Source organism: Magnetovibrio sp. PR-2, assembly GCF_036689815.1.
GTDB lineage: Bacteria > Pseudomonadota > Alphaproteobacteria > Rhodospirillales > Magnetovibrionaceae > Magnetovibrio.
Genome location: NZ_JBAHUR010000021.1, coordinates 1 through 54,308, shown reverse-complemented (window position 1 = coordinate 54,308; position 54,308 = coordinate 1). Strand labels below are relative to the sequence as shown.

Genomic DNA, 54,308 nt, shown 5'->3' with positions numbered 1-54,308 from the left:
CCAATCCATTAAATGCATAATGTCCGAAATTTGCGGAAAACCCGACGTGAAAATTGGTCGGCTAGAATGACCGCCTGTGACCCATGCCGGTCATTTGCAGGCGCTCTTTCTCAAACAAGTGCTCTTTCTCAAAACGGGCCTCACGCGCGATGGCCTGGAGTTACGCATTGCTTATTTTGTTGTCCCCTAGATATAATTGAATATAGATGCATTAGTCAAAAATCATTCTTCCCATGAGGTGGGCTTTGTTATTAAGCAAGTCTCTGAAAATTCTACTTGTAGAGGACGATCAAGGCCAGGAGGAACTTCTGAGGCTTATGTTGGACAGTCTGGGTTTGACTGACGTAACAACTGCAGCCAATGGCGACAATGCCTATTCGTTGATTGAAGAAACTGCGGACCCGTTCGACCTGATCATAAGCGATATGCACATGCCAGGATTATCGGGGATTCAACTGCTGGAAAAAATCCGTGACGACAAGCGACACTATGCCACCCCATTCATACTCATAACTGCCGATAATGCTGTTGACCTTCCCATGCACGCTATTGATCATGAGGTGAGCTCATTTCTCCAGAAACCGTTCCTTCCGGACCGTTTCAAAGAGCATATTTTAAATGCATTGGCTAAGGGAGAGCAATGATCCAGACAGCCCTGAAACTACCGGAAATGACCCAAAGCCGACAACCTTGCATCACTCTAATGGGCGTTTGGTTTCAGCAATCAGGTTCGTTCCTAAAATCAATTTCTTCAAGAACGCCGCTCCTGCGGTCTTTGTGGTTTGCGAAGACCTTTTTAAGGGCTTTGAGGTTTGAGTGTACCTCGTTCAAATATGACTGGGCCTCTGTGCTGATTTGGGCGCAATCTGGTTTGTCTAGGTACTTTTCGATTTTAGAAGTGTGGTACTCCAAAGACCCGATGTGATCTTCAACGCTTCTGGCCCGCTTCGTGTAGCATTTATGAACATTACGAAGATTGTTCATCATGACACGAAAGAGCCCTTGCACGAATTTGTCTTCATGTTCCAGTTTATGGTTAAACATCAAACTGGTGACGCGCGTGACAACTGTTTCGTCCAACGCGAAAGCAGATGCCATCCTGGGCGAGCCGTCCATCAGGGCCATTTCACCAAACAGCTCGCCTTCATGCAGAACAGCCAGGCGAATGTTTTCACCTTCAACCTTCTTCACAATCTCTACGGCGCCGGAATTGACGATATAGGCTGCGTTTCCGACGTCCCCTTCGTTGAAGATTACGTCCCCCTTGTAATAAATCTTCTTTTGGGGTGGTTCGCCTTTAATTTGCACAATATTTCCTCAGATGTCTTAACGTGATGCTGACAGGTTATGCATGAAACAAATATCACGCAAGATTTAAGCAACATTCAATGCCGCGCGGTTCAATCGAACGGTTCGCTATGACTGGCTAAACCAATATATCTTTGAAACCATCGAAGAGGTGCAAGAAGCCGCCACAGCTTGGTTGTGGACATACAACAACGACCGGCCCAACATGGCCATCGGCGGCATCACGCCAATACAGAAACTGGCTTTGGTGATGCCCAAGGCTGCATAATTATTCTACTGATTGAGGCCCCTAATAATGGGGGTATTACCGCTAAACCTTGCGGTTTTCTGTAGCCTCTCAAGACTACCGCAATCAGGTATATAGCTGAACTCGGGTGTCTGCTTTTTCAAATCAATTTGATTCATTACTCTATGAAGTTTGCTCAAGAGCTTTCACACAACCTGTAATGAATTCCCCGACAAACGTCTTCTCTGTTTGCAATCTTAGGATAACGGTTTCAGCGGATTTCAATCCCTTAATCGAGCTAAACGGTTTCAGATCACCGATGTAAGCCATGGACCAGTTAGGAAACATACGTGTCTGAATTGTTTCCGTGCACAAGGTTTCAATATTGTCGTGTCGTTGATCTTGGCGAATGTCCCACATAAATTGATCTAACGAAAACTGTGAGCCTTCGATGACTTGAATAAAGGTGCCTTCAACAAACAGCAGAACGCCTGTTATTCCGACTTGAGAATTCTTCCTCTGTGAAACGCGTAAAATTGCTTGAATGTCCTCTGGGGTGATATCAGAAGATGCGGATGAGGAATAAATAATGCGCTGCAATTCAAACTGTGTCATTTACGAAGTATAATCCTTTCTTAACGTGAATGTCAGCCCTTGGCTAAACTAAGACATAAGGTGACTTCTCCGAAAATGTCTGCTCTGCCTTCCAAAACAGAATACCCCCCCCCTTGAATTGATATGTGAAGAAGCCGGATTTCAACAAAACCGAGACCTGTTACAATCAAACCCTAATGAGGTCGCACAGACTGGTAACACAGGGTGTGTATTTAGGCTGAAGGCAAGAATATTAAGTGATTGATTTTTATAGATTTCCACAGAAAGTAGCTGGGGCTCCTACCGCCCCAGCCAAATACAGCCGCTTATTTGTTCACAATGTTGAACGAGTAAGCGGCTATTTTTATGGTCAGACTTCCCCCAAAAACACTCAGACCTTTTGTTACCCAAGCCCTATGTGACCCGCCGTGTGACACGCGCAACCACAATGGTAAGCCCAACTTGAAATCCTTGATTGATGGATTAAACCTGCAACCGCAAGGTGACGCGCATTCAAGGGGACTGGCTTCAATGACGACCAAACGCTTTACACGCCGCCAAATCCTGAAAACTGGCCTGAAAACCGGATTGGGCGCATCGGGTGCGATATTGCTGCCACTTCAAAAAGCCGTCAGAGTTTGGCGCAAACTTTTGGAACGGAATGTACTTCAAACTTGAAACCACGGATTACGCTATCGCGGTGAAGCCCAAGCGGTTGATCTCAATGAACTGGCTGCACCGCCTGAAGATTTGATGCAGCCCCCTTCGACGAAACTTTGCGCGACGAAATGTCTTTTGACCAGCGCTGGCTTCCGTATTTAGAAATTCATCTCTCCAACTGACAAAGGGCCCCGAAGGACCCTTTGCCGAGAGACGGCCGTCATAAGGATGGGACGAATGACAGCCGAACACGAAGGTGTTATTGGGGACGCCTCGGACGACCCGTTGTTTTGTCGATCTGAATGGTCTGAACCAGTGAATCGTCAACTGTCACGATTTCAGCAACGATGGTTTTGTCGTCCAGGTCTTTGACTTCGCCGACCTTCAAACGATCATTGCCACGCCATTGCAGACGTTGTTCCATGTTTGCGCGGACATCTTCGACCGTCAGGGGTTTGTCGAGGGCTTGAGCTTGGCCCTGGCATCCGCCCTTGCCATGACCGTGTTTCATGGCGTAGCCGTACATACCGCCACCTTGCATGCCTTGGCCTTGCATACCTTGCCCTTGCATTCCGGGCCCTTGCATGCAGGGGCTGGACATATAGCCGCGATGCATGCCCTGACATTTGGCTTTCGCCATGACGCCGCCCGCGACCAAGGCGCCGACGCCCAACACGGCTGCGGTGATGATGATTGTTTTGCGTTGCATAGAATTTCTCCTGTTCAGGTATCCGATTTCGGGAACGTTGTGTGCGTTCTATGCTTCTATTCAAACAGGGGGATGTAACCCGGGTGTGTCCTCAAACCGGGAAATGTGTAACGCCTTGTTACCGAACCCTGCCCTGTTACATTGGGTTACGAACTTCTGCTCACACCAGCAAAAGCAAAGGGTTATAGTAAAGCTATGGAACGTACACCGCACATTTTGGTGGTCGACGATGATCGTGAGATTCGCGATCTGTTGAGCCGCTTTCTCAAAGACCATGGCCTGCGTGCGACCACCGCTGCCGATGGGCGCGAAATGCTGGACGCGCTGGATGCGGGCGCCATCGACTTGATTGTCTTGGACGTGATGATGCCGGGCGAAGACGGCTTGACCCTGACCCGGAACCTGCGGGCTAACCGATCCGAAATTCCCATCATCATGCTCACCGCCATGGGTGAAGAAACGGATCGTATCGTCGGATTGGAAATGGGTGCAGACGACTATATGCCCAAGCCGTTCAATCCACGCGAACTTCTGGCGCGCATCAAAGCGGTCCTGCGCCGTGCTGAAACCCCTGCGCCCGTTCCAGCCGAAGAAGACGGGGCCATGCACTTTGCCGGGTGGCGGTTCGACCCAGCCACGCGAGAGCTAACAGACCCAGACGGAAATTTGGTAGCATTGAGCGGCGGTGAGTTTGAACTGTTGGAGGTGTTTGTCTCTAAACCAGGGCGGGTGTTAAACCGGGATCAATTGTTGGACATGGCGCGCGGCCGCGACGCCCAGCCGTTCGATCGTGCAATTGATGTCCAAGTCAGCCGCCTGCGCAAGAAACTGGAGCCCGACCCCAAACAGCCCAGTCTGATCAAAACCGTGCGCGGCACAGGTTATATGTTCACACCAAAAATCACCCAGGGGTCCCCATGATTAGATTTTGGCCCAACACCATATGGGGACGAACCAGCGCCGTTTTGGTTTTGGGGTTGATGGTGGTGGGAACCATCATGGGCGTCTTGTTATATGTTCACCGCCAAGGTCAACTGGAAACCGTCGGCGGTTGGCATGCGGTTAACCGCATCGCCAAGATCACAAGTATTATCGATCAAACGCCCGCGAACCAACGCCTCGACACCCTAGGCCAGTACCAAGGTCCGACCTTTCAAATCACCTGGACACCGACATCCACATTGCCGCCCATCCCACTGGATTGGCGTGAGCGCATTATTAAAGACGCTTTGCAGCTTGAATTGGGCGCAATAGAAGACGACGCCTTGCGCATCGGACGGTCCAAGTTGCGCAAACCCGACCAGAAGCGGGACAAACGGTGGGGACACGCTCCCGATTGGCGAGGGCCCAGTTTCGGTCCAGGTCATGACCACGACCGATGGTCTCATCGATGGTTGATGGTGGTGTCACTGCGCTTAGACGACGGCAGCTGGATCAACTTCGCGACCCAGCCCCCACCCATCCGCAGCTTGTTTGGGTCGCGGTTCTTTGGACCCGGTGCGGGACTTCTATTCATCGTCGTCATCTTGGCCGTATGGGCCAGCCGCCGCGCAACCAAACCGTTTGACCGCTTCACCCAAGCCGCCGAACGTTTAGGTCTTGATGTGAATGCAGAGCCCCTGGATGAAAAAGGGCCCCGCGAAGTCCGTCGTGCCGCCAAAGCTTTCAACACCATGCAAGCCCGCCTGCAAGCTTTCATCAAAGACCGCACCCATATGTTGGCGGCGATTTCTCATGACCTGCGCACCCCCATCACACGCTTAAAACTGCGCGCTGAGTTTATTGGCGACGAGCAACAGCGCGCCAAAATGCTGGCCGACCTCGACGAGATGGAGGCCATGATTGCCGCGACCCTCACATTTGCGCGCGACGATGCGGCGAACGAACCCACCAGCACGTTGGATTTAAGTGCTTTGATTTGCGAACTCGCTGAAAACACTCAAATCAAAACGAACCTGCCTGAGCACTGCACCTTCACCGGTCGCCCCATTGGGCTAAAGCGCATGATCGCGAACGTCTTGGGCAACGCTGAACGCTTTGCCGAGAACGCCGAAATCACTTTATCATGCCGCGATGAAGACATCACCATCACCCTGGTCGACGACGGACCCGGCATCCCCGAAGATATGTTAGAATGCGTGTTCGACCCCTTTGTGCGTGTTGAAGGCTCCCGGTCGCGCGAAACGGGCGGAACAGGTCTGGGATTGTCGGCAGTGCGCTCCATCGCCCATGCCCATGGTGGACAGGTGACACTGTCCAACCGCCCCGAAGGCGGCCTTCAGGTCGAGATCACCCTTCCGCGTTTTTAAGACGTCGGGTAAGCTGTTGCACAGACAGCCAAAGGCGAACGCAATAACCATGCACGACACACCCAAAAAGCAATCCTGGTTCAAACCGGTCCACGTGCTGTGGGTGCTGGCGTTGCCGGTTTTGTTTTATGTCCTGTTTGTGGGCTGGCGGGGCTGGATCAGCACCAATCTTTACGACCAAAGCCGCCAAACCATCGCGCTCTATGTCACAGGCCTGAACGAGCTGTTGAGCAAGTACGAGCCGCTGCCTCGCATTTACGCCTTGCATCCTGACATCCAAGCGTTGTTGGACGTTCCAGATGACAAAGATCTGCGCCACCGTGCAAACACACTGTTGAAACAATACAACACCGTTTCCGAGGCTTCGGATACCTACGTTTTAGACCATACAGGCCTGACACTTGCCGCCAGCAACTGGGACCAATCTGTCACCTTTGTCGGACGTAGCTTTAGCTACCGGCCTTATTTCACCGACGCCATGGCGGGCGGAAGCGGGCGTTTTTTTGCGCTGGGCACAACGTCTTTGCAACGCGGCTATTACCTGTCCAACGCCATCGTTGACGACCACGGCAACAAGCGTGGCGTCGTTGTCGTTAAAATCGATGTCGCCCAAGCGGAAACCGGGTGGCAGGCGCAAGACCACGAAGTCATCGTGACCGACCATGCCGGCGTGGTATTTTTGTCGTCCAAACCGGACTGGCTGTATAAGTCCATCGGCACGCCAAGCGAAACAGCCTTAAAAGACCTAGCGGAAACCCGGCGTTATGCCGATCGCATTATTGCACCGTTGCCGTTTAAAACGGTGAGCGATTCCCCCCCTTGGACCAAGTCCTTCCGCCCCACCGACCGGCGCACGGCACGCTATTTGGCGACCCATCACGACTTGCCGCGTGCCGATTGGCGCATATGGTTGTTGGCGGACACCTCGTCTATCCACAACACAGCCCAGTTCTATTCCGCGGCCTCGGTCTTGGTGATCGCCATGTTTGCCGTTGCTCTATTCAGTTTAATTGAGCGCCGGCGCGGTTTGTTGCAGGCCTTAGACGTTCAACAGCGCGCCCGGCGCACACTGGAAGATTCCGCCAACGAACTGAAGCGCCAAGTCGAAAAACGCACCAAAGACTTGCGCCGCACCCAAAACGAATTGTTGCAAGCCGCCAAAATGGCGGCGCTGGGGCAGATGTCTGTGGGCATCAACCACGAGCTTAACCAACCGCTTACGGCGATCCGGTCATACGCCAGCAATGCCGCGAAGTTTTTGGACAAAGGGCGCACCGACGAAGCCCGCGATAACTTGAGCCTGATCTCCAGCCTCAGCGAGCGCATGGGCGACATCATTTTACGCCTGAAAATTTTTGCCCGCCCCGCCCCCGAAGAACGCAGCCCCATCGTCATTCAAAGTGCTATCAATGACTGCCTGCGCATCGTCAGCCCGCGTTTGAAAAAAGACAAAGTCACACTCAATATCGACATTCCATCCGGCGACATTGTGGTGATGGCCGACAATGTGCGTTTGGAACAGGTCTTGGTGAATTTGATCAACAACGCCGCCGATGCCCAAGATCACACCCCATCGCCAACGGTCACCGTGACGTTGATGTCGGATTGGGAAAATGCCATTGTGCGGGTGTCGGACAACGGCCCCGGCATTCCCGAAGACATCATTGACCACTTGTTCGAACCCTTCGTCACGTCCAAGGACGTCGGCCTGGGCTTAGGTTTGGGGCTATCGATTTCTCACGGCATCATTCAAGAATTTGGTGGTGAACTCACCGCGCATAATCTAGAACAGGGCGGAGCGGAATTTACCTTCACCATCCCGCTCACCGACCGCCCCGAAGTTGAGGCCGAGACATAGCGCATGCTGGAAAAAACCCCCATCATTGTCATCGACGACGAAGAGCACGTCCGTTTGTCCTGCGCCCAGTCGTTGGACTTGGCAGGGTATGCGCCGCAAACTTATGAGAGTGCGGAGGATGCCATTGATCTCGTATCACGTGGCTTTCACGGCGTTGTCGTAACCGATGTGCGCCTGCCCGGCATTGATGGGTTAGAACTCCTCAAACGGGTCAAAGCCATTGACGAAGACATTCCCGTCATCATCATCACCGGACACGGCGATGTGTCTATGGCCGTAGACGCCATGCAAGACGGCGCGTTCGATTTCTTGGAAAAGCCGTTCGACACCGACCGCTTTATCGACGCGGTGTCGCGCGGGGTGCAGACCCGCTGGCTGGTGATGGAAAACCGCCGCTTGTCCGACAAGCTCAACGCGCGCGCCAACATCGACAGCGTGTTGCTGGGCCAAGCACCGGGCATGGTGGCGCTGCGCGATCAAGTCAACACCATGGCACAGACCGATGCCGACATTATGATCATGGGCGAAACCGGTTCGGGCAAAGAGCTGGTGGCGCGCTGCCTTCATGATTTTGGCCCACGCAAAGACAAACACTTCGTCGCCATCAACTGCGGCGCACTGCCCGAAACCATGATTGAATCCGAACTGTTCGGCCACGTCGCCGGCGCGTTCACCGGTGCGCAAAAAGCCCGCGTCGGCAAGTTCGAACACGCCCAAGGCGGCACTGTGTTCTTGGACGAAATCGAAAGCATGCCCATGGATTTACAAGTGGGCTTACTGCGCGTGCTGCAAGAACGCACGGTGGAACCCTTGGGCGCCAATAAAGCCATCCCCTTGGACATCCGTGTGATCGCCGCCACCAAAATCGATTTGTTGGAAGCCGCCAACCACGGCAAGTTTCGCGAAGACTTATATTACCGCTTATCCGTCATGACGCTGAACATCCCGCCGCTGCGCGATCGCAAAGAAGACGTCGCCAGCCTGTTCCAACACTTCAGCGCCATCTCCGCCACGCGCCAACGCCGCACACCGCCGAAACTCGACGTTCAATTGACGGAACAGCTGATGCAGTACGACTGGCGCGGCAATGTACGCGAACTCAGAAACGCCGCGGAACGCTTCGTATTGGATTTGCCGCCCCTACCTGGCATGGCCGCGACCGCCAGCACCTCTATGGATGCCCAAGCGGCATGCTTCCAAGGCTCAAACCTGCACGAACGGGTCGAATGCTTCGAAAAGAACCTCATCGAAGCGGAGCTGCGCAACCTCAACGGCAATGTGACCGAAGCCTGCAAATCACTGGGCGTCGCACGCAAGACGTTTTACGACAAGCTCACGAAATATGGGCTTAAGCGCGACGATTTCACCGAATAGTCCCCCATTCCACACACTGTGCGGAAACCCGCACACGTTCCTTTCCCAATGTGAGCGGAAATCCGCACATATGCCTGTGGATAGAATTTTGCCACGCAGGGCTCTTAAGGCCAATTTCTCCTATGAATTCATAATCTTGTCACAATCTTCATGCCGCAAGCGCATAGCTGGCATGCGTTTTGATTAAGGATAGGCACCGCGGGCCTCCCCACTGGCTCGGCGGATGAAATTTTTAGTCTAACGGGAGACAACAATATGCGTATCGTTAAAACCGCCGTTGCCGCGGCTGTTGCCTTTTCTTTGATGGGTGCTGTCAGCGCGCAAGCCAAAGAAATCGTCATCAAGTTCAGCCACGTGACGGGCGGCTCCACCCACCCCAAAGCTGTTGCCGCCAACGAGTTTGCTAAACGCGTCAACGAACAAATGAAGGGCAAAGTTCGCGTTGAAGTCTTTGGCGCTGGCTCTTTGTTCAACGACGATGACCTGCTGATCGAACTGATCAAAGGCAAATCCGTGCAAATGGGCTCTCCGTCCTTGTCCAAGTTTGAATCCATCACCAAGAAGTTCCGCATCTTCGATTTGCCGTTCTTGTTTGATGACATCAACGCTGTGAACAAATTCCAAAAATCTGACAAAGGCCAAGAGCTGCTGCGTTCCATGGAAAAGAAAGGCATCTTGGGTCTGACGTTCTGGCACAACGGCATGAAGCAAATGTCCGCCAACAAACCGTTGGTTATGCCGTCTGATGCAAAAGGCCTGAAATTCCGCGTTCAGCAATCCGACGTTTTGGTTGCACAAATGGAAGCCTTGGGTGCCAGCGCTCAGAAAATGGCGTTTAAAGAAGTTTACGGCGCACTGCAAACCGGCGTTGTGGATGCTCAAGAAAACACCTGGTCCAACATCTACTCCAAGAAATTCTACCAAGTTCAAGACGGTGTGACGGAAACCAACCACGGCATCATCGATTACGCTGTGATCGTTTCCAAACGTTTCTGGAGCGGCCTGCCGGCTGACATCCGTGACGAACTGCACGGCATCCTCATGCAAGTGACCGACGACCGCAACAAGCTGTCTTACGAACTGAACCAAGCCAACAAAGCTAAAATCATGGCTGACAAAATGAACAACACCGTTCGTCAACTGACCGACGAACAGCGCGCTGCATGGAAAGCTGCCATGAAGCCGGTGTGGGCGAAGTTCGAAGATCAAATCGGTAAAGATCTGATCGATGCTGCTGTTTCGAGCAACATGTAAGAACTTTTAACGACTGACTATCGGGAGACGTCATCATGACATCACGGATCATTTATTATCTACACAAGGCAGAGGAAGGCTTCTTAGCGTTCTTGCTCGCCGCGATGACACTGGTGACGTTCTCCCAAGTCGTTGCACGGTACGTGTTTAACTCAGGCGCCATTTGGGCGCTTGAGTTGACCACCTTCCTCTTTTCTTGGTTGGTGCTGATGGGAATTTCCTACGGCATCCGTGTTCACGCCCACATTGGTGTGGATGCATTGGTTAAACTCTTTTCGCCGAACGGCCAACGCGCAGCGGGTCTTGTTGCGGTTGCGGCTGGCGTCACTTACTCCGGACTGTTGCTGTATGGGTCTTGGGATCAGGTGATCGGCATTATATATGAATACGAAATTGAAGCCGAAGATTTGAAAATCCCTCTGTGGATTCCGCAATCTGTGCTGCTCATTGGCTTCGCCCTCATGATTTGGCGTTTGCTCGTCATTGCTTACCACATTGTCACCGGACAAGAAGTGGGCATGACGCTCGGCGATGAAGGGCAAGACGCCATGGCGGCTTACGCCGATCATGACGATGAAAACGCAGAAGACCTGCGCCACCATGACGATGTCGAAATGGCCCGCAAAATCGAAGACGAAAATAAAAAGAAGGGAGATGACCAATGACCATCGCTTTCCTGTTTGTCACTCTCTTTGCCCTTCTTTTGCTGGGTACACCCATTGCCATCTCTTTGGGTCTTGCTTCCGTTTCAACCATTTTGTTTTTCTCCGGCGACGATTTGGGGTCATTGGCTGGCAAGCTGTTTGATACCATGCACCACTACACCTTGATGGCGATTCCGTTCTTTGTGTTGTCGTCCGCCTTTTTGTCCACTGGTGGCGTCGCACGTCGCCTGATCCGTTTTGCCACCAACTGTGTCGGCCACTTCCATGGCGGTTTGGCCATGGCGTCGGTTTTGGCCTGTATGTTGTTCGCGGCTGTCTCCGGTTCTTCGCCGGCAACCGTTGTGGCCATTGGTTCCATCGTCATCGCGGGCATGGTTCGGGCCGGTTACAGCCAAGACTTTGCAGCAGGCGTGATCGCCAACGCAGGTACTTTGGGCATCTTGATCCCGCCGTCCATCGTTATGGTGGTTTACGCCGCCGCGACCGATGTGTCCGTTGGACGTATGTTCTTGGCCGGTGTGATCCCCGGCCTTATGGCGGGGCTCATGTTGATGGTTGCCATCTACATCACCGCACGCATCAAAAACCTGCCGCGCCAACCGTTCCCGGAATGGAGCGAGTTTAGAGCATCATTCAATGATGCCATCTGGGGCTTGCTGCTGATCGGCATCATCTTGGGCGGTATCTACGGCGGTGTGTTCACCCCGACCGAAGCTGCTGCCGTGGCCGCCGTGTACGCCTACCTTATCGCCGTCTTTGTCTATCGTGACATTGGCCCGCTGAAAAAAGGCGCGAAACGCGGTCCTCTTTTGAAAACGGTTGTGGGCATCTTTGTTCACAAAGACATTTCCGAAACCTTGATGGACGCCGGTCGTGTGACCATCATGTTGATGTTCATCATTGCCAACGCCATGCTGTTCGCGCACGTGTTGACCACTGAGCGCATCCCCCATGCCATTACGGAAATGATCATCTCTGCCGGTTTCGAGCCGTGGACGTTCTTGATCGTCGTCAACATCATCTTGCTGGTCGCGGGTAACTTCATGGAGCCCTCAGCCATCTTGCTGATCATGGCGCCGATCTTGTTCCCCATCGCCATGGAGCTTGGCATCGACCCGATCCACTTGGGCATCATCATGGTGGTGAACATGGAGATCGGCATGATAACGCCACCGGTTGGGCTGAACTTATTCGTCACAGCCGGGGTGACAGGTATGTCGCTCATGCGGGTGGTGAAGGCATCATTGCCTTGGTTGGCGATCTTGTTGGTCTTCTTGATCCTCGTGACCTACATCCCGGCCATATCCACCTGGCTTCCCAACTCGCTAATGGGACCGGAGATTGTCGATATCAATTAGATTTGCAGCGGACCCCCCTCGGACGTTTCGTTCGGTTCACATGGTTTACGGCTTTTACGGCCATCCATCCTACACTCGGTGAACTTGAAGCGTTCGGTGAAAAGCCCCCCGGTTTCGGGGGGCTTTTTGTTTCTGGAATGAAGCCGCGAATCGGTCTAAACAGCTTCTCCAGTTTAGAATTTTGAGGATACAAACTTGCCCACCATCGCGCAGAAAATCGCCGCAGAACTCAACGTCCGCGACAATCAAGTGATCGCCACCATTGACCTGTTGGACGGCGGATCCACCGTTCCTTTTGTCGCACGTTACCGCAAAGAAGCCACGGGCGGGCTTGACGACACACAACTGCGCACTTTGGAAGAACGGCTGCGCTATTTGCGCGAAATGGACGAGCGCCGCGCCGCCATCCTCAAAAGCATTGACGAACAAGGCAAACTGTCCGACGAGCTCAAAGGCAAAATCAACGCCGCCGACACCAAGGCCCGTTTGGAAGATCTCTACCTGCCCTATAAGCCCAAACGCCGCACCAAAGCCCAGATCGCACGCGAAGCGGGGTTGGAACCCTTGGCGTTGAGCCTCAAAGACGACCCGACCCTGGACCCACAGGTGGAAGCTGAAAAGTTCCTCAACCCAGAGGCCGACATCAACGACGCCGCGGCAGCACTGGACGGGGCCAAACAAATCTTGGTCGAACAGTTCGCAGAGGACGCGGAGCTGGTGGGGCAACTGCGCGCCGCCATGTGGGACGACGCCAAGTTGACAGCCAAAGTGGTCGAAGGCAAAGAAGCCGAAGGGGCCAAGTTCTCTGACTATTTCGACCACCACGAACCCCTTAAAAACGCACCGTCGCACCGCGCGCTGGCAATCTTTCGGGGGCGTAAAGAAGAAGTCCTGCGCGTGACCTTGATGGTGGGCGACCCCGACAATCCGCCCTATCCACACCCTTATGAAATGCGCGTGGCCAACCACTTCAAGTTGGAAGACTTAGGCCGCCTGGGGGACAGTTGGTTGATCGAATGTGCACGTTGGGCATGGCGTGTCAAAATCGCCCTTCATATCGAGCTGGATTTGATGCAACGCCTGTGGGCGGATGCGGAAGAAGAAGCCATTCGTGTGTTTGCCCAAAACCTGCGCGATCTGTTGTTGGCAGCCCCGGCGGGACAACGCACCACCATCGGGCTGGATCCAGGCTTTCGCACAGGTGTTAAAGTCGCCGTTGTAGATGCCACAGGTAAACTGGTGGACACGGCAACCATCTATCCGCACGAGCCGCAGCGCAAATGGGATGAAGCCATCGCCATCGTCGGAGCACTTGCCCATAAACACAATGCTGAGCTAGTCGCCATCGGCAACGGCACGGCTTCGCGCGAAACCGACAAATTGGCCCAAGAGGTTTTGACACGCTTCCCAGAACTCAAACTCAAAACAATCATGGTGTCCGAAGCGGGTGCATCGGTATATTCCGCCTCTGCCTACGCCTCACAAGAACTGCCGGATGTAGATGTGTCCTTGCGCGGCGCGGCGTCCATCGGGCGGCGACTGCAAGATCCACTGGCCGAGCTGGTCAAAATCGAACCCAAAGCCATCGGTGTCGGTCAATATCAACATGACGTATCCGAACACCGCATGAGCCGTGCACTCGACGCTGTAATCGAAGACTGTGTGAACGCCGTCGGTGTGGATTTGAACACCGCGTCCAAGCCCTTGCTGGCTCAAGTTTCCGGTTTGGGGGACAGCTTAGCTGCCAACATTGTGGATTACCGCAATACTAACGGCGCGTTCACCAATCGCGAACAGCTCAAAGCCGTGCCGCGTTTGGGCGAAAAAGCGTTTGAACAGTGCGCAGGTTTTTTGCGCATCAAAGGTGGCGACAATCCGCTGGACGCTTCGTCCGTGCACCCGGAAAGTTATGCCATCATTGAAAACATCTTGGCCGAGACCAAAACGGAACTTTCAGACCTGATGGGCAACGCCAAAGTTCTGCGCGGTTTGAAACCCCAGGCCTTCGCCAATGAAAATACCGGGCCTGAGACCATCAAAGATATTCTGGGTGAGTTGGAAAAACCAGGCCGCGACCCCCGTCCAGAGTTTAAGACTGCAGCGTTTATGGATGGCGTTGAGAAGATCAGTGACTTGAAGCCCGGCATGCGGCTCGAAGGTGTGGTCACCAACGTCGCCAACTTCGGTGCATTCGTAGATATCGGCGTGCACCAAGACGGCCTTGTCCATATTTCCCAACTGGCCGATAAGTTCGTCGAAGACCCCCGCGATATCGTCAAACCGGGTGATGTGGTGAAAGTCCGCGTGCAAGAGATTGACGTCGCCCGCAAACGGATTTCGCTCACCATGAAATCCGGCGAAGACCGCAGCACACCGTCAGGTCCAGCCAAGGACAAGCCCCGTAACTTTACAAAGAAAAACGCCAAGCGCGGTCAAACGCCGCAATCGAAAGCTGGCGGTGGCGCATTGGCCGAAGCCTTCGCCCGGGCAAAGAAAAAGTCTTAATCCAACTGAATGTTGCCAAAAGTCTCTTGGTGGAGTGCAAACGCACCGTCCATGGCTTCGGACCATTCACGGTGTTCTGTACTTTCGCCGCCGATAGCCGACAGGTCGACCTCCAAGGCATCCAACAACAGCTTGGCGATTTCGCGCTTGCCTTCTGCACACGCGATTTGGTGGGCGTCGATGATTTTGTCACTGAGACGACGTGAGGGCATTAGCTGTAACTCCTAGGAATGAGTGCTTTCACCAGTTTAGCATACCGAGCGCTTATTGCCATTTCCGACAGGCACCCGTCGCGTCATAGGGACCGCCGGGCTTGTCGATAACCGCGTGCTTTTTGGCAATATCCCTTTGAAACTTTTTGCTCACGCGCCGCATTGCCCCGCCCAAAGTTTTGCGGGCATCTTCCTGTGCCGTTTTCGGATTTTTCGTCTGCCTGGGATTGTACCGCGAAACGGCTTTTTTCAGTTCTTTGTGCAGCAGCTTTGCATACTTACGCACACCTTCTCTGTTCACGCGAACGTGCTCTTTTTCATGACGCATCACCGTGTTGTACTGACACGTACCGGGATGATATTCACGCGGAATGAAGACCTCTAGGGTTTTATGACCAAAGCTCGCATTGACACTTGTGATGTTGAAGCAGTTGCGATTGCCCAAAGTTCTGACTTGGAATTCGAATTTTAAATTAGAAAACTGAGCACTGTGCGTTAGCCCCAGGACCATACCCTTGCCCGTCCGCAACCCACCGTGTTTCGCGCGATTGTTTATATATTTAAGCGTCTTGGTGTGATTGATCTTGGCCTTGGGATCTTTAATTGTGACCGCGACCCGCACCCCGTCCTTGGCATTGCAACTGAAAGACTGTGCAAATGCGGGGCTGGACACAGCCAATATCAAAATGCCAGCAAGACTGTATATTGTTCTTCTCATGGTGCTAAGATAAGCCCCGATTATGACAAAAGAAAGGGGGAGCTGTCATGCCTGTGACAATCGTACATTTGACTGCAAAGCCAGAGTTTCGCGAGGAATTCATCACGGCTTGCAAAGCCAACCACGAAGCGTCTATCCAAGAACCGGGCAACCGTCGCTTCGATTTTCTGCAAAACGAAGACGATCCCAACAAATTTGTGTTTTATGAATGGTTCAACAGCGACGACGATATCGCTGCGCACAAACAAACCGACCATTACCAAACCTGGGCGGCCACCGTTGAAGACATGCAGGCCGAGCGCCGCTTCGGTGTGCGCCACGTCCCCATTTTACCGGAATAGCGATTGTGACCGACAGTGTAATCCCTGCCCCATTTTCCATCGCCCGCTTGCCGAAAATTATTTTTGGCTCCGGCGTCTTGAACCAGCTGCCTAGCGAAATCAAAACGTTCGGCCCCAATGCCTTGATCGTCACAGGGGCCACGTCGTTCACCGAAAGTGCGGCCTGGACAACCTTGCAACATCAATTTGAGGACAACGGCGTCACCTGGGACCTCGTCCACATTTGTGGTGAGCCTTCCCCGGATTTGATTGACGACTTGGTTGCCCAAAACAAAGACAAGACCTTCGACGTCGTGGTCGGCATCGGTGGCGGCAGTGCTTTGGATGCCGCCAAAGCCATCGCCGGATTGTTAAAGCCCGCAAACACGGTGATGGATCACTTGGAAGGCGTCGGGCCCGAGTTGCCTTACCAAGGCCCCGCTACGCCCTTGATCTGCTGCCCCATAACGGCCGGCACGGGGTCCGAAGCCACAAAAAATGCCGTCCTGTCCCGCCATGGCAAAGACGGTTTCAAAAAGTCTTTCCGCCATGACACGCTGGTGGCCGCCGTCGCCATCGTTGATCCCAATCTGTTGATCACGTGCCCCAAATCCGTCGTCGCCGCCAACGGCATGGATGCGTTTACGCAGCTGTTGGAAAGCCTGACCTCTGTTCGTTCCAACGCCATGACCGCAGCGCTGGCGTGGTCGGGATTGGAACGCTTTGCCCAAGGCTTTTGGGATATGTGGATGCTGGCAGGAGAAGACAGCGAACGTGCATCTGAGGCGCGCAGCCACATGGCGTATGCATCACTGATGTCCGGCATTTGCCTTGCCCAAACGGGGCTGGGTTCCGTACACGGATTGGCGCAGCCGTTGGGGTCACTGTTTCCCATTCCCCACGGTGTGGTGTGCGGTACTTTGGTGGCCGAAGCCACCGACATCAACATCCAGGCCTTAATCGAGCGGGCCCCGGACAGCCCGGCCCTGCCGGTCTATGCCCGCGCCGGTGCATTGGTGTCCACCGATAATTTGCAAGGGAACGCAGCTTTGGATGCATTGGTGCGCACATTACGGGACTAGACAGACCGTCTCGATCTCCCCCGCCTATCCGCCTATGACGTCACCGAAAATGACATTGACGCCATCGTCGCCAACAGCCGGGGCTCCAGCATGCAGACCAATCCCGTGGTTCTCAGCGACGCCGAGATCGCGGAGCTTGTGAAGCGGCGTCTCTAATCCCATATGTGAAGCATGCATTTTGAACCAGAGCTAACACCGCAAGATATGTTGCAGATGGGCATTTTTGGCGGGGACTATTTTGAGGGCGTCCCCCAAGACTTGCCCGCCGCCTGGTTCGCCACAGCCGTCGTCTCTGACCATGGCTTTGATGCAAAACTCAACCACTTCGGTGTCGCCGCCGGGCAAAGCAGAGACGTGTGGCTTGCCAAAGGCTGGATAACGCCCGAAGACCCCTTGGGCTGGTTTCAGTGGTATTGCCGCTATCACCTGGGTCGGCGCTTAGACGGCGTCGATGATTTTCAGATTAATCGGTGGAAGGCGTTTGGCGCGCGTCACCGTCCGCAAGTTCTTAAAAACTGTGAACCCGCAAATGTGCATTGCCGCCCGCGACAGCGCCAAGCGTTATTGCAGTGGGCCTATGACCCCATGATCTGAGTTAAGTTTTAGAAACGGGCGTCTGCCCACCTTCAAGCGCGCCGCTGACATGCTCCGGCTCTTCCGGGGCAAGGGTGCCGTCGAGCAACAAACGCACCGGGCCTTTGACATGAATGTCGCGTTGCGGATACGGAAACGCCACACCGTGGTCTTGGAACAAGGCATGAATGCGCAAAAAGATTTCGCTTTTGATGTTCGAAACACCTTTTTCCGCATCTTGAATCCAAACCCGCAGTTCCAAGTTCAGTGCGTTGTCGCCATAGCCTTTGAGCAAGCACTTCGGGGCCGGGTCTTTCAAAACCCGGTCAAATTCAGACGCGGCGTCTTCGCACAACTTAATCGCCAAATGCACGTCGGATTCGTAAGAAATCCCAACGGGCAATCTTTGACGCACAAGGCGGTCCGAGTGCGACCAGTTTTCAACAGGGGTAGAAATCAAAACTTCGTTGGGAATCAGATGTTCAATACCGTCGCGCGTCACCACCGATACGTAGCGTGCACCAATGGCGTTGATCCAGCCGTACGTGCCGCTGATCGACACCACATCGCCCGGTTTGACGGAACGGTCCATCAACAAAATCACCCCCGACAGCAGGTTGCCCACGACCTTTTGCAGGCCAAAGCCGATGCCCAAACCCAATGCACCGGAAAACACCGCCAAAGCCGTCAAATCGATGCCGACCGAGTTGATCGCGATTAATATAGCAATGGCAATAAAGGCCACGCGCGCGAGTTTGCCGAACAGCACCTTTTGCGACGGAGAAAAATTTTGAATGCCTTTCAGCCGGGCCTCAACCCAACGCGACAGCCAATTGGCCGCCCACAGCAACACCACCAGGGCGACAATGCCCTTTGCCACCACCAAAAGCGACAAACGGAACTCTCCCAATTGAATGGCGAACTCGTCTATGAAAGCCAAAGTGGGATCCAACAGACCGACGATGTTCAACGCGGCAACCGACCAAACAGAAACCGCAACCGCGCGCGACCACCACGGGTCGGCGATGAAGTTCAACAGCAGGCGAATGGCAATCCAGGCGGTGAGCAAGCTTGAAACAATGTTGAGGATGCCGCCCGCCCAGCCCACAGAATAAATCAAGAAGCCAGCCGTCCCGGTCAACACCAACCACACCAGCGGCATCACCAAAGGCTTGGAGGTTTGCGTAACGGTCACACGGTACTTTCTCACCCAATCGGCGGCCAAAATTTTGTCCAAGGCCTCGTCCAAAGGTTTGGACAACAAGCGTGCCGCAAAGTACGTGGCGGCCAAAGCCGCAAACTGGACCAAGTTCGACAGCACCAATATCTCCGTTTGAACAAAGGCCAAAACCTGTTCAATCAGCTGATTTAGCTCTGCGGGGTCAATCAATCCGTCCACGGTGTTCTCTCATCAATCGGTTTTGCAACTTAGGCTACAGAGCGTAAGATGCCTTGGCTCTATTGTCCATCTTTGCGCTTCCCACCAGCCCCCCAATATGTGCTATCTAAGAACGGGGAGGGTTGAATAGTTAAGCAGAGTTTTTATGACCACAACCTTTCAACCTCAAAACACAGCATTTGCCACACCGCAAGACGCCCTCAAAGGCGGTCTGCGCGAAGCCGCAGGCGTGCCCATGTTTGTGATGTCGGCAAGTTTCTTAGGGTTCGGCTCCATGATCCGCGATGTGGAATGGAGTGTGTGGACCGGGGTCTTGTCCACCATCACCACCTGGGCCCTGCCCGGACAAATCGCCATGGCGGAAATGGCCTACAGTGGTGCACCGATGATCGCCATCGTCTTGGCCGTGTTCTTTATCAATGCACGTTTGTTGCCCTTAGTCGCGTCTTTGTTGCCGCACATGCGCAATGAAGGCACGCCTGTGTGGAAATATTACGCTGTCTCCATGCTCATCGCCGCGACAAGTTGGGTCGGCGTGATGCGCCGCTTGCCGGATTTGAAACAAGACCAGCGCTTGTCCTATCTGACGGGCTATGGGCTGACACTTTATATATCGTCGCCCATTGCGACCTTCGTCGGCTACCACTTGGCGGGCAGTGTGCCCCAGCCCGTGACGTACGCCTTGGTGTTTTTGAACCCGCTCTATTTTATGCTGCTGTTTTTGTTCGACATGCATAATGTCTCCAAGATTCTGTCCCTGGCCATTGGCGCGGCTTTGGGGCCGAGCTTGTATCTGGTGATGCCCAACTGGTCGCTGATTTTGACAGGGCTGTTAGGGGGCACAGTTGCTTGGGCCTTGGGCCGGACCGAGCCCGCGCAACGCCTTCAAAGAAAGCTCAAACGCGAGGCACCCAATTTGGAAGAAGAAGGGGGTGTGGAATGATTGAAAGCTCAGCCCTCATCGTCATCGCCTCTGCCGCCATAGCAACCTATGCATCGCGCGCCGTGGGCGCCATGGTGTCTGGTAAGATTACCGTTGATTCCCCGATCATCGATTGGATCACATGTGTCACCTATGCCCTGTTGGCAGGTTTGGTGGTGCGCATGATCTGGATGCCTATTGGCACATTGGGGAATACAGACGATTGGATGCGATTTAGCGCCGCCGGGGTGGGCTTAACCGTCTTCTTGCTTACCAAGCACAACGTTGGGCTCAGCGTACTCGCCGGCAGTTTAACGTTGATCGGCTTAACCAGTTATTTCGGCGTTTAGGTTTGTAAAACCCGGCCTGCCGGAAGTTTCACCGTGGCCGTCGTCCCAACCCCGACTTCACTGTCAATGGTGATGGAGCCGCCATGCGCTTCGACCAAACCTTTGGTCAAAGGAAGCCCCAACCCCGTGCCTTCGATTTTACGATCTTTGGACACTTGGGTGCGTTCAAACGGCTGCAAGATTTTGTTGATGTCTTCTTGGGGAATGCCAATGCCTTGGTCGGAAACTTCAAGGACCATGTCACCCCTATCGCTCAAAAAGACTTTGATGTTCACCTCTCCACCATCAGGAGAATACTTCACCGCGTTCGTCACCAAGTTGGTCACGATCTGGCGGATCTTCGTCGCATCGCCTTTCAAAACTGGCAAGTGATCAGAAACATCTGCCACCATGTTAACTTTGGCGTCGGTGTAGGACTGGCCCGTGGTTTCAATCACGTCTTCAACTACAGCAGACAGGCTGACCTGTTCTTCGCTGACGTCCAGGCGATCCGCTTCGATTTTGGACAAATCCAAAACCGTGCCGATCAGACCATGAAGGTATTGGCCGGATTTGTGGATGTCGTTCAGATATTCCCGCTGCTTGTCATCCAAATCCCCCGCCAAGCCGTTCATCATCAGTTCCGAAAACCCGATAACGGCGTTTAAGGGTGTGCGCAGCTCGTGGCTCAAGTTGGCAATGAAGCTGGATTTGGATTTTGTGGCAAATTCCGCCATTTCGCGGGCTTCACGCACATCGCGTTCGGAAATCGAACGCTGGCGGGCGTATTTGACAGCACGGAGCAAGACCTTGCGGTACGTTTCGTCCTTGATCAGGAAATCTTGCGCCCCGTGTTTCAGGGCCGACAGCCCAACCTGTTCGTCCGAGATCGACGTCAGCACCACAATCCCAGTGCCTTTTGCGACTTCAAAGACTGAATCCACGGTCGCAAGGCCTGAGGAATCCGGCAATGTCAGGTCCAACAAGATGAGGTCGAATTCATGGTTTTGCAGGTGTTCACGCGCCTGAGCAACCGTACCGGCCACGGTCAGTTGGTAGTCTTCCGTCGGGTCGTCATCCAACAGCGATGACACCATCAACACAGAAGTCCGGCTATCTTCGACCAGCAATATGTCCATTTGTCCCCCACGGACTCCCTTGGCGCTCACTCACACTAGCAGCTTCCCAAAGAACCTCAAGCAGACGATTTACCCACTTGTGTGACATTTTTAGGCTTTTTTAAATGTTCTCAGGGCATTTTTAGAAAAACATGAACAACTGTATACCTTGTTGGGATTCATGACTTCTGCTTTTGGGATAATCGGGTTTTGCCTTTCACTGCTGGCGTTGTTTATCGCCAGTGAAGTGCTGCGCCGTTCCACCGTGCGTCAAGCCACGCTGGAAGCGACGGTGATGAAGTTGAACGCACGTCTGCAAAAAATCGAAGGCAGCGTCTATCACACGGAAAAACTAGCCGCCGAAATGCGCCACCAGCGCCGCCGCCAGTCCGACACCATCACGGCACTTGCAAACAAGGGCGAAGGCGTGCCGCCGACGTCTGTGCGCTCCGCCAATCCGGCAGAAACGTTCACGCCGTCGACACATCAGGCCGAAAATGCCGTGATCCGGGCCAACCAGCGCGAAGCCGAACGCAAAGCTGCCGCCCAGAAAGGCCGAAAACGCCGCTCGGCCTAACCGCGTTTTTTCAACACCAGCGTCAACCAGCCATCGCGCACATAGCGCCGTTCCAAGACCAGGCCTTGGTTCATGTAGGGCGAAAGCACAAAGCGCTCATCGCGCTCAATCAAGCCCGACAGCACACCATAGCCACCGGGCGCCAGCGCCCGGCCAAAGTCCGGCGCAATGCCCGTTAAGGGACGCGCCAAGATGTTGGCAACGATCAAATCAAAGCGTTCATAATTCGCCACAGCCTTAAATCCTGGCCCCACCCGAAAATCGAGATCATCCGCAACACCATTCAACTTCGCGTTTTGATCCGCGACTTCAATGGCGACCGGATCGATGTCGGTGCCCAAGACCTTGAGCTTCCACATCTTCGCCATGGCGATGGCCAAAATGCCCGACCCCGTGCCGACGTCCAGCGGTTTGACAAAACGGTGTCGTTTGCCCAGGTCTTCCAATGCTTCCAAACACCCAGACGTGGTTGCATGCGTGCCCGTGCCGAACGCGGCACCTGGGTCAATACGTATGGGGATGCGCCCCGCCAAAGGGCGCTCATCCACGTGGCTGGCATAGATAAAGAACCGCCCGGCGTCGATGGGCGGGAAGTCTTTTAAGTTTTCCGCCACCCAATCGCGCGGCGCCAGTTCTTCGATGTCCGCCTCTGGCACGTCCACGCCGAAGCTGTCCGCCGCCGTCTTCAAAACGCCTGCAACATGGGCGGCGTCGGGTTGAACGGTGGTGAAGCCTTCCATGCGCTGCATGCCGCGGGGCTCGTCCACTGTCCACATGATGGATTCCACCAAGTCTTCGACCACGGGCTCAAACATGTCAACTTGGGCATCGGGCAAATCAAGCGCGATGCGCCACAGGGTCTGGTCTTCGCTCATGGTGTTCAAACTTTCTCGACAAAATTCGCCATGACTTTTTTCAGCCCGGCTTTTTCAAATTGGATGTCCAGCTTATCGCCGTCCAAACCTTGGATGCGGCCATAGCCGAATTTTTGGTGGAAGATGCGCTGGCCGATTTCAAGCCCGTCCGCCGACACGCGGGCGGGGGCAAAGACCAAGTCGTCGTCGAATGTGCGCGCCTGGGCGCGTTTCCAGCCGGCACCATAGCCTTGTTTTCCGCCATTGCCCCAATCGCTTTGCGACACGTCGCTAAAGCCCCGGCTGAGGCCTTGTTCACCGGCGCGCTCAATATGTTCGTCGGGCAGTTCTTCGACAAACCGGGACGGCAGGCTGGATTGCCATTGGCCGTATATACGGCGCGACCCAGCAAAGGTGATGGAGGCTTGTTTTTTCGCCCGCGTGATGCCCACGTAAGCCAATCGCCGCTCTTCTTCAAGGCCTTGCGTGCCCGATTCATCGAGGGATCTTTGGTGCGGGAACAAACCTTCTTCCCAACCGGGCAAAAACACCGTGTCGAACTCCAACCCCTTGGCCCCGTGCAGGGTCATCACTGTGATTTTGTCGTCGTTTTTCTTGTCGTCGTTTTCCATGACCAGAGAAACGTGCTCCAAAAAGCTGGTGAGGGTGTCGAACTCCGACAGGCCCACGACCAGTTCTTTTAAGTTGTCCACGCGTCCCGGCGCTTCGATGGATTTGTCCAGCTTCCACATTTCCAGATAGCCGGCCTCTTCCAACACGATGTCCATCAGCTCTGCCGGGGAGTGGTTCTGAGATTCCACCCGCCAGCGGTCAAAGTCGTTCATCAGCTCCGTGAAGGTCTTTTTCTGCTTCGGTTTGAACTCATCCGTTGTCAGCAATTCACGGATCGCCATGACCATAGAAATCCCACGCGCACGCGCATGCATGTGCACAATCTGCAGTGTCTTTTTACCCAACTTGCGTGAGGGCACATTTACAATACGCTGAAACGCCAAGTCGTCATCCAGCGATTGGATCACGCGCAAATACGCCACCGCGTCGCGGATTTCTTGGCGCTCATAAAACCGCAAACCACCGATCACTTGATAGGGTATAGCCAACGTAATCAGGCGTTCTTCGAATTCACGGGTTTGCGCCGAGGTCCTCACCAAAATCGCCATGGTGAATAAGCGCTCGCCGCGCGCGTGTTTGGCTTCGATCTCGTCACCGACCCAGCGGGCTTCTTCAGCAGAATCCCACACACCGTGGATGCGGACCTTTTCGCCTTCGTCCACGTCAGTCCAAAGGGTCTTGCCCAATCGTCCTTCGTTGTTGGAAATCAGGCCCGACGCCGCCGCCAAAATATGCGGGGTGGAACGGTAGTTCTGTTCCAGCCGCACCACTTGGGCACCGGGAAAGTCTTGTTCAAAACGCAAGATGTTGCCGACCTCGGCCCCACGCCAAGAATAGATCGACTGATCGTCATCACCGACACAACAGATGTTTTGATAGCCCTGCGCCAACAAACGCAGCCACAGATACTGTGCCACGTTGGTGTCTTGGTATTCGTCCACCAGGACGTAGCGAAAGCGGTCTTGATAATATTTCAAGGTTTCCGGCTGGCTTTGAAACAGGTGCACGCACAACATCAGCAGATCGCCGAAATCGGCGGCGTTGAGACGCTGAAGCTGGAGTTGGTAGTCCTCATACACCGTGTGGCCGTAGCCGTCCAAGGCTTCGGCAGCTTCGGACTCGGGCACCTTGTCCGGCATCAACGAACGGTCTTTCCAGCGCTGAATTACGGCAGAGAACGTGCGCGGCGGGAACCGTTTTGGATCGATTTCGCGCGCGTCTAAAATTTGTTTGAGCAAACGAACCTGATCGTCCGTGTCCAAAATCGTGAAGTTCGATTTCAGCCCCACGGCTTCTGCGTGGCGGCGCAAGATGCGTGCGGACAGGGCGTGGAACGTGCCGACCCACCAGCCTTCGACGGGTGTACCCAACATCGTGCCCACACGCTCTTGCATTTCGCGTGCAGCTTTGTTGGTAAACGTCACAGCCAGGATGTCGCCCGGGCGCGCTTTGTTTTGCAGCAAAATGTGACCCAGCCGGGTGGTCAACACGCGGGTTTTACCCGTGCCTGCGCCGGCCAAGACCAAAACAGGCCCGTCAGTGGCTTCCACGGCTTCGCGTTGGGTTTGATTGAGACCGCCCAAATAGCCGCCCGGCGCACTCGGTTCAGGCGCGGGGGGGACGTCTTCGGGGTCCATCAATTCGAAAGGATCGTTCATCCGCGATTTATAGCACGCTTGAACGGCTAAGAAAGCTAATCGTCGCGTTCTTCGGCACGGCTTTGCAGCAACGCCTTGTTATAAGCGGCCATCACGTGTTTTTCCTCGACCGCGCCGAGGAACTTGCGGTTGTCCAGATTATCGACCACGGCGATGTAATCTTCACCCGAATCCTTCATTTTCGTCAGCGCGTCTTCCAAGTGATCGCGACACCCCAACATGGGCGGCTTGCGCCGGGCCACATCGGCGGCGTTGACCAGTAAATCCATGGCCGGATCGAACGCCGTGTCGCTCAAATCGGCCAACGTGATGGTACCGATCAGCTTTTCATCACCATCAATGACAAACAGTTCGCCGCGTTTGCAGTCCTGCAGCATTTTGCGCAGCTGCGACAAAGGAACTTCGGGACGGACTTGCTCGTCAACCTCCTCCATCACATCGCAAACGTTATTGCCGCGCAACAGAGCCCGCTCATAGCCACCCCGCAAATCCAGGCCGCGCCGTTCCAGTTGAAGCGCAAAGAAGTTGGTTTTAGACAGCTGGCGGCTCACACCCGTCGCCACCACCACCGCCAACATCACGCCCATGGTGATTTCATAATCACCCGTCATTTCAAACACGATCAAAGTGGTCGAAATTGGCGCCCCCAACACCGCACCGGCCACCGCACCCATACCGATCAGGGTATAGCCGCCGGCGTCTAAGTGCAGGCCTGGAAAAATAAATTCGCTAAGTATGCCAAACGCGCCGCCCAGCATGGCGCCGATCACCAAGGACGGTGAGAACACGCCGCCGCCAAAGCCAAACCCCAAACACAGCGCAGTGGCGACGATCTTGCCGATCAACACCGCCAGTAACAAGCCTAAGCCGACCGTTCCGCCCAGGGCATCGTCCGTGATACCGTAACCCACGCCCAACAATTGAGGCAGCCAAAGCGCCATGAGGCCTAAACCTAAGCCCGCAAGGCCCGGACGCACCCAACTGGGCACGGGCAGGCGTTGAGATTGGTCTTGGGCGAAAAAAATGCTGCGCAAAAACAGGCTCGCGGTCAGACCTGCGAGAATCCCCAAGACGATAAAAGCCGGAAATTCCAAGTACGACGTGATTTCATGGGGCGGGATAATGAAGGCGGGATAATCGCCAAAATACGCCCGCGACAGCGCCGTGCCCGTCACAGACGCGATGACAACGGGGGCAAAGGCTTTTAAGGCATAGTGCCCAATAACCACTTCGTTGGCGAACAAAGCACCTGCGATGGGAGCGTTGAACGACCCGGCGACCGCGGCCGCCACGCCGCAACCCAACATGGTGCGCGCCAAGTTGCGGCTGAGGTGTAGTTGCTTGGACACCCAAGCCGCCAATGAGGCCCCTAAGTGCACCGCCGGACCCTCTCGCCCGACCGACGCACCTGCGCCAATGGACAACGCATTGACCAACCCGGCCCAAATCCCCGTGGTCAGCGACATCTTGCCGCCCCGCATGGCGCTGGCTTCGATCACATCCGCAACCCCGTGGGGACGCGCGCCCGGGAGTTTGTAACGAATAATCAAGCCCACGGCCAAGCCGCCTAAGGTGGGGACCAAGACCACCTGCCACCAAGGCAAGTTAGCCACGTAATCATAAAGCCGTTCGTCCGGCGCACCGTAAAACAGGTTTTGAAAAAATAAGATGCCTTCGCGAAAGACAATCACCAAGCCACCGCCGACCAGCCCCACAATCACCGACAAAAAGCCCAAAATCAGCTGATCGTTTTTCAAAAAACGACGCGCTGATGACAGCAAGCGGGATGGGGAAAAGGTGGAACGCGTCATGAAAAAGGCCCAAAGCACAAAATCGACTGCCCACTGTTACACAAACAGGTGAACAATAGATTGATTTTAAAAGATGATCGCAGAGATTTCCACGTCACATCTTCTTTTTGGGGCCGCTTGTTTTAACTAAAGCTCAGCTCGCCGTCTTTAAGCTCGTTCTGGCTGACGACCTGATTGCGGCCATTGGCTTTGGCTTTATATAGCCCTTGATCCGCGCGCTTAATGATGTCGGGGATCGGCTCGCCAAACTCAAACTCGGCGGCACCGATGGACACGGTGATTTTACCCAAATCCTGATCCGTCGCACGGTTGACCAGTTTTTTGGTCGAAATCATTTGGCGGAGATTTTCCGCCACGTGCACAGCACCGTCCAAATCGGTGTCGGGCAGAATAACGGCAAACTCTTCACCGCCGTAACGCGCCGGGATATCCCCGCCCTTCACACCTTTGTTTAAGGTGTTGGCCATCAACTTCAGCACCTCGTCACCCGTCTGGTGGCCCCACGTGTCGTTGAACTTCTTAAAGTGATCAATGTCCAACAAAAGCAAGCAAAGCTTCTTGCCCGCTTCCATGGCGTCGCGGGCTTGACGGCGCAGTTCCATATCGAACAGCTTACGATTGGAGATGCCCGTCAAAGCATCGGTCAGGGCCTCGCGGCGCATGTCTTCCAAGTCACCACGCAACTGGCCGACCTCTTCGGTGGATTCGGCCAATTGGCTTTCGAGGTTTTGGTTGATTTCTTCCATCTTGCGGGTGTCGTTGATGACCTTAGTCACCGCCGCTTTCAGGGATTCCACACCGTTGGCACCCAAAATATCATTTTCGGCAGAGGCCAGAGATTCGCCAACTTCCGAAGCCCCTTTTCCCGCATCGCCGACGTAATTGATGATGCGCTCCAGCTCTTTTTCGATCCGTTCCGTGGTCTCATGCAAAGTCTGATCTTGAGCTTCAGTGCTGAAGAACTTTTCATACAAGTCCGCGTTCACAGCTTCGCCAAAATCTTGATTGTTGTCGATCAAGATGGAGATCATCCGCGACAAATCCGGTTCCCGGTCCGAGGCATGTGTGTACCAGACTAAGAAGTTGTGTGGTGAGGCGGGAACGTTGCGTTCCACCATCATCTCCAACGCTTGTCTTGCGTATTGCAGCGCTTGCTCAAATGAATCGTGCACGTTTGCACTGTCCCCAATGACACGCTCCTGGCACATGTGAACACAAGGTGGAGCTTTGATTTTTCAGAACTATCACTTTGGGATGATACCGTGTTCTCCCAAAAGGCCAAGTGGAAACGACGTCGATCGAGAGAAAAGTCGGGGAAAAACACGCTCTCGGCCGTCTCGCCCCTTCCAAGACGGGGCCAGAGCGTGTAAAAGCATGGCCGAGCGCGCTGTTGCGCTGCGAAATTGACCTGGGGAAAATGAGCGACCGTCATGAACGCTCCGCTGGACACCACGCAACCCTTTGAAATTGCTGTCGTCGTGCCTGTTCACAACGAAAGTGAAAACATCCGCCCGCTGATTGAAGAAATCAGCGCCGCGCTGGATGCCATGTACGGTGAAAAACCGGCAAATTATGAAATCGTCTATGTCAACGACGGCTCCAAAGACGATACCGCCGATAAGCTCGACGAAATGGCGAAGGAACAGCCGCGTCTGAGCGTCTATCGCCACGCGGTCGCCTGCGGCCAAAGTGCGGCCGTTGCCACCGGCGTCAAAAAGGCCCGCGCGACCTTCATCGCCACCTTGGACGGCGACGGCCAAAACGACCCAGCCGACATTCCCGCCCTATTCGCCAAACTCAAAGACGCCCAAGACCCCAATTTTTTGCTGGTTGCGGGCTGGCGTGCAAAACGCAAAGACACGGAATGGAAACGCTTCCAATCCAAGCTCGCCAACGCCGTGCGTCAAAAGCTGTTGGGCGACAACACACCCGATACGGGGTGCGGCCTGAAGGTCATGACCCGCGAAGCGTTTTTGGACATGCCGCGCTTTGATCACATGCACCGCTACTTGCCCGCGCTGATGATCCGGCGTGGCGGCGATGTGGTGTCTGTCGAGGTCAACCACCGCCACCGCGAGCGCGGCATTTCGAAATACGGCATGTGGGACCGCCTGTCGGTCGCCATCCGCGACTTGATCGGTGTGATGTGGCTGATTGCCCGGGGCTCCAAACCCGAAGTCAGTGACGTCCGTCAGGCTTCCAAAGACTGAGGCCGCCGCTCTAGATGTCCCAACACATGAACCCCAGCTCTATTTTGCGCGGCGTTGCCATTATGGCGACGTTGGCTTTGGCGCTCTATGTGTTCGAAGCTGCCGACTTGGGCAATGTTTTGACCAACGACTGGGTCGATTCGCACATCAAGGGCCAAGGGATCGGCGGGGAACTGCTGTTTTTGGGCTTGGCCGCTTTGGCGACCGGGTTCGGACTGCCGCGCCAAGTGGTCAGCGGCTTGGCCGGATATGCCTTTGGTTTCTTGCTGGGCACCAGCTTGGCCTTGTTGGGCACAGTCGTCGGCTGCATCGGAGCGTTTTATTACGCCCGCCTGCTGGCCCGTGCGCCCTTGCAAAAGAAGTTTTCCAAACGGGTCAAACGTTTGGACGATTTTTTGCACGACCACACATTTTCCATGACCCTGTTGATCCGCATGTTGCCTGTGGGTTCAAACATCGCCACGAACTTAGCCGCAGGCGTGTCGAGCATTCGCGGCGTGCCGTTTTTTGGCGGTTCCACCCTGGGATATCTCCCCCAGACATTGATCTTCGCCCTTTTGGGCAGCGGCGTGTCCGTGGACCCGGCGTTGCGCATTACATTAAGTGTCGTTTTGTTCGTAGCGTCAGCGCTCTTGGGCGTGTATCTTTACCGCCGTTTCCGCCATGGCAAGTCGTTGAGCCGTAAAATCGACGCCGAGCTAGGTGCGGACGAAGACGAAGCAAAATCCTAAGCCTGAAGAACCGAACTTAAGGGTCCGCCTTGAAACTCCATACATCTACTCCCTCTGATGCTTGGCTCACCACGCTGATTTGGTGCGCCCTGGTTTCTGTCGCCGTTATTTTGCGGCCGCTCCTGCCCATTGATGAAACCCGCTACGTCACAGTCGCGTGGGAAATGTATCTCAGTGGCGATTATTGGGTTCCCACCAAAAACGGTGAAATCTACAGCCACAAGCCGCCGTTCTTTTTCTGGCTGATGAATTTGGGCTGGAAAATTTTTGGCGTTTCGGAAAACTGGGCCCGCCTGGTCGCCCCGCTATTCGGCCTCGCCAGCGTTCTGTCCACGGTGAAATTGGCTGGCGCTCTTTGGCCCGATGTCTTAGGCAACGTGCGACGCGCGCGCGGTTGGGCTGCGGCTTTAATCGTGATGACGGGACTGTATTGGACCGTCTTTGCCTCCATGACCATGTTCGACACCATGGTCACCTTCGCCGCCGTTTTGGCCGTTTTGGGCTATGTCATGGCGTGGCAAGGTCTGGCTGCGGGACGAGGCTACTGGAAAGGCATTTTGATCGCAGGCGTTGGCCTGGGCATTGGCGGCTTAGCCAAGGGTCCGGCTATTTTGGTGCACACGCTGCCCTTGGCATTGCTGGCCCCACTGTGGGGGCCGATGCTGTCCTACAAAGCAACCGGCCCGGCCTGGGGCAAATGGTACGGCGGTGTGTTCATTTCTATCTTTATCGGCGCCGGCATCACGTTGGCCTGGGCGATCCCGGCGGCCATCATCGGCGGGGAAGAATACCGCGACGCTATCTTCATCAAACAAAGTGCGGACCGCATGGTGAAGTCGTTTGCCCACCAACGCCCGGTGTATTGGTTCCTTTGGATTTTACCCTTGATGCTGTTGCCCTGGACCTTGTGGCCGCGTTTGTGGAAAGCCTTGGGCTTTCGCAAAGCCTGGAACAACCGAACCGGGCTTCGCAGCGCATGGAATGACGGCAGTGCACGCGTGCTGTTGATTTGGGCCGGGGCGTCGTTTGTGATTTTTTCCGCCATCAGCGGCAAACAGCCCCACTACCTGTTGCCGATCTTCCCGGCTTTGGCGTTGCTTGCGGCTTATTTGCTGATCCGTGTGGAGCCTGCAGCCCCCACACCCAACCGCCACCGCGTCCCGGTCTTGTTTTTGGCGGGGCTGGCGTTTGTCTTAATGGCCGCCTTGCTGAGTTACGACTGGATTGAACCGTATCTCTCCAAACCATTGCCCGTGTGGGTTGACGCGGCAGAGCCCCTGTGGCTGCTGGTGGGCTTCTTTTGCGCCATTGCCATTTCCAACATCGGCGTGCGCAACACGCTTCACGAAGTTCGCCTGATTGCCGTCGCCGTCACCGCGCTGATGGTTTCCTTGCATTTCACCGCCGCGCCCGCATTTGACATTGCGTTTAACCTACAACCCGCCGCCAAGCGCATCAAAGCTTGGCAGGATGAAGGCCGCCCGGTGCTCTATGTCGGCAAATACCACGGTGAATTTCAGTTCCTGGGGCGTTTGATTCAGCCGTTGGACAACTTCAACGAAATGCGCGATGTACCCGCGTGGTCCGCTGAACATCCCACAGGTGTCGTCCTAGCCACCCGCAGCCCCAAAGAAATCACCCAATATCCAGACCCGGTGCTGACCCTGCCCAAACGCGCCAAGATCTTGGTGGTGTGGGACGCTAAAGACTTCGTCCAACCCTAAACCACCTGAATTTTCGGGTTTTTTCGCCAAATTCATCGAATTTTTCAAAAAAAGCCGCTCCGCCTGTTGACAGAGTGGGGTGGGCACTCTTAAATCCCTGGCACTCGTTTGGGGAGAGTGCTAACAAACCAAAAATCACCCCCCAAACATTCGATTTCTCAAGAACTTCCTTTGGAGGAAATACAATATGAAGTTCCGTCCTCTTCACGATCGCGTGCTTGTCCGCCGCCTCGAAACCGAAGAAAAAACCGCTGGTGGCATCATCATCCCCGATACCGCTCAAGAAAAACCGTCTGAAGGTGTGATCGTTGCCGTTGGCTCCGGTATCCACAAAGAAGACGGCACTGTTGCTCCGCTCGAACTGAAAGAAGGCGACAACGTCTTGTTCGGCAAATGGGGCGGCACCGAAATCAAATTCGGTGGTGAAGATTTGCTCATTATGAAAGAGAGCGACATCTTGGGCGTCATCGAAACGACTGCCAAAGGCAAAAAGAAGAAGTAAGGCGCTGGGCCTTTGCCCGCCCCACTTCTCTTTCACCCGATTTATTGAGCCAATCCAAAGATAAGGAAATATTCCATGGCTGCTAAAGACGTAAAATTTGGTGCTGATGCCCGTGCCCGTATGCTGGCTGGCGTCGACACCTTGGCTAACGCCGTAAAAGTCACCCTGGGCCCCAAAGGCCGCAACGTTGTTTTGGACAAAGCTTTTGGCGCACCGCGCATCACGAAAGACGGTGTCTCTGTTGCTAAAGAAATCGACTTGGCTGACAAGTTCGAAAACATGGGCGCACAGATGGTCAAAGAAGTCGCTTCGCGCACCAACGACGAAGCTGGCGACGGCACCACGACCGCTACCGTTCTGGCCCAAGCCATCGTTCGCGAAGGCTGCAAAGCTGTTGCTGCCGGCATGAACCCGATGGATCTCAAACGCGGCATCGATCTCGCTGTCGACGTTGTCATCAAAGACGTCGACAAACGTTCCAAGAAAGTCAAAACCTCTGCTGAAGTTGCACAGGTTGGCACCATCTCCGCCAACGGCGAAGCTGAAATTGGCGATATGATCGCTCAAGCCATGGAACGCGTCGGCAACGAAGGTGTCATCACCGTTGAAGAAGCCAAAGGCTTGGACACGGAACTCAGCGTTGTTGAAGGCATGCAGTTCGACCGTGGTTACACGTCTCCGTACTTCGTGACCAACGCCGAAAAAATGACCTGCGAAATGGAAAACCCGTTCATCCTGATCCACGAAAGCAAGCTGACCTCTTTGCAAGCTATGCTGCCGGTTTTGGAAGCCGTGGTTCAATCCTCTCGCCCGTTGTTGATCATCGCTGAAGACATCGAAGGCGAAGCGCTGGCAACGTTGGTTGTCAACAAACTGCGTGGCGGTTTGAAAGTGGCTGCTGTCAAAGCTCCGGGCTTCGGCGAGCGCCGCAAAGCCATGATGGAAGACATCGCCATCTTGACCAACGGCCAAGTGGTTTCCGAAGACTTAGGGATTAAGCTCGAAAACGTCACTTTGGACATGCTGGGCACGTGTAAACGCGTCAACATCACCAAAGAAGAAACCACCATCGTTGACGGTGCTGGCACCAAAAAAGGCATCCAAGCGCGTTGCAACCAAATCCGCGCACAAGCCGAAGAAACCACCTCCGACTACGACAAAGAAAAACTGCAAGAACGTCTGGCCAAATTGGCTGGCGGCGTTGCCGTGATCCACGTCGGCGGCGGTTCCGAAGTTGAAGTGAAAGAACGCAAAGACCGCGTTGACGATGCACTGCACGCAACCCGCGCAGCTGTCGAAGAAGGCATCGTCCCGGGTGGCGGCACCGCACTGTTGTACGGTGGCAAAGCTCTGGCGAAACTCGAAGGCGACAACTCCGACCAAAACGTCGGCATCGACATCGTGCGTCGTGCGGTTCAAGCTCCGGTTCGTCAAATCGCTGAAAATGCCGGTGCCGATGGCGCTGTCATCGCAGGCAAGCTGATGGAATCCAAAGACACAGCTCACGGCTACAACGCTCAGTCCGGCACCTTCGAAAACCTCATCAAAGCTGGCATCATCGATCCGGCCAAGGTTGTTCGCGTTGCTCTGACGGACGCTGCATCCGTGGCGGGTCTGCTGATCACCACCGAAGCTATGGTCACCGAACTGCCGGAAAAAGACGGCGGCGCGGCTCCGGCTGGCGGCATGCCGGGCGGCGACATGGGTGGTATGGGCGGCATGGGCGGCATGGGCTTCTAAGCCAGCCAACCAACGCTCGAGCCCCCACATTACTTGGGCTCGAAACAAAAGCCCCGCATCAATTGGTGCGGGGCTTTTTGTGTGCTGTGTACGCAAATCCTGTAAACTGTCGTCAAGCACAGGAGATTCGCACCCCCATGGTCAACCGCGCGGAAAAACGACGTCAAAAGAAGCTCGCTCAGAAACAAGCGAAACAGCACGGCAAAGCTTCGTCCCCACAAAACCAGACCGTGACTGTTGACCAAGCCCTACAGCTTGCGCTTGAGCATCATCAAGCCGGACGTTTGCAAGACGCCGAAAGCATCTACCGCCAAATTCTTCAAGCCCAGCCCAATCATCACCAAGCTCTGAATTTTTTAGGCATGATTGCCCATGCGACGGGGAATTATGACGCAGCGCTCGACCTCATTGGCAAGGCCTTAGGCGTCAAACCCGACGACGCCCATGCGCATTGCAACAAAGGCATCGTGCTCAATTCTCTGGGGCGCAAAGAAGAAGCGTGTACCTGTTTCGAAACATCCCTCAAGTTTGCTCCTCATGAAATTGAAGTCGCTTTTAACCTCGGCACAGTGCTGAAAGATTTAAAGCGTGATGAGGAAGCCTGCGTCGTTTTTCAAGATGTTCTGAAAAAGAACCCGCGTCACGTCCCGGCCATGAACAATTTAGGCCTGTGCCTCATCGCCTTAAACAAACCCGGCGAAGCCCTCCAGTGGTTTGACAAAATTCTTGGGATTTCTCCCGACTTTCACAATGCCTATTTCAACAAAGGCCTCGCCCACTGGCACAACGACGATCTCGAAATCGCAGAAGCATTGATGAAAAACGCGTTGAAGATGGGCCTTGACCCGTCTGGTGCCAACGCAACCCTCGGACAGGTTTGCCAAACCGATGGACGCATTGACGAAGCTGTAAGCTATCTGCGCGAAGCCATCCGCTTGAAGCCGGATTATGGCAAAGCCCATATGAACTTGGCACGGCTCATCAAAGTCACATCCGCAAACGAGGATGTCCGCGCCATGAAAGCCGCCTACGACGGGCCAATTGCTGATCTCGACGATAAAATCGCCCTCTCTTTTGCCTTAGGCAAAGTCCATGAGGATCTCGGTGAATATGAACGCTCTTTTCAATTCTATACCGAAGGCAATGCTCTGAAGCGGGGCACATTCCACCTGGATTTTGAACATCAATTCGATGATCTCAATGCCATCCAAAAGACCTTCACGCCAAAGTTCCATGAGACCTTTTCCAACACCGGCAGCACGGACCCAACGCCTGTCTTCATTGTGGGCATGCCCCGCTCAGGCACAACTTTGGTCGAGCAAATTATATCCGCCCACCCAAGCGTCTTCGGTGCAGGCGAACTCTATGCCTTAGAAGAGGTCGTCCGAAGCCACTTCGGTTCTTTTCATGATGTCTCTGAAGGTTTTTCTGCGGGCAAAATACACCCAGATAAACTGGCTCAGGCCGGGGCAGACTATATCGACAGGCTCCGCCAACACGATGAAGAGGCTTTGCACATCACAGATAAGATGCCCGCAAACTTTGCCAACATCGGCATGATTAAACTCATGCTGCCGAACGCCAAAGTGATCCACTGCCGTCGTGATCCTTACGACACGGGCCTATCTCTTTATAAAACCTTTTTCAGCAATACGGATGTCAGCTATTCCTACGACCTTGCGGAAATCGGCGCTTATTACAAGCTGTACACCCTCTGTATGCAGCACTGGCAAAATGTGTTGCCTGGCTTTGTTTACCACGTCGATTATGAGGATTTGATCGACAACCAAGACACCTGCTCGCGCGCTTTGGTTTCACATATTGGGTTGGACTGGGACGACGCCTGTCTTCAATTTTACAAAAGCAACCGCACCGTTAAAACCGCCAGCCTGTCCCAAGTGCGCCAGCCCATTTACAAAGACTCCGTGCAAAAATGGAAACGCTTCGAGCCCTGGCTGGCGCCTTTGGTTGAGGCGTTGGAAGACTAATTTCAAACCGTCGCTCCTGCGTAGGCAGGAAGATGGATTCCCGCTTTTTTCCAAAATTACATACATTTTTTCATTGACTTAGATCTAATCAAACGCCGTCACTCCTGCGCAGGCAGGAGCCTATGGGCGTCTCCGTTTAGAGTTTCTCTCGATCACTCCGGAGCAGTCGCCCATGGATTCCTGCCTGCGCAGGAATGACGGTTGAGTGAAGGCTTTCACGGCTGTCGTCCTTAGCAATTTCCCAAGAAAAAACGCCCACGGCGAAGGCAGGGGATCAATCCTCACTCATCCAACTGATCACAAATCCAGTGTGAAAATTCGATGGCGAATTTGGATTTGTGGGGGTCGGGGGAGGCTTGCCAGTGGCCGAGCTCATCGACCAAGGCGTCGAACAACATGGAGTATTCCTGCGCTTTTTTGCGCTCAAAAAGCCACTTGTTGTGCATTTTGTCGAGATCGTCTTGCAGCTCGTGCTCGTTTTTGCGCGGCGGAGCCACGGCTTGGCGGCGGCGCGCCGTTTGGCGGATCAGGCGGGTGCGCTCCGACAGGCGCACATCTTCGGTGTTGAACTTCGGCGAAATGCTTTTGAGATCGTCCAAATCCACACCGCCTTCGAACCCGTCAAACCCGGCATGACAAATCCGGTCACACAGTTCGTGACGGTTAATGCCGAGTATTCTTGCGGCTTTTGCGATGGATATGCGCTGTCCCATGAACTCACCCCGACATGTTCTCGATATTATTCAGGTAGGGTGTGATTTGAGGGTGTTCAAGAAGACTCTGATAAAAATTGCTGCGTGTGCGAAATTGCGTCTTTGAGGCCAACGCGTTGGATCTCCACATCCCCCGGAAACGCCGTGGCGATGCGCGACGGCAAAGCCCCGTCCAGCATGACAAAAACACCGCGATCGTCCTTTTTGCGCACCAAACGGCCATACGCTTGTTTGAGTTTCAAACGTGTCAGCATCTCATCGTATGCACGCCCGCCAAACGCTTCGCGCCGGGCTTTGGTGATGATGTCCGGACGCGGCCAGGGCACGCGGTCAAACACGATGAGCCTCAGCGAGCTGCCCGGCACATCCACCCCATCGCGCACAGCATCGGTGCCCAACAAACACGCATCCGTTTCGGCCTTGAAGATGTCCACCAGCGTGCCGACGTCGAGGGGATCGATGTGCTGGGCATACAGCGGAAAGCCTTCCTCATCCAACGCAGGTGCGATGCGTTCGTGCACCACGCGCAAACGGTTGATGGCGGTAAATAGCCCCAGCCCGCCCCCGCCGGAGGCCAGGAACAATTCCCGATACGCCGCCGAAACTTGATCGGCGTTGTTTTTGTTGATGTCAGTGACCACAAATATGCGGGTCTGGTTGGCATAATCGAAAGGCGATTTTTGTGCCACATAAATGGTCGGCGACGCCATATGCTTGGACCCCGTGCGGGCTTCGGCGTTGGGCCAATCGCCTTCGTCGCGCAACGTTGCCGAGGTGATCAGCACACCCTGCGCGCTCTCCGTCATGGCAGCGGCAAACGGCTTGGTGGGATCCACCCAATGACGGTTCAAGCCAATGTCCCAATCGCGCCCTTGAAAGCGTTCGACACTCATCCAATCGACGAAGTCTTCGGGTGTGCCGTCTTGTAAAGCCTGCAACATGGCGCGCCAGGATTTCACAGGGATCAAGGCGCGGCGTTCCAAGCTGCCGGCCAAAGCCTCAATGCGGGTGCGCTCGCTGGTTTCCAGGTCTGAAGCCTCGTCATCCAACTTTTTGAGCATGCGCTTGATCAACTCTTGCACCGGAGTTTCCAGCATCATCAGCGCACGGTCCAAATCGCGCGCCGCGTCCAACAATCCGTCCACCGGGCTTTCGGCGGAGCATTCTAGCGAGTACGCAACGTCTCCATTGTTGTTGCGGGCATAGACTTGTTGGCGCACGAACATCAAGAACGCTTCGGTTTCGCCGGAACTGGGGGTGCTGGGCCCTCCGGCCTCTCCGTCCGTCAAGCGCTGGCGCCATGTGGGCCCGGGCAGCACGTGGGCGGCTTGGCGCACCTCACCCACCAACATGGCGAGCTTGTCATCGGTCGCACTTAAATCTTCCAGCCGCGCTTTGAGACCACGCGAGCGAGAGCGCCGTCCTTCCTCCGCCCCCAAAATCCAGCGGCGCAGGTCGGCAGTTTCTTGACCGGATAAGTGAGACGCAAAGGCGCTGTCGGCGGCATCGAACACGTGGTGACCTTCGTCAAACACAAAGCGCGTCGGCGCGCCCCCCTCCGCACTGGCCCCGCCGCCCGCGTTGAGCGCGGTTTGCACCATCACCAAGGCATGGTTCGCGATCACCAGCTTGGCGCGTTTGGCGCGGCGTTTGGAATGTTCGATAAAGCACTTATTAAAATGTTCGCAAAGGGTATAGGTGCATTCGCCCTTGGTGTCGGTCAGCTCACCCGTTAACCCACGCCCCAACAGCGATCCGATCCAGGCGGGAAAGTCGCCGCCGATCATGTCGCCGTCGCGGGTCGCCCCCGCCCAACGCGCCACCAAGCCCAAAGCAATCGCCCCGTCTGGACGCAAGGCCAAGCGGTTGAGAGCTTCTTGAAAATTCAAAATACAGAAATAGTTTTCGCGCCCCTTCCTCACCACCACAAAGCGTTTTTTGTGGTCGGGGTCGGGGTAAAGCCTATCCATCTCCCCATCCAACTGGCGCTGGAGGTTGCGGGTGTAGGTCGACAGCCACACCGCGCCGTCATTTTTGTCCGCCCACACGCTGGCGGGGGCGACGTAGCCCAAAGTCTTGCCGACCCCGGTCCCGGCCTCGGCCAAGACAAACTGGGGCTGGCCCGGAAATTCGCAAGGATCGAACGCCGCCGTCACACCCGCCGTGAATTTCTGTTGCTCGGGCCGGTTTTCCGACCGTCGTCCAGCCAGCAAAGCGTCCAAGCGGTGACGCGCTTCCAGGGGTGAGACGGGCGCATCGCCTGGCGGGACCTCGCCGCCCCGCTCTTCCCATTTGGGCAGGCCTTCCCACACACGAAAGGATCGGGAGGCGATTTGGCTGTGCGGCGTGTCGCCTTCGCCCAAGGCGGCCAGCACGGGTTTTGCCCAGGACCAACCGCCAGTGTTCATGGCGTGCGCCAATTTGGCCGCTTGGCGGGCGTCTTTGGAATCCGCGCTCAGCCGCGCACGCATGCGTTCCAACAAAGTCTGCGCTGCGGTGACCAAAATCATCGCTTCGTCTTCGTGAGAGCGGGGTAAACTCAACCCAAGTTCCTGCGCCAACCCCCCCGGTGTGGGCAGACAAAAGCGCGCAGGCTCGACAAAGGCAAAAAGTTCCAACAGATCAAACCCGCGAAACGCCTCACACCTGAGCCGCGCCGCCGTCTGGCGCGCATGGCAAACCATGGGCGCGCCTTCGGTCTTAATCCACCGCGCAGCCTCCGCATGGCTAAGGCTCAAAACCTCGCCCGAACTTTCCACCACATACGCCGCACGCACCCCGACCACGACCGCAAACGTGTCGGGTAGCAAGATTTCGGGCGGGTTGGGTGGATTCGTCATGGGAGGAGTATAGCCGCACTGCAGCACGCACCATTGGAAAAAACCCCAATAATTATTGGGACAAAGCCCTCAATTTTTCTATAAACGTCCCCTCAACACTTTGGACTTGAGCAAAATAATGTGTGTAGAGCTTTTGGCAGGCGCGCAGTTCTGCAACAATTTCGGCAGGTTTAGAAAGCTCTATATCTTTGCGATACCCGTTTAAATCAAACGACAGGCTCTCCATATCGCTCAAACGATCCAAAAACGCATGAACATCAAACCACTTCGGGTCTCCCTTGGGGCGGCTGTTATACCCCCCCACAGTGTTATGATAGTGCTGAAAGAATAGAGTGGGCGCAGCGTGTTCACCATTATAGTAGAGTGACAAAACAGGACGCATACCTTGGAGCTCAATCCAGCGATCATCGCGCGACATTATCACCATCAAGTCGTCCCAACTCACTGATACGAACAGGTGATAGCGTGATGTCAGGCCATTTCCGTCCTGTTCGTGCAAGACGGCTCTACACCTCACGAATTCCCCCCTGCCTTTGTCCCGGACCTCTGCACTAACGGCCCACGGCCCAAAAATGTGCTGTTCAGCCACAGCACCAGGTGGTCTGCCCTCCTCTGCCCCGGCTGTTCCCATTAAGACGACCTGCAACGCCGCCCCAAACAACATGATTTTAAAGCTTCTCAATACACGACCATGATCACCATAGGTTGAAGATGGAATTCATTATTGATTAATTCATGTGGATTACAAGCCCACGCTTTGCCCTTGCGCCGTAACATCAACGTGCTAAGCCTTATGCATGTTAAGCGTTAAAAATCTCCAACGTCTGTCCATTGGCCCCATCGACTTAGACGTCGAGGCGGGCGCGCGGGTGGTTTTGCGCGGTCCTTCGGGGGCGGGCAAATCGTTGTTGCTGCGCGCCATTGCGGACTTGGACCCCAACGCGGGGGACGTTTCTCTAAATGGTGAGCCCCGCGACACCATGGATGCGCCCATTTGGCGTGCCCGTGTCATGTACGTTCCCGCAGCACCAGGCTGGTGGGCGGACACGGTGCGCCCGCATTTCGAAGGGCTCAGCCACAGCGCCGTCAAAGACATCCTGCACCGCGTCAGCCTGGAAAGCACCGCGTTGGATTGGCAGACCGTCAACCTTTCCACCGGAGAACGCCAACGCTTAGCCCTGGCCCGCGCCGTCGCCCGCGACCCGGAGGTTTTGCTGTTGGACGAGCCCACGTCCGGCCTGGATCCCGACAATGTGGACCGCGTGGAAAGACTGATTTCTGAACTGAGCGATGCTGGCAAAGCCATCGTCTTCGTCAGTCACGACCCGGCCCAGGCCCAGCGCCTTGCCACCCGACATGTGGAGCTCAAAGACGGTCAGCTCAGCGAGGTCACCCCATGAGTGCGGTGTACTTGGATCTCAGTTATTTCGACTTGGCCATTGCGTCGCTGTTGCTGTTGTTGGCGGGTGGGCTGTCGGTAGCGCTCAACCTCGGCTTGGAAAAAACCCTGGGCATTGCCGCCCTGCGCACCACGGTTCAGCTGGCGCTAATCGGGCTGGTGTTGAAGATGCTGTTCGAAATGGTCTCACCCTGGTGGACCGGTTTGGCGGCGTTGGTCATGTTGTTGTTGGCGGGACGAGAAGTCACCGCGCGCCAGACCTTAAAACTGCGCGACGGGTGGAGCTATTCCATCGCCACCTCGTCACTGATCGTGGCGGGCGGCATTGTCACGATATTGGCGCTGACCACCGCCGTACGCCCTGACCCTTGGTACGATCCCCGCTTCGCCCTGCCCTTGTTGGGCATGATGTTGGGCAACACGCTCACGGGTATTTCGGTGGGGATGGAGCGCCTCGCCGCCACACTCAAACGTGAAAAAGACGCCATCGAAGCCCGCCTTGCCCTGGGCCATACGCGGCGCGACGCCGTCAGACCATATGCGCGCGAAGCCATGCGCGCGGGCCTTATGCCCATCATCAATGCCATGTCAGCGGCGGGGATTATCTCACTTCCGGGTATGATGACGGGCCAAATTTTGGCCGGGGTCGATCCCACCGAAGCCGTCAAGTACCAGATTCTCATCATGTTTTTGCTGGCCGGCACCACGTCTATCGGCGCGCTGATGGCGGTGATGGGGACCAGTTGGCGGTTGGGGGATGAGCGGGACCGTTTACGACTCGACCGCCTACGCGAAACGTCCGGTTGACTTCGCTGGTCAGAAGTATACCTTTCTCCACCACAAACTTGTGGATTAACTGCCGATGCGCCTTTTTGTTGCCCTCGCCGTCCTTCTGGTTGCCTTTACGGCCCAACCAAACAGTACCCAGGCTCAACACCTGCCTGGGACCGAATGGTTAACGCCCGAGGAACGGTCCGCTTTCAATGACCGCTTTGCCGGGGCCACGGATTCGGCCACGCGTGCGCGCATCCGCCAAGAACAGATCAAGCTGATCCAACAGCGCCGCTTGGATGCGCGAAAACTCAAAAACCCGCAAAAACCAACCGCGAACCAGTAACCTCGACCACCTTTTTTTAAGGACCTCCCATGCAAGTCGAATTGCTTGAAACCTTCATCACCGGCCACCCCGTCATCGACGGGGAGCATGCCGAGATCGTCAACATGATCAACGCCGTGTCCCACAGCATCGAAAACGAAGAGCACGAAAAATGCGAAGAGCTTTTGGAAGCGTTTTTGGTTCTGTGCGACGAGCATTTTAAGTCCGAAGAAGCCCTGCTGGCCGATGCCGAGTATCCGGAACTCAAAGACCACATGACATTTCACCATGAGCTGATGCTCAAAGCCCAAGGTGTCAAAGCGCTGTGCGTCAACACGGAAAGCCCGGAAACACTAAAACGCTGCTTTGATGAAATGGCGACGTTGTTAATCGAAGACGTGGTGCGCGGCGATATGCAGTTTGTGTCGTTTTTGAAAGAGAAGAACATCATTTAGCCCGCTGATGTGTCGCCCTCAACAGCCTTTAACCCCACAAACACATCCGGCACAGCCCCGCCCTCTGCCATACCCAAAATGGCTTCCATAAGTTGGTCCGGGTTCTCATAGCCGCCCAGGTCCATCAGCATGCGCGCTTTGGCTTTCATTTCGTCTTTGGACAAGGCAGCTTCCGGGTCGCCTTTGCAGTGTTGGCGCTCGGCCTTGTACGTTGAGCCGTCTTTCAAAACAACCTCAACGGCACTTCCCCAATCCTGAGGATAGGCGCTGACAAACGGCTCACAGGCTTGCGGCGTGATTTTCGCGCGCAATGCAGCCAAGCGCTCTCGGCTGTCGGCTTCGAAACTGTCGAAGTCCACACGCCCATCCGCCAGCGCAGCTGCTACCGTTTGATAAAGTGAAAACTTGGCTTCATAGACGCTCACGGGGGTTGGGCGATTGCACACGTCCATGGCGGCTTCGTAGACCTGAACGTTGACGCGTTCGATCTCTTCCACATTCTTAATGTGTGCAGACAGTTCCAACGCCGTATCAATGGCGGGGTGCGTGTGACGGCATGACGGCCAGGGCTTGATGGAGCTTTCATGCAATTGCCAACGGTGGTCTGGATTGCGCAGAACGGCGTCCGGGTCCGGGTCCGGGCATGCCCCGGCAAACAAGCCTTGCGCACCTTCCAATATTTCCGGGGGACCGGTGAACCCCAGCTTTGCCAACTCGGCAGCGACCACACCGGCCTCTGCCCCGCGCCCGGCGTGCAAGTGTTTGCTCATGGCTCCGGTTGCCATGAACTGCCACAACCCCGCCGACTGGGTGCCCGCATTGCCCAGTGCGTGAACGGCCTGTTCATCGCTCAAACCCAACAGGTGCGCCCCCGCCATGGCCGAGCCAAACGGCCCGCACGTCGCGGTGGAATGCCAAACCTTATAATGCGCTTTGCCCACGGCCATGCCGACCCGACACGTGGCTTCGAACCCGTGAAGCACGGCCGTCAGAAAATCCTGAGCGTTCCCCTTTGAAAGCGCAAACGCTGCCGGAACCACAACGCACCCTGGGTGCACCACAGACGCGCGGTGCAAATCGTCCACCTCCAAAATGTGCGTGAGACCACCCAGCAACAAAGCCCGCCGCCCAGCGTCTGCGCCGCTCTCCCCCGCCCAGTCCAACAGCTTGTGCCCCGGCTCGGTTGAACACCCACCGACGGCATTGGCGACGGCGTCAAGCGTGAACAAAGCCGCCGCGTCCAAATCATCTTGCGTGACGGGCTTGGAGCGAATGAGGTGGATGAGGGATTGGGTGAGAGACATTTTCGGGTCCATTACAGTTGTCGCTTGGTTTAGAATTAAACCTATCTTAAGTGTTTATTGAAGGATCTTCTGGCAAGTTATCCACAAGTCAAGTATAATGTTCTTGTTTTGTTCTGGAGCGAGGTATGGCGCAAAAATCCGAGATTGAGTGGACCGATGCCACGTGGAACCCGGTTACGGGTTGCACGAAGATTAGCGCGGGTTGCGACAACTGCTATGCTGAACGCTTCGCCGAACGTTTTCGCGGCGTGCCGGGACATCCCTTTGAAACCGGCTTTGACCTGACACTTCGTCCTGCGCGCCTGCAACAGCCGCTCAGCTGGAAAAAGCCGCGCATGATTTTCGTGAATTCCATGAGCGACCTGTTCCACAAAGAAGTCCCCTACAGTTACGTCGATCAAGTTTTCGACACCATGGAAGCGGCCACACAACATACCTTCCAGGTGCTAACCAAACGCTCATCTCGCATGCGTAGCTATATCAACAAGCGTTTTAAGAACGATCCTGTACCTGCCCACATCTGGCTTGGCGTTTCTGTCGAAGATGGTAGCAAACAGTCCCGCATCAATCACTTGAGGGACACCAACTCTACGGTGCGGTTCTTATCTCTGGAGCCTCTCATCGGCCCGATGGGGAAAATGGATTTATCCGCCATGCACTGGGTCATCGTCGGCGGCGAAAGCGGCCCCAAACACCGCCCCATCGAAGAAGCCTGGGTCACGGATATCCGTGACCAATGCAACAAAGCCAAAGTGGCGTTCTTCTTTAAACAGTGGGGAGGATTCCGCCCGAAGGAGCATGGGCGTGAACTTCAGGGACGGATTTGGGGCGAATACCCCCCACAAAACTTACCTTTAATAGCTGCGGAATAACTTGATCTAATGGCTGCCCCAAAGACACCCATATGGGATTTGGATCCCCATACTCGCGCAAAACATGAAATTCTTGGTATGTACCTATATTCATGGGTGCCAATCCTGAGCCAGGGTGGCTTCCCTGTTTTTTTGTACATTGATGGATTTTCAGGCCCAGGGCGATATTCAAAAGGTGAAGACGGTTCCCCAATTATTGCTATCAAGGCTGCGTTAGCGCATCTACGTAGAATCAAGTCGACGATCCTTTATTACTTTGTTGAATATGACAAGGAGCGCTCCAATAACCTGCAGTCAATCATCAAAGAAATGCTGCTTCCAGAAAACTTTCGCATAAAAATTGTGAATGATGAATTTGAGGTCGCATTTGATGAGCTCATGGACTTTTATCGTGACAAGTCCAAACCTCTGCATCCTACTTTTGCATTTATTGATCCGTTCGGCTGGAAAGGTGTCCCTTTCTCAATCGTTCGCGAAATTCTATCTCATCGAAGTTGCGAAGTGTTCGTCAACTTCATGTACGAAGAAATAAATCGATTTCTTAGCCATCCAGACCAGATCGAAAACTTTGATCGGTTTTTTGGAACTTCTGATTGGAAGAATTGTTCTGATCTAAAAAAGCCAATAGAACGGAATCGCTGCCTTCATGATCTTTATTACCGTCAATTGCGAGCGAGCGCCAAAGCAAAATATGTCCGCTCATTCGAAATGAAAAATGCAGCAAACAATACCGATTACTTCCTTTTTTATGCAACGAATAGCAAAAAAGGAATTATGAAAATGAAGGAAGCGATGTGGAGAACTGATTCATCCGGTGAATTTACTTTTTCAGACGCAACAGATCCTAATCAAATGATCATGTTTGCAAATGAGCCAAACTTCGCAGAGCTATCTAGACAAATCCAAAAAGTTTTCAATGGGCAAACCGTTACCGTTGAAGAAATTGAAGAATACATCCTGACTGAAACAGCGTTTAGAGAATCTCATTATAAAAGGCAAGTTCTAAGACCACTCGAGCTTTCAAACCCGCCTAAAATACAAGTGTTAAGCGCTCCAGAAAAGAGACGACCCGGCACATACAGCGACCCGAATCTGAAAATTCAATTCCTTTAAGGCGTATACCCCAAATTCGGTGCCAACCACCTTTCCGCTTCTTCGACGGTGATGCCTTTGCGTTCGGCGTAATCCACGACTTGGTCTTTGCCGAGCTTGCCGATGCCGAAGTATTTGGCTTCGGGGTGGGACAGGTAGAAACCGGACACCGAGCTGGTGGGCATCATGGCGAAGCTGTCGGTGAGTGCGATGCCTGTGGCTTCGGTCGCGTCCAACAATTTAAACAGCGTGGTTTTTTCCGTGTGGTCGGGGCATGCCGGATAACCCGGAGCCGGGCGGATGCCGTCGTAGTTTTCTTTGATCAAGTCTTCGTTAGCCAAGTCCTCTTCGGCGGCGTAACCCCAGAATTCTTGGCGCACGCGTTCGTGCATGCGTTCGGCCAACGCTTCGGCTAAACGATCCGCCAAGGCTTTCAACAAAATGTCGTTGTAATCATCATTGGCCGCTTGGAACTCGGCAGATTTTTCATCCAGGCCGATGCCAGCCGTCACGGCGAACCCACCGATGTGATCGTTCACGCCGGAGCCTTTGGGGGCCACGAAGTCGGCCAGACAATCGTTGGTACGGCCTTCGCGTTTGACCATTTGTTGGCGCAGGAAGTGAACCCGCGTGAGGGTTTCGGAACGTGTCTCGTCGGTGAACAACTCCACGTCGTCGTGATCGACGGAGGCCGCCGGCCAGAAGCCGATGACGGCGCGGGCTTCGAGCCATTTTTCATCAATGATCTTTTTCAACATGGCTTGTGCGTCAGCCCAAAGAGAGCGGGCATTGTCCGCCTCAGGCGTGTCACCTTTGATAATGGACGGGTACGTGCCTTTGAGCTCCCATGTGCGGAAGAACGGTGTCCAATCCATGCGCGCAACCAATTCGGTGAGCGGATAATTGTCAAACACTTTGGTGCCCGTGAAGCTGGGGGCAACCGCGTCATTGGGGTTCCAATTGATCTTCAAGCGGCGTTCGCGCGCATCCAAAAGCGAGAGCTGTTCGCGGGCGCGTTGGCTGGCTTCGTGCTTTTCTTTGACTTGGGCGTATTCTTCTTTGATGCCTGCTACATAGTCATCGCGTTGCGTTTCGGACAGCAGCTGCGAGGCCACACCCACGGCGCGCGACGCATCGTTCACGTGGATCACCACGCCGGAATATTCCGGGTCGATCTTCACCGCCGTGTGGACCTTCGACGTGGTTGCACCACCGATCAACAACGGCTGTGTCATACCGCGCCGTTCCATTTCTTTGGCGACGATGACCATTTCTTCCAAGCTCGGCGTGATCAAACCGCTGAGCCCAATGATGTCGACGTTTTCGGCTTCGGCACGGTCCAAGATGTCCGCGTAGGGCTGCATCACACCTTGGTCGATGACGTCGAAGTTGTTGCACTGGAGCACCACGCCGACGATATTTTTGCCGATATCGTGCACGTCGCCCTTCACCGTCGCCATCAAGATTTTGCCCTTGCTCGATCCGGCGGCTTTGCCTTGTTCGATGTAGGGCAGCAAGTGCGCGACACCTTGTTTCATCACGCGAGCCGACTTCACCACTTGGGGCAAGAACATTTGTCCGGTGCCAAACAAGTCGCCGACCACGTTCATGCCGTCCATCAGCGGCCCTTCGATGACGTCGATGGGTTGGGTGGCCGCGAGCCGGGCTTGTTCCACGTCGTCTTCGATGAATTCGGTAATGCCTTTGACCAGGGCATATTCCAAACGCTTGTTGACGTCGTTTTCACGCCACGTCAAATCGGGCCCGGTGTCTTTGGTGCCCAAACCGCGCGCTTCTTCGGCAACCTCCAACAGGCGTTCCGTCGCATCTTCACGGCGGTTCAACACCACGTCTTCGATGCGTTCACGCAAATCGTCGGGAATGTCGGAATAAACCGTTAACTGTCCCGCATTTACAATACCCATGGTCATGCCGTTGTTGATGGCGTGGTACAAAAACACCGAGTGCATGGCTTCACGCACCGGATTATTGCCACGGAACGAGAACGACATGTTCGACACACCGCCGGAAAGCATCGCGCCCGGCAAATTGTCTTTGATCCATTTGCACGCGTTGATGTAGTCCACCGAATAGTTGCGGTGTTCATCCAGGCCCGTGGCGATGGGGAAGATGTTGGGATCGAAAATAATGTCTTGCGGCGGGAAGCCAATTTCAACCAGCGCGTCGTAAGATTTTTTGCAAATCTCAACCATGCGCTCATAACTGTCGGCCTGCCCGTCTTCGTCAAACGCCATGACAATGACTGCCGCGCCATAATTCATGATGGTTTTGGCCTGGGCCTGGAAGTTTTCTTTACCTTCCTTGAGCGAGATGGAGTTCACCACGCCTTTGCCCTGCACGCACTTCAAGCCTTTTTCGATCACATCCCATTTGGAACTGTCGATCATCACTGGGACACGCGCAATGTCGGGTTCGCCCGCGATCAGGTTCAAGAACGTGGTCATTTCTTTTTCAGCGTCCAACATGGCGTCGTCCACATTGACGTCCACGATTTGCGCACCATTTTCGACTTGGGTGCGGCCAATGTCGGTCGCCGTTTGATAGTCGCCTTCGGCAATCAACTTTTTAAACTTGGCCGAGCCCGCAACGTTGCAGCGCTCACCAACGTTCACAAAACCCGTCACGTCATCAATGATCAGCGGCTCAAGGCCGGACAAGCGGCAAACCATTTCTGGGTCTGGCAACGTGCGGGGCGCAACAGGAGCAACCGCATCGGCGATGGCTTTGATATGATCCGGCGAGGTGCCACAGCACCCACCGACAATATTGACTAGGCCTTCTTCGGCGAAGCTTTTGAGCACCTCGCCCATATATTCAGGCGTGTCGTCATAGGCCCCAAATTCGTTGGGTAGTCCGGCGTTGGGATACACCGACACGTGGGTGTCGGCAATGGCGCCCACGGCTTGAACGTGCGGGCGCAAGTCTTCCGCACCCAGCGCACAGTTGAACCCGATGGACACAGGGTTCGCGTGGGCCAGCGAGTTCCAAAACGCTTCCGCCGTTTGACCCGACAGCGTCCGACCAGACGCATCGGTAATGGTGCCGGAAATCATGATGGGCAGCTCAAAGCCTTCTTCTTCGAATACGGATTTCACCGCAAAGATCGCAGCCTTGGCGTTCAAGGTATCGAACACGGTTTCGATCAAAATCAAATCCGCACCGCCTTCAATGAGGCCGCGTGTAGCTTGGGCGTAAGCGTCTTTCAATTCATCAAACGTTACGTTGCGTTTGCCCGGGTCGTTCACGTCCGGTGAAATTGACGCAGTGCGGTTGGTCGGGCCAAGCCCGCCTGCGACAAAACGCGGGTGGTCCGGGGTCGAATATTTATCCGCTGCGGCACGCGCCAGCTTCGCCCCTTCGACGTTGAGCTCATACACAATGTCTTCCAAGCCATAATCGGCCTGGGAAATGGTCGTGGCGGAGAACGTATTGCTCTCAATAATGTCCGCGCCCGCTTCCAGGTAGGCTTCGTGAATGCCCTGGATGGCTTCGGGCTGGGTGAAGATCAACAGGTCGTTGTTGCCCTTGAGCTCGGAGTTGTGGTCCTTAAAGCGCTCCCCACGAAAATGTTCTTCTTCGAACTTGTGGCGTTGAATCATGGTGCCCATGGCGCCGTCCAAAATCAGGATGCGGTTTTTGAGCTGGGCTTCCAGTTGAGCTTTGGCATTGGGGTTGTGTGGTTTCAAGGGCATGTCAGTGTCTCTTTATATATACAGAAGCGTCTCAAGGCTTACTTCGGGCGAACGCCCAGAATGTGGCAAATGGCGTAAGTCAGATCGGCACGATTGAGCGTATAGAAGTGAAAATCTTTGATGCCGTTGGCATAGAGCACACGGCATTGCTCGGCGGCCACAGTTGCGGCGACCAGCTTGCGGGTTTCGGCGTCTTCGTCCAGGCCGTCGAACAAATCACCCATCCAACCGGGTACGGACGTCCCAGTTTGTTCGGAAAATTCTTTAACGCGGGCAAAGTTCGTCACCGGCAAGATCCCTGGCACGATGGGCACTTCGATGCCCGCTTGGCGCGCCTTTTCGACAAAGTCCAAAAACACTTCGGTGTCGAAAAACGACTGTGTGATGGCACGAGTGGCGCCTGCGTCGACTTTGCGTTTGAGATTGTCCAAGTCCGCCTGCGCGCTTTTCGCCTGCGGGTGGACTTCCGGATAGGCTGCAACGGAAATTTCGAAGTCGGCAATGTCTTTCAGGCCCTTCACCAAGTCTTCGGCGTAGGCGTAGCCACCGGGGTGGGGCACATAATCGGTATCGATGCCTTCGACCGGGTCGCCGCGCAACGCCACAATGTGCTTGATGCCGTCGTCCCAGTACTGCTGAGCGATCTCGTCAATTTCTTCGCGGGTGGCGCCGACGCAGGTCAAATGAGCGGCGGGCTCCAAATCCGTTTCGCGGCGAATGCGGGTCACGGTGGCGTGGGTGCGCTCGCGCGTCGAACCGCCTGCGCCATAGGTGACCGACACGTATTGGGGCCCCAAAGGCGCTAAACGCTCAATACAATCCCAAAGCTTCGCTTCCATCTTTTCCGATTTGGGCGGAAAAAATTCGAACGACACGTTGGCGTCTTTCGGCAATGGTGAGGACACGGCCATACCATTCAAATCATGGCGGGTGATGGCGGTCATAAGAGAGCTCCTTGATCTTGTGCATTTAAGCCGGCAACGCCGCTCTTGCGGGCCAGCCAAATGGTGACGCCCAGTTTTCCAGGCAGATGTTTGATGGTTTCCAGGCTCAACCCTTGGGTCAAAAGCCAGTCTTGAATTTCTTCATCCTCAAAGCCCAAACGACGGTGCGCGTGCTGTTCGCGCAGTTCTTCCACATCGTGGGGGGCTAAGTCTACGATTAATAAGCGCCCACCGGGCTGAAGGGCACGCACGGATTCGGCAATGGCGGCCCAGGGTCGATCTAAGAAGTGCAGCACTTGGTGAATCACCACTGCATCGAATGTTCCGAATGCGACGGGCAGTGCCATAATATCGGCTTGGCGCAGTTGGCAGTTTTCCAAACCCCAGCGTTTGACGTTCGCCCGCGCGACCGCCAGCATTTCATGCGAGTTATCAAGGCCTAAGGCCTCCCCTACATCCGGGCCCAACACCTGAAGCATGCGGCCCGTGCCGGTGCCCAAATCCAACAGTTTTTGCTGTGACGTCAGGGGCAACATCTCCCGCACCGCAGTGGCCACGGCTTCTTCATCCACATCCAGTTGGCGCAGACGATCCCATTCGGGGGCAAACTTGGCAAAATAGTCTTCGGCTGCGCGACTGCGCTGATCTTCGATTTCGCGCAAACGCACCTTATCTTGCATACGCAGCGGGTCTTCTTGCGGCACCAAGTCCACCAAGGCTGCCGCACGTGTGCCGCCCGCACCGGGTTGGATTCGGTGAAAAACCCAGCTTCCTTCACGAAAACGCTGCAAAAGACCGGCCTCTACTAAAATTTTTAAATGACGCGACACGCGCGGCTGACTTTGGCCGAGAATCGAAACCAATTCACTGACCGTCAGCTCCCCAGCCGCCAGCAATCCCAGGATTCGGAGCCTTGTGGGGTCTGCTGCAGCCCGTAATGCGTCCAGAACGTGTTCCATGTGAGGCCTTTTAGAACAACCAATAATCATTCAATATTTAGATATAACAATGTCTTTATATCCATTGATAATCAAGGTGTCTAGAACATTTTAATCTCACACTTGCCCGCTTACCTGAATGTAGTGTGATATTTTGAACACACCCGTCACTTTGCATGCATATCGTACAAATTGCACACTGGTGTTCGGCTGCTGCGTGTGCTAATTCGATAGGGTGTGGTTAACGCACGCTTAGACCGGAACAATGCAACCGGGGGAACGGGCCTTTCCTTCTTGATAGGGTCTTGTTTTTAAAATGTATTTGGTGGGGGCACACTTAATGTGCGCTCGTACGTTTAATTTAAACGGCGGCCCGCAATCCATTGCGAGCCGTATTTATTGTGACGGAGCCTTGAATGTACGCAACACACCGTACGGGATTGGATGATTTTTTCAGCGGTTTTATGAGCGTTTTGCGCCATAAAGTGCTGCGCTTGGGCGCTGTGTTGCTTTTGGGCTTCATGGTCAGCGCTTGTGCCACCGCGCCTGATCCCAAAGATTCTGAGGCTGTCACTGAATACAACGAGATCAACGATCCGTTGGAACCGTTCAACCGGGCCATGTTCGAGTTTAACCGTGGCCTGGATACCTTGGTTCTGCGTCCAGTCGCGGCCATGTACCGCGGCTTTGTGCCGCCGCCTTTGCGCGACTTGGTCAGCAACTTCCTGTCCAACTTGAAAACCCCGGTAATCTTGCTCAACGATGTTTTGCAAGGTGAGACGGAACGCGCCTGGAACACCTTCTCGCGCTTTGCCATCAACACCACCGTTGGCATATTGGGCTTTGGCGATCCGGCGACCGAGATGGGCTATCCGGCTCACAAAGAAGATTTTGGCCAAACCCTGGCGACCTGGGGTGTGGACGGCGGACCGTATCTGGTTCTGCCGATTTTGGGCCCGTCGAACCCGCGTGATGCGGTCGGCAAAGTGGTGGACGTGATCACCGATCCGATTTGGCACTACGCTCAAAACACCGACAAAGAATACATCCCCAACGAACGTTTTGTGGCCGACGCCGTCGACTTCCGTCAACGCAACATGGAAGACATTGACGACTTGGAAAAAACCTCGCTGGATTATTACGCAGCTGTGCGCAGCCTGTACCGCCAAGTGCGTGACGATGAAATCAACAACGGCAAATCCGGCACCCGCGGCCTGCCGTCCATGACCAAAAAGAACAGCAACGAGCTGGACGACATGATGAGCATGGAAGACCCGGACGAAGAAGATCCGATCTTAGCCACCAAGAACTGATCATTGTTTTACAAGACACAAAAAACCGCCCCCAGGAAAATTCTGGGGGCGGTTTTGTATGTCTGGCGTTCTCTTACTTCTTCACGCCTTCAACAGACAGAATGATTTCCGCTTGGGTCGACGCGGGGCCTAAGTTAAACGTCATGCCGTAATCCGCCATGGTGATGGTGGTGGAGCCTTGAAAGCCCGCGCGGTAACCACCCCAAGGGTCTTTACCTTCGCCAAGCTTGTTGACATCAATGGCGATCGGCTTGGTCACGCCATGTAAGGTAAAGTCCCCCATCAGCTGTGCCGTGCCGTCGGCATTCATCTTCACGCCGGTGCTGACGAACTTGGCTTGGGGAAATTCGGAGACGTTCAAAAAGTCCCCACTGCGCAAGTGCTTGTCGCGCTCGGCGTGATTGGAATCGACGCTTGTGGTGTCAATGGTGACGGAGATCGCAGAGGCCTCCGGCTTGTCCGCATCGTAGCTGAATTCACCTGAGAAGGTGTTGAATCGTCCATACAACCAGCTGTAGCCCAGGTGCTTCACACGAAACTGAACAAAGGCGTGCGCGCCTTTGGTGTCAATCACGTAATCGGCAGCCTGAACGCCTTTGACAGGGGCAATGGCGGCAAGCCCGAGGGCTGCAGCAGCGACCAAAGAGTAGTATTTCATGGAGGAGATCCTTTACATTTGATGATGTTAAACTGAGGAGGAGGATTTGGTAGAACGCCCAAGCATGCGCAAGAGCGTCGCGTCTTTGTCCAAGACATGATGTTTGAGCGCCGCACCGCCGTGCAAAACAGCGACGCCAACGAGGCCCGAGGCCAACCACAAGTGAACGACGCCGGCAATGTCTTCTTGGTTCTTAAGCCTGCTCAAAGTCGCGGGGACTTCAAACAGACCAAAAACGTCAATGGCGCGCCCATCGGCTGTGGAAATCAAATAACCGCTGAGCATCACCACGCACAAGCCTGCATATAAAGCCACATGCGCCGCGTGGGCGCCTTTGCGCTCCAGCGCGGAATGACTTCGCAACGGCGCCGGTGTGTGGTCGAACGCCCGCCAAGCCAACCGCACCAGCAACGTGGCGAACAACAAAACACCCATGGCTTTGTGGATGGACGGCCCCTGTTTGTACCAAGGGTCGTAATAGCTGAGCGACGTCATCCACAGACCTAAGCCAAACAAACCGAACACAGCCAAAGCCATGGTCCAATGCAAGACGACGGACACCCCACCCCAGCGCCGGTCGGAATTGCGCCAACGCGAGGTTATGGGTATGGATGAAGTTTTGAGACTGTCGGGGGAGGTCATCTTCTTGTGCTCTATATCGCTCTGTTGTGGGGCATTAATAGAAGCACTGTAATTGGTCCGGCCTCAGGCGGGTAGATGGCGAAAACGGGACTTACCGTTTCGATTTACGAAACAGTGAGCTCAAGGTACACCTTTTGAAGAGAGAGCCTTTCCCACGCGTCCGTTGCTTGCTATAAGCGAGGTCACAACCTATTGGGGGCCTGTAGCTCAATTGGTTAGAGCCGACCGCTCATAACGGTCTGGTTGCAGGTTCGAGTCCTGCCGGGCCCACCATTCCCCCTTTTGTAGGTGAACGCAAAAAGTGAGGCACGCGTTCAAAACGGGCTGGTTAGCGAAAACATGACTTCCGCCTTTATCCTCAATTCTGTCGTATTTGATCAAGGGCCAACCAGCCTGTTTTTAGCCAAT

Annotated in this window: 48 protein-coding genes, 1 tRNA gene and 1 pseudogene; 30 read left to right on the top strand and 20 right to left on the bottom strand. The window is 54.8% G+C overall.

The window, feature by feature from the left end:
- Positions 1-233 precede the first annotated feature (233 nt).
- Complete coding sequence (locus V5T82_RS17480) at positions 234-644, top strand: response regulator (RefSeq protein ID WP_332896962.1); 411 nt, start codon at positions 234-236, stop codon at positions 642-644.
- A 73-nt stretch (positions 645-717) separates the two neighbouring features.
- On the opposite strand, the gene V5T82_RS17475 is transcribed toward V5T82_RS17480, so the two are convergent.
- A complete protein-coding gene (locus tag V5T82_RS17475; RefSeq protein WP_332896961.1) occupies positions 718-1,308 on the bottom strand; it encodes a cyclic nucleotide-binding domain-containing protein in 591 nt (196 codons plus the stop codon).
- A gap of 88 nt (positions 1,309-1,396) precedes the next feature.
- Between V5T82_RS17475 and V5T82_RS17470 the strand changes: the two are divergent.
- Positions 1,397-1,576: pseudogene (locus tag V5T82_RS17470) on the top strand (integrase core domain-containing protein); the annotation flags it as partial.
- Positions 1,577-1,717: 141 nt separating this feature from the next.
- Here V5T82_RS17470 and V5T82_RS17465 read toward each other — a convergent pair.
- Together V5T82_RS17465 and V5T82_RS17460 are read right to left on the bottom strand one after the other, a co-directional pair.
- Positions 1,718-2,149, bottom strand: coding sequence for a BLUF domain-containing protein (locus V5T82_RS17465; RefSeq protein ID WP_332896960.1), 432 nt, complete (start codon positions 2,147-2,149; stop codon positions 1,718-1,720).
- Positions 2,150-3,047: 898 nt separating this feature from the next.
- On the bottom strand, positions 3,048-3,497 hold the full coding sequence (locus V5T82_RS17460) for a hypothetical protein (RefSeq protein WP_332896959.1): 450 nt from the start codon (positions 3,495-3,497) through the stop codon (positions 3,048-3,050).
- Between the two features lie 195 nt (positions 3,498-3,692).
- Between V5T82_RS17460 and V5T82_RS17455 the strand changes: the two genes are divergently transcribed.
- The 8 genes from V5T82_RS17455 to V5T82_RS17420 all read left to right on the top strand — a co-directional run bounded on the left by V5T82_RS17455 (position 3,693) and on the right by V5T82_RS17420 (position 14,820).
- A complete protein-coding gene (locus V5T82_RS17455) occupies positions 3,693-4,418 on the top strand; it encodes a response regulator (RefSeq protein ID WP_332896958.1) in 726 nt (241 codons plus the stop codon).
- A complete protein-coding gene (locus tag V5T82_RS17450) occupies positions 4,415-5,806 on the top strand; it encodes an ATP-binding protein (RefSeq protein ID WP_332896957.1) in 1,392 nt (463 codons plus the stop codon). The genes V5T82_RS17455 and V5T82_RS17450 overlap by 4 nt, the downstream gene beginning before the upstream one ends.
- 49 nt (positions 5,807-5,855) lie before the next feature.
- Complete coding sequence (locus tag V5T82_RS17445) at positions 5,856-7,664, top strand: sensor histidine kinase (protein ID WP_332896956.1); 1,809 nt, start codon at positions 5,856-5,858, stop codon at positions 7,662-7,664.
- Between the two features lie 3 nt (positions 7,665-7,667).
- Entirely contained in the window at positions 7,668-9,038 is a 1,371-nt protein-coding gene (locus V5T82_RS17440; protein WP_332896955.1) for a sigma-54-dependent transcriptional regulator, read from the top strand.
- A 255-nt stretch (positions 9,039-9,293) separates the two neighbouring features.
- Positions 9,294-10,292, top strand: a complete 999-nt coding sequence (locus tag V5T82_RS17435) for a DctP family TRAP transporter solute-binding subunit (protein WP_332896954.1) — start codon at positions 9,294-9,296, stop codon at positions 10,290-10,292.
- 35 nt (positions 10,293-10,327) lie between these two features.
- Positions 10,328-10,957, top strand: a complete 630-nt coding sequence (locus tag V5T82_RS17430; RefSeq protein WP_332896953.1) for a TRAP transporter small permease — start codon at positions 10,328-10,330, stop codon at positions 10,955-10,957.
- Complete coding sequence (locus V5T82_RS17425; protein WP_332896952.1) at positions 10,954-12,315, top strand: TRAP transporter large permease; 1,362 nt, start codon at positions 10,954-10,956, stop codon at positions 12,313-12,315. Before V5T82_RS17430 ends, V5T82_RS17425 begins: the two co-directional genes overlap by 4 nt.
- A 195-nt stretch (positions 12,316-12,510) precedes the next feature.
- The gene (locus V5T82_RS17420) at positions 12,511-14,820 is read left to right on the top strand and encodes a Tex family protein (protein ID WP_332896951.1); all 2,310 of its coding nucleotides are present in this window, start codon (positions 12,511-12,513) and stop codon (positions 14,818-14,820) included.
- On the opposite strand, the gene V5T82_RS17415 is transcribed toward V5T82_RS17420, so the two are convergent.
- Positions 14,817-15,032, bottom strand: a complete 216-nt coding sequence (locus V5T82_RS17415; protein ID WP_332896950.1) for a hypothetical protein — start codon at positions 15,030-15,032, stop codon at positions 14,817-14,819. The genes V5T82_RS17420 and V5T82_RS17415 overlap by 4 nt on opposite strands.
- A 52-nt stretch (positions 15,033-15,084) precedes the next feature.
- A complete protein-coding gene (locus V5T82_RS17410; RefSeq protein ID WP_332896949.1) occupies positions 15,085-15,750 on the bottom strand; it encodes a hypothetical protein in 666 nt (221 codons plus the stop codon).
- Positions 15,751-15,797: 47 nt separating this feature from the next.
- On the opposite strand from V5T82_RS17410, the gene V5T82_RS17405 reads away from it, so the two are divergent.
- The 3 genes from V5T82_RS17405 to V5T82_RS17395 all read left to right on the top strand — a co-directional run bounded on the left by V5T82_RS17405 (position 15,798) and on the right by V5T82_RS17395 (position 17,746).
- Positions 15,798-16,091, top strand: coding sequence for a putative quinol monooxygenase (locus V5T82_RS17405; RefSeq protein WP_332896948.1), 294 nt, complete (start codon positions 15,798-15,800; stop codon positions 16,089-16,091).
- A 5-nt stretch (positions 16,092-16,096) separates the two neighbouring features.
- Positions 16,097-17,152 carry an iron-containing alcohol dehydrogenase gene (locus V5T82_RS17400; protein ID WP_332896947.1) on the top strand — a complete coding sequence of 352 codons (1,056 nt, stop codon included), beginning with the start codon at positions 16,097-16,099 and terminating at the stop codon, positions 17,150-17,152.
- A 171-nt stretch (positions 17,153-17,323) separates the two neighbouring features.
- Entirely contained in the window at positions 17,324-17,746 is a 423-nt protein-coding gene (locus V5T82_RS17395; RefSeq protein WP_332896946.1) for a hypothetical protein, read from the top strand.
- 1 nt (position 17,747) lies between these two features.
- Here V5T82_RS17395 and V5T82_RS17390 read toward each other — a convergent pair whose 3' ends face one another.
- Entirely contained in the window at positions 17,748-19,124 is a 1,377-nt protein-coding gene (locus tag V5T82_RS17390; protein WP_332896945.1) for a mechanosensitive ion channel family protein, read from the bottom strand.
- A 145-nt stretch (positions 19,125-19,269) separates the two neighbouring features.
- On the opposite strand from V5T82_RS17390, the gene V5T82_RS17385 reads away from it, so the two are divergent.
- A complete protein-coding gene (locus tag V5T82_RS17385) occupies positions 19,270-20,067 on the top strand; it encodes an AzlC family ABC transporter permease (protein ID WP_332896944.1) in 798 nt (265 codons plus the stop codon).
- Positions 20,064-20,396 (top strand): AzlD domain-containing protein, encoded by a 333-nt coding sequence (locus tag V5T82_RS17380; RefSeq protein WP_332896943.1) that lies wholly within the window; start codon positions 20,064-20,066, stop codon positions 20,394-20,396. The genes V5T82_RS17385 and V5T82_RS17380 overlap by 4 nt, the downstream gene beginning before the upstream one ends.
- Here V5T82_RS17380 and V5T82_RS17375 read toward each other — a convergent pair.
- Complete coding sequence (locus tag V5T82_RS17375) at positions 20,393-21,514, bottom strand: hybrid sensor histidine kinase/response regulator (protein ID WP_332896942.1); 1,122 nt, start codon at positions 21,512-21,514, stop codon at positions 20,393-20,395. The genes V5T82_RS17380 and V5T82_RS17375 overlap by 4 nt on opposite strands.
- Before the next feature lie 160 nt (positions 21,515-21,674).
- On the opposite strand from V5T82_RS17375, the gene V5T82_RS17370 reads away from it, so the two are divergent.
- On the top strand, positions 21,675-22,070 hold the full coding sequence (locus tag V5T82_RS17370; RefSeq protein ID WP_332896941.1) for a hypothetical protein: 396 nt from the start codon (positions 21,675-21,677) through the stop codon (positions 22,068-22,070).
- On the opposite strand, the gene V5T82_RS17365 is transcribed toward V5T82_RS17370, so the two are convergent.
- The 4 genes from V5T82_RS17365 to V5T82_RS17350 form a co-directional block, all read right to left on the bottom strand.
- Positions 22,067-22,945 carry a 50S ribosomal protein L11 methyltransferase gene (locus V5T82_RS17365; protein WP_332896940.1) on the bottom strand — a complete coding sequence of 293 codons (879 nt, stop codon included), beginning with the start codon at positions 22,943-22,945 and terminating at the stop codon, positions 22,067-22,069. The genes V5T82_RS17370 and V5T82_RS17365 overlap by 4 nt on opposite strands.
- 5 nt (positions 22,946-22,950) lie before the next feature.
- A complete protein-coding gene (locus V5T82_RS17360; RefSeq protein WP_332896939.1) occupies positions 22,951-25,215 on the bottom strand; it encodes an ATP-dependent helicase in 2,265 nt (754 codons plus the stop codon).
- Positions 25,216-25,250: 35 nt separating this feature from the next.
- The gene (locus tag V5T82_RS17355; protein ID WP_332896938.1) at positions 25,251-27,026 is read right to left on the bottom strand and encodes a chloride channel protein; all 1,776 of its coding nucleotides are present in this window, start codon (positions 27,024-27,026) and stop codon (positions 25,251-25,253) included.
- Positions 27,027-27,148: 122 nt separating this feature from the next.
- Positions 27,149-28,198 (bottom strand): GGDEF domain-containing protein, encoded by a 1,050-nt coding sequence (locus V5T82_RS17350; protein WP_332896937.1) that lies wholly within the window; start codon positions 28,196-28,198, stop codon positions 27,149-27,151.
- 258 nt (positions 28,199-28,456) lie between these two features.
- Here V5T82_RS17350 and V5T82_RS17345 point away from each other — a divergent pair, with 258 nt between their 5' ends.
- The 6 genes from V5T82_RS17345 (at position 28,457) to V5T82_RS17320 (ending at position 35,921) form a co-directional block, all read left to right on the top strand.
- Positions 28,457-29,236 carry a glycosyltransferase family 2 protein gene (locus tag V5T82_RS17345; RefSeq protein ID WP_332896936.1) on the top strand — a complete coding sequence of 260 codons (780 nt, stop codon included), beginning with the start codon at positions 28,457-28,459 and terminating at the stop codon, positions 29,234-29,236.
- Positions 29,237-29,250: 14 nt separating this feature from the next.
- On the top strand, positions 29,251-29,967 hold the full coding sequence (locus V5T82_RS17340; RefSeq protein WP_332896935.1) for a TVP38/TMEM64 family protein: 717 nt from the start codon (positions 29,251-29,253) through the stop codon (positions 29,965-29,967).
- 29 nt (positions 29,968-29,996) lie between these two features.
- Positions 29,997-31,691, top strand: a complete 1,695-nt coding sequence (locus V5T82_RS17335; RefSeq protein ID WP_332896934.1) for an ArnT family glycosyltransferase — start codon at positions 29,997-29,999, stop codon at positions 31,689-31,691.
- Positions 31,692-31,878: 187 nt separating this feature from the next.
- Positions 31,879-32,193, top strand: a complete 315-nt coding sequence (locus V5T82_RS17330; RefSeq protein ID WP_332896933.1) for a co-chaperone GroES — start codon at positions 31,879-31,881, stop codon at positions 32,191-32,193.
- Positions 32,194-32,268: 75 nt separating this feature from the next.
- Complete coding sequence (gene groL / locus V5T82_RS17325) at positions 32,269-33,933, top strand: chaperonin GroEL (RefSeq protein WP_332896932.1); 1,665 nt, start codon at positions 32,269-32,271, stop codon at positions 33,931-33,933.
- Between the two features lie 137 nt (positions 33,934-34,070).
- A complete protein-coding gene (locus V5T82_RS17320) occupies positions 34,071-35,921 on the top strand; it encodes a sulfotransferase (RefSeq protein WP_332896931.1) in 1,851 nt (616 codons plus the stop codon).
- 281 nt (positions 35,922-36,202) lie between these two features.
- On the opposite strand, the gene V5T82_RS17315 is transcribed toward V5T82_RS17320, so the two are convergent.
- From V5T82_RS17315 to V5T82_RS17305, 3 genes are read right to left on the bottom strand one after another with little or no spacing between them, the layout of a single operon-like run.
- The gene (locus V5T82_RS17315) at positions 36,203-36,634 is read right to left on the bottom strand and encodes a hypothetical protein (RefSeq protein WP_332896930.1); all 432 of its coding nucleotides are present in this window, start codon (positions 36,632-36,634) and stop codon (positions 36,203-36,205) included.
- A gap of 56 nt (positions 36,635-36,690) precedes the next feature.
- Positions 36,691-39,474 (bottom strand): ATP-dependent DNA helicase, encoded by a 2,784-nt coding sequence (locus tag V5T82_RS17310; protein WP_332896929.1) that lies wholly within the window; start codon positions 39,472-39,474, stop codon positions 36,691-36,693.
- Positions 39,475-39,526: 52 nt separating this feature from the next.
- Positions 39,527-39,973 carry a hypothetical protein gene (locus V5T82_RS17305; protein WP_332896928.1) on the bottom strand — a complete coding sequence of 149 codons (447 nt, stop codon included), beginning with the start codon at positions 39,971-39,973 and terminating at the stop codon, positions 39,527-39,529.
- Positions 39,974-40,271: 298 nt separating this feature from the next.
- Between V5T82_RS17305 and V5T82_RS17300 the strand changes: the two genes are divergently transcribed.
- From V5T82_RS17300 to V5T82_RS17285, 4 genes are read left to right on the top strand one after another with little or no spacing between them, the layout of a single operon-like run.
- Positions 40,272-40,874 carry an ABC transporter ATP-binding protein gene (locus V5T82_RS17300; protein ID WP_332896927.1) on the top strand — a complete coding sequence of 201 codons (603 nt, stop codon included), beginning with the start codon at positions 40,272-40,274 and terminating at the stop codon, positions 40,872-40,874.
- Positions 40,871-41,680 carry an ABC transporter permease gene (locus V5T82_RS17295; protein ID WP_332896926.1) on the top strand — a complete coding sequence of 270 codons (810 nt, stop codon included), beginning with the start codon at positions 40,871-40,873 and terminating at the stop codon, positions 41,678-41,680. The genes V5T82_RS17300 and V5T82_RS17295 overlap by 4 nt, the downstream gene beginning before the upstream one ends.
- A 55-nt stretch (positions 41,681-41,735) precedes the next feature.
- On the top strand, positions 41,736-41,990 hold the full coding sequence (locus V5T82_RS17290) for a hypothetical protein (protein WP_332896925.1): 255 nt from the start codon (positions 41,736-41,738) through the stop codon (positions 41,988-41,990).
- 29 nt (positions 41,991-42,019) lie between these two features.
- On the top strand, positions 42,020-42,424 hold the full coding sequence (locus V5T82_RS17285; RefSeq protein ID WP_332896924.1) for a bacteriohemerythrin: 405 nt from the start codon (positions 42,020-42,022) through the stop codon (positions 42,422-42,424).
- Here V5T82_RS17285 and V5T82_RS17280 read toward each other — a convergent pair.
- Positions 42,421-43,728, bottom strand: a complete 1,308-nt coding sequence (locus V5T82_RS17280; RefSeq protein WP_332896923.1) for an MmgE/PrpD family protein — start codon at positions 43,726-43,728, stop codon at positions 42,421-42,423. The genes V5T82_RS17285 and V5T82_RS17280 overlap by 4 nt on opposite strands.
- 125 nt (positions 43,729-43,853) lie before the next feature.
- On the opposite strand from V5T82_RS17280, the gene V5T82_RS17275 reads away from it, so the two are divergent.
- Both V5T82_RS17275 and V5T82_RS17270 read left to right on the top strand, forming a co-directional pair.
- On the top strand, positions 43,854-44,600 hold the full coding sequence (locus V5T82_RS17275) for a DUF5131 family protein (protein ID WP_332896922.1): 747 nt from the start codon (positions 43,854-43,856) through the stop codon (positions 44,598-44,600).
- 9 nt (positions 44,601-44,609) lie between these two features.
- Entirely contained in the window at positions 44,610-45,713 is a 1,104-nt protein-coding gene (locus V5T82_RS17270) for a three-Cys-motif partner protein TcmP (protein WP_332896921.1), read from the top strand.
- On the opposite strand, the gene metH is transcribed toward V5T82_RS17270, so the two are convergent.
- From metH to V5T82_RS17255, 3 genes are read right to left on the bottom strand one after another with little or no spacing between them, the layout of a single operon-like run.
- A complete protein-coding gene (gene metH / locus V5T82_RS17265) occupies positions 45,710-49,405 on the bottom strand; it encodes a methionine synthase (protein ID WP_332896920.1) in 3,696 nt (1,231 codons plus the stop codon). The two genes, V5T82_RS17270 and metH, sit on opposite strands and share 4 nt — an antisense overlap.
- Positions 49,406-49,443: 38 nt before the next feature.
- Positions 49,444-50,349, bottom strand: a complete 906-nt coding sequence (gene metF / locus V5T82_RS17260; protein WP_442917941.1) for a methylenetetrahydrofolate reductase — start codon at positions 50,347-50,349, stop codon at positions 49,444-49,446.
- On the bottom strand, positions 50,346-51,308 hold the full coding sequence (locus V5T82_RS17255) for an ArsR/SmtB family transcription factor (protein WP_332896919.1): 963 nt from the start codon (positions 51,306-51,308) through the stop codon (positions 50,346-50,348). The genes metF and V5T82_RS17255 overlap by 4 nt, the downstream gene beginning before the upstream one ends.
- Positions 51,309-51,703: 395 nt before the next feature.
- Between V5T82_RS17255 and V5T82_RS17250 the strand changes: the two genes are divergently transcribed.
- Entirely contained in the window at positions 51,704-52,600 is an 897-nt protein-coding gene (locus tag V5T82_RS17250; protein ID WP_332896918.1) for an MlaA family lipoprotein, read from the top strand.
- 73 nt (positions 52,601-52,673) lie between these two features.
- Here V5T82_RS17250 and V5T82_RS17245 read toward each other — a convergent pair whose 3' ends face one another.
- On the bottom strand, positions 52,674-53,258 hold the full coding sequence (locus tag V5T82_RS17245) for a YceI family protein (protein ID WP_332896917.1): 585 nt from the start codon (positions 53,256-53,258) through the stop codon (positions 52,674-52,676).
- Positions 53,259-53,285: 27 nt separating this feature from the next.
- Positions 53,286-53,900: a cytochrome b gene (locus V5T82_RS17240; RefSeq protein ID WP_332896916.1), complete on the bottom strand. Its 615-nt coding sequence runs from the start codon at positions 53,898-53,900 to the stop codon at positions 53,286-53,288.
- A 196-nt stretch (positions 53,901-54,096) separates the two neighbouring features.
- Here V5T82_RS17240 and V5T82_RS17235 point away from each other — a divergent pair.
- Positions 54,097-54,173, top strand: a tRNA-Ile gene (locus tag V5T82_RS17235).
- Positions 54,174-54,308: the final 135 nt, after the last annotated feature.

Excerpts from the sequence above, each read along its gene's own strand:
- metF (WP_442917941.1), bottom strand. The coding sequence starts at position 50,349 with ATGACCGCCATCACCCGCCATGATTTGAATGGTATGGCCGTGTCCTCA.
- V5T82_RS17310 (WP_332896929.1), bottom strand. The coding sequence starts at position 39,474 with ATGACGAATCCACCCAACCCGCCCGAAATCTTGCTACCCGACACGTTT.
- V5T82_RS17320 (WP_332896931.1), top strand. The coding sequence starts at position 34,071 with ATGGTCAACCGCGCGGAAAAACGACGTCAAAAGAAGCTCGCTCAGAAA.
- V5T82_RS17385 (WP_332896944.1), top strand. The coding sequence starts at position 19,270 with ATGACCACAACCTTTCAACCTCAAAACACAGCATTTGCCACACCGCAA.
- V5T82_RS17455 (WP_332896958.1), top strand. The coding sequence starts at position 3,693 with ATGGAACGTACACCGCACATTTTGGTGGTCGACGATGATCGTGAGATT.
- V5T82_RS17405 (WP_332896948.1), top strand. The coding sequence starts at position 15,798 with ATGCCTGTGACAATCGTACATTTGACTGCAAAGCCAGAGTTTCGCGAG.
- V5T82_RS17440 (WP_332896955.1), top strand. The coding sequence starts at position 7,668 with ATGCTGGAAAAAACCCCCATCATTGTCATCGACGACGAAGAGCACGTC.
- V5T82_RS17360 (WP_332896939.1), bottom strand. The coding sequence starts at position 25,215 with ATGAACGATCCTTTCGAATTGATGGACCCCGAAGACGTCCCCCCCGCG.
- V5T82_RS17240 (WP_332896916.1), bottom strand. The coding sequence starts at position 53,900 with ATGACCTCCCCCGACAGTCTCAAAACTTCATCCATACCCATAACCTCG.
- metH (WP_332896920.1), bottom strand. The coding sequence starts at position 49,405 with ATGCCCTTGAAACCACACAACCCCAATGCCAAAGCTCAACTGGAAGCC.
- V5T82_RS17445 (WP_332896956.1), top strand. The coding sequence starts at position 5,856 with ATGCACGACACACCCAAAAAGCAATCCTGGTTCAAACCGGTCCACGTG.
- V5T82_RS17435 (WP_332896954.1), top strand. The coding sequence starts at position 9,294 with ATGCGTATCGTTAAAACCGCCGTTGCCGCGGCTGTTGCCTTTTCTTTG.
- V5T82_RS17375 (WP_332896942.1), bottom strand. The coding sequence starts at position 21,514 with ATGGACATATTGCTGGTCGAAGATAGCCGGACTTCTGTGTTGATGGTG.
- V5T82_RS17465 (WP_332896960.1), bottom strand. The coding sequence starts at position 2,149 with ATGACACAGTTTGAATTGCAGCGCATTATTTATTCCTCATCCGCATCT.
- V5T82_RS17280 (WP_332896923.1), bottom strand. The coding sequence starts at position 43,728 with ATGTCTCTCACCCAATCCCTCATCCACCTCATTCGCTCCAAGCCCGTC.
- V5T82_RS17430 (WP_332896953.1), top strand. The coding sequence starts at position 10,328 with ATGACATCACGGATCATTTATTATCTACACAAGGCAGAGGAAGGCTTC.
- V5T82_RS17330 (WP_332896933.1), top strand. The coding sequence starts at position 31,879 with ATGAAGTTCCGTCCTCTTCACGATCGCGTGCTTGTCCGCCGCCTCGAA.
- V5T82_RS17290 (WP_332896925.1), top strand. The coding sequence starts at position 41,736 with ATGCGCCTTTTTGTTGCCCTCGCCGTCCTTCTGGTTGCCTTTACGGCC.
- groL (WP_332896932.1), top strand. The coding sequence starts at position 32,269 with ATGGCTGCTAAAGACGTAAAATTTGGTGCTGATGCCCGTGCCCGTATG.
- V5T82_RS17460 (WP_332896959.1), bottom strand. The coding sequence starts at position 3,497 with ATGCAACGCAAAACAATCATCATCACCGCAGCCGTGTTGGGCGTCGGC.
- V5T82_RS17415 (WP_332896950.1), bottom strand. The coding sequence starts at position 15,032 with ATGCCCTCACGTCGTCTCAGTGACAAAATCATCGACGCCCACCAAATC.
- V5T82_RS17395 (WP_332896946.1), top strand. The coding sequence starts at position 17,324 with ATGCATTTTGAACCAGAGCTAACACCGCAAGATATGTTGCAGATGGGC.
- V5T82_RS17295 (WP_332896926.1), top strand. The coding sequence starts at position 40,871 with ATGAGTGCGGTGTACTTGGATCTCAGTTATTTCGACTTGGCCATTGCG.
- V5T82_RS17450 (WP_332896957.1), top strand. The coding sequence starts at position 4,415 with ATGATTAGATTTTGGCCCAACACCATATGGGGACGAACCAGCGCCGTT.
- V5T82_RS17275 (WP_332896922.1), top strand. The coding sequence starts at position 43,854 with ATGGCGCAAAAATCCGAGATTGAGTGGACCGATGCCACGTGGAACCCG.
- V5T82_RS17380 (WP_332896943.1), top strand. The coding sequence starts at position 20,064 with ATGATTGAAAGCTCAGCCCTCATCGTCATCGCCTCTGCCGCCATAGCA.
- V5T82_RS17480 (WP_332896962.1), top strand. The coding sequence starts at position 234 with ATGAGGTGGGCTTTGTTATTAAGCAAGTCTCTGAAAATTCTACTTGTA.
- V5T82_RS17425 (WP_332896952.1), top strand. The coding sequence starts at position 10,954 with ATGACCATCGCTTTCCTGTTTGTCACTCTCTTTGCCCTTCTTTTGCTG.
- V5T82_RS17365 (WP_332896940.1), bottom strand. The coding sequence starts at position 22,945 with ATGAGCGAAGACCAGACCCTGTGGCGCATCGCGCTTGATTTGCCCGAT.
- V5T82_RS17245 (WP_332896917.1), bottom strand. The coding sequence starts at position 53,258 with ATGAAATACTACTCTTTGGTCGCTGCTGCAGCCCTCGGGCTTGCCGCC.
- V5T82_RS17255 (WP_332896919.1), bottom strand. The coding sequence starts at position 51,308 with ATGGAACACGTTCTGGACGCATTACGGGCTGCAGCAGACCCCACAAGG.
- V5T82_RS17285 (WP_332896924.1), top strand. The coding sequence starts at position 42,020 with ATGCAAGTCGAATTGCTTGAAACCTTCATCACCGGCCACCCCGTCATC.
- V5T82_RS17270 (WP_332896921.1), top strand. The coding sequence starts at position 44,610 with ATGGCTGCCCCAAAGACACCCATATGGGATTTGGATCCCCATACTCGC.
- V5T82_RS17300 (WP_332896927.1), top strand. The coding sequence starts at position 40,272 with ATGTTAAGCGTTAAAAATCTCCAACGTCTGTCCATTGGCCCCATCGAC.
- V5T82_RS17410 (WP_332896949.1), bottom strand. The coding sequence starts at position 15,750 with ATGAGAAGAACAATATACAGTCTTGCTGGCATTTTGATATTGGCTGTG.
- V5T82_RS17370 (WP_332896941.1), top strand. The coding sequence starts at position 21,675 with ATGACTTCTGCTTTTGGGATAATCGGGTTTTGCCTTTCACTGCTGGCG.
- V5T82_RS17340 (WP_332896935.1), top strand. The coding sequence starts at position 29,251 with ATGTCCCAACACATGAACCCCAGCTCTATTTTGCGCGGCGTTGCCATT.
- V5T82_RS17250 (WP_332896918.1), top strand. The coding sequence starts at position 51,704 with ATGTACGCAACACACCGTACGGGATTGGATGATTTTTTCAGCGGTTTT.
- V5T82_RS17355 (WP_332896938.1), bottom strand. The coding sequence starts at position 27,026 with ATGACGCGTTCCACCTTTTCCCCATCCCGCTTGCTGTCATCAGCGCGT.
- V5T82_RS17345 (WP_332896936.1), top strand. The coding sequence starts at position 28,457 with ATGAACGCTCCGCTGGACACCACGCAACCCTTTGAAATTGCTGTCGTC.
- V5T82_RS17315 (WP_332896930.1), bottom strand. The coding sequence starts at position 36,634 with ATGGGACAGCGCATATCCATCGCAAAAGCCGCAAGAATACTCGGCATT.